Annotated in this window: 42 protein-coding genes and 1 pseudogene (2 of these 43 running past the window's edge); 23 read left to right on the top strand and 20 right to left on the bottom strand. The window is 68.0% G+C overall.

All coding sequences use genetic code 11. The annotated features are described in order from the left end of the window. Nucleotides 1–130, top strand: a pseudogene (locus SLNSH_RS25700) (hypothetical protein) (its annotated part extends 137 nt beyond the left edge of the window); the annotation flags it as partial. Between the two features lie 290 nt (nt 131–420). On the opposite strand, the gene SLNSH_RS25295 reads toward SLNSH_RS25700, so the two are convergent. Beyond that, on the bottom strand, nt 421–558 hold the full coding sequence (locus tag SLNSH_RS25295; RefSeq protein ID WP_245422104.1) for a hypothetical protein: 138 nt from the start codon (nt 556–558) through the stop codon (nt 421–423). Nucleotides 559–629: 71 nt separating this feature from the next. Here SLNSH_RS25295 and SLNSH_RS06550 point away from each other — a divergent pair, with 71 nt between their 5' ends. The 6 genes from SLNSH_RS06550 (at nt 630) to SLNSH_RS06525 (ending at nt 10,905) form a co-directional block, all read left to right on the top strand. Beyond that, nucleotides 630–3,980 carry a beta strand repeat-containing protein gene (locus tag SLNSH_RS06550; protein ID WP_106335868.1) on the top strand — a complete coding sequence of 1,117 codons (3,351 nt, stop codon included), beginning with the start codon at nt 630–632 and terminating at the stop codon, nt 3,978–3,980. 142 nt (nt 3,981–4,122) lie between these two features. Continuing rightward, nucleotides 4,123–5,373: a sarcosine oxidase subunit beta family protein gene (locus SLNSH_RS06545; protein WP_106335867.1), complete on the top strand. Its 1,251-nt coding sequence runs from the start codon at nt 4,123–4,125 to the stop codon at nt 5,371–5,373. Nucleotides 5,374–5,383: 10 nt separating this feature from the next. Beyond that, a complete protein-coding gene (locus tag SLNSH_RS06540; protein WP_106335866.1) occupies nt 5,384–5,689 on the top strand; it encodes a sarcosine oxidase subunit delta in 306 nt (101 codons plus the stop codon). Between the two features lie 178 nt (nt 5,690–5,867). Beyond that, complete coding sequence (locus tag SLNSH_RS06535; protein WP_106335865.1) at nt 5,868–8,873, top strand: sarcosine oxidase subunit alpha family protein; 3,006 nt, start codon at nt 5,868–5,870, stop codon at nt 8,871–8,873. Beyond that, nucleotides 8,866–9,447: a sarcosine oxidase subunit gamma gene (locus tag SLNSH_RS06530; RefSeq protein WP_106335864.1), complete on the top strand. Its 582-nt coding sequence runs from the start codon at nt 8,866–8,868 to the stop codon at nt 9,445–9,447. Before SLNSH_RS06535 ends, SLNSH_RS06530 begins: the two co-directional genes overlap by 8 nt. Nucleotides 9,448–9,540: 93 nt before the next feature. Continuing rightward, nucleotides 9,541–10,905 (top strand): L-serine ammonia-lyase, encoded by a 1,365-nt coding sequence (locus SLNSH_RS06525; protein ID WP_106335863.1) that lies wholly within the window; start codon nt 9,541–9,543, stop codon nt 10,903–10,905. Between the two features lie 48 nt (nt 10,906–10,953). Here SLNSH_RS06525 and SLNSH_RS06520 read toward each other — a convergent pair whose 3' ends face one another. The 4 genes from SLNSH_RS06520 to SLNSH_RS06505 all read right to left on the bottom strand — a co-directional run bounded on the left by SLNSH_RS06520 (nt 10,954) and on the right by SLNSH_RS06505 (nt 15,212). Continuing rightward, nucleotides 10,954–12,843, bottom strand: coding sequence for a bifunctional sugar phosphate isomerase/epimerase/4-hydroxyphenylpyruvate dioxygenase family protein (locus SLNSH_RS06520; RefSeq protein ID WP_106335862.1), 1,890 nt, complete (start codon nt 12,841–12,843; stop codon nt 10,954–10,956). 30 nt (nt 12,844–12,873) lie between these two features. After that, nucleotides 12,874–13,707, bottom strand: coding sequence for a shikimate dehydrogenase family protein (locus SLNSH_RS06515; RefSeq protein WP_106335861.1), 834 nt, complete (start codon nt 13,705–13,707; stop codon nt 12,874–12,876). Between the two features lie 233 nt (nt 13,708–13,940). After that, complete coding sequence (locus tag SLNSH_RS06510; RefSeq protein ID WP_106335860.1) at nt 13,941–14,231, bottom strand: hypothetical protein; 291 nt, start codon at nt 14,229–14,231, stop codon at nt 13,941–13,943. 156 nt (nt 14,232–14,387) lie between these two features. Further along, nucleotides 14,388–15,212 (bottom strand): ferritin-like domain-containing protein, encoded by an 825-nt coding sequence (locus SLNSH_RS06505; RefSeq protein ID WP_106335859.1) that lies wholly within the window; start codon nt 15,210–15,212, stop codon nt 14,388–14,390. A gap of 214 nt (nt 15,213–15,426) precedes the next feature. Here SLNSH_RS06505 and SLNSH_RS06500 point away from each other — a divergent pair, with 214 nt between their 5' ends. From SLNSH_RS06500 to SLNSH_RS06470, 7 genes are read left to right on the top strand one after another with little or no spacing between them, the layout of a single operon-like run. Continuing rightward, nucleotides 15,427–17,718 (top strand): NosR/NirI family protein, encoded by a 2,292-nt coding sequence (locus SLNSH_RS06500; RefSeq protein WP_106335858.1) that lies wholly within the window; start codon nt 15,427–15,429, stop codon nt 17,716–17,718. 20 nt (nt 17,719–17,738) lie between these two features. Then, nucleotides 17,739–19,679, top strand: coding sequence for a TAT-dependent nitrous-oxide reductase (gene nosZ, locus SLNSH_RS06495; RefSeq protein WP_106335857.1), 1,941 nt, complete (start codon nt 17,739–17,741; stop codon nt 19,677–19,679). Between the two features lie 3 nt (nt 19,680–19,682). Then, nucleotides 19,683–21,071, top strand: coding sequence for a nitrous oxide reductase family maturation protein NosD (locus SLNSH_RS06490; RefSeq protein ID WP_245422102.1), 1,389 nt, complete (start codon nt 19,683–19,685; stop codon nt 21,069–21,071). Continuing rightward, nucleotides 21,068–21,970, top strand: a complete 903-nt coding sequence (locus SLNSH_RS06485) for an ABC transporter ATP-binding protein (RefSeq protein ID WP_106335855.1) — start codon at nt 21,068–21,070, stop codon at nt 21,968–21,970. Before SLNSH_RS06490 ends, SLNSH_RS06485 begins: the two co-directional genes overlap by 4 nt. Next, on the top strand, nt 21,967–22,797 hold the full coding sequence (locus SLNSH_RS06480) for an ABC transporter permease subunit (RefSeq protein WP_106335854.1): 831 nt from the start codon (nt 21,967–21,969) through the stop codon (nt 22,795–22,797). Before SLNSH_RS06485 ends, SLNSH_RS06480 begins: the two co-directional genes overlap by 4 nt. Then, nucleotides 22,794–23,345 carry a nitrous oxide reductase accessory protein NosL gene (locus SLNSH_RS06475; RefSeq protein WP_106335853.1) on the top strand — a complete coding sequence of 184 codons (552 nt, stop codon included), beginning with the start codon at nt 22,794–22,796 and terminating at the stop codon, nt 23,343–23,345. The genes SLNSH_RS06480 and SLNSH_RS06475 overlap by 4 nt, the downstream gene beginning before the upstream one ends. An 8-nt stretch (nt 23,346–23,353) precedes the next feature. Beyond that, nucleotides 23,354–24,355: an FAD:protein FMN transferase gene (locus SLNSH_RS06470; protein WP_106335852.1), complete on the top strand. Its 1,002-nt coding sequence runs from the start codon at nt 23,354–23,356 to the stop codon at nt 24,353–24,355. Nucleotides 24,356–24,422: 67 nt separating this feature from the next. Here the strand turns inward: SLNSH_RS06470 and SLNSH_RS06465 are convergent, their stop codons facing one another. The 4 genes from SLNSH_RS06465 to SLNSH_RS06450 all read right to left on the bottom strand — a co-directional run bounded on the left by SLNSH_RS06465 (nt 24,423) and on the right by SLNSH_RS06450 (nt 30,327). Beyond that, nucleotides 24,423–26,360 (bottom strand): D-apionate lactonase family protein, encoded by a 1,938-nt coding sequence (locus SLNSH_RS06465; RefSeq protein ID WP_106335851.1) that lies wholly within the window; start codon nt 26,358–26,360, stop codon nt 24,423–24,425. After that, on the bottom strand, nt 26,357–27,340 hold the full coding sequence (locus SLNSH_RS06460) for an ABC transporter permease (protein ID WP_245422100.1): 984 nt from the start codon (nt 27,338–27,340) through the stop codon (nt 26,357–26,359). The genes SLNSH_RS06465 and SLNSH_RS06460 overlap by 4 nt, the downstream gene beginning before the upstream one ends. An 11-nt stretch (nt 27,341–27,351) precedes the next feature. After that, nucleotides 27,352–29,256 (bottom strand): sugar ABC transporter ATP-binding protein, encoded by a 1,905-nt coding sequence (locus tag SLNSH_RS06455; protein WP_106335850.1) that lies wholly within the window; start codon nt 29,254–29,256, stop codon nt 27,352–27,354. A 90-nt stretch (nt 29,257–29,346) separates the two neighbouring features. Beyond that, a complete protein-coding gene (locus SLNSH_RS06450; RefSeq protein WP_106335849.1) occupies nt 29,347–30,327 on the bottom strand; it encodes a substrate-binding domain-containing protein in 981 nt (326 codons plus the stop codon). A 515-nt stretch (nt 30,328–30,842) separates the two neighbouring features. Between SLNSH_RS06450 and SLNSH_RS06445 the strand changes: the two genes are divergently transcribed. The 4 genes from SLNSH_RS06445 to ppsA all read left to right on the top strand — a co-directional run bounded on the left by SLNSH_RS06445 (nt 30,843) and on the right by ppsA (nt 37,020). Then, a complete protein-coding gene (locus tag SLNSH_RS06445) occupies nt 30,843–31,865 on the top strand; it encodes a sugar ABC transporter substrate-binding protein (protein ID WP_106335848.1) in 1,023 nt (340 codons plus the stop codon). Nucleotides 31,866–31,876: 11 nt separating this feature from the next. Further along, nucleotides 31,877–33,376 carry a sugar ABC transporter ATP-binding protein gene (locus SLNSH_RS06440; protein WP_106335847.1) on the top strand — a complete coding sequence of 500 codons (1,500 nt, stop codon included), beginning with the start codon at nt 31,877–31,879 and terminating at the stop codon, nt 33,374–33,376. Between the two features lie 11 nt (nt 33,377–33,387). Continuing rightward, nucleotides 33,388–34,422: an ABC transporter permease gene (locus SLNSH_RS06435; RefSeq protein ID WP_106335846.1), complete on the top strand. Its 1,035-nt coding sequence runs from the start codon at nt 33,388–33,390 to the stop codon at nt 34,420–34,422. A 186-nt stretch (nt 34,423–34,608) separates the two neighbouring features. Beyond that, entirely contained in the window at nt 34,609–37,020 is a 2,412-nt protein-coding gene (gene ppsA, locus SLNSH_RS06430) for a phosphoenolpyruvate synthase (protein WP_106335845.1), read from the top strand. A 24-nt stretch (nt 37,021–37,044) separates the two neighbouring features. Here the strand turns inward: ppsA and SLNSH_RS06425 are convergent, their stop codons facing one another. From SLNSH_RS06425 to SLNSH_RS06415, 3 genes are all read right to left on the bottom strand, one after another. Further along, nucleotides 37,045–39,456, bottom strand: coding sequence for a glucose/quinate/shikimate family membrane-bound PQQ-dependent dehydrogenase (locus tag SLNSH_RS06425; RefSeq protein WP_106335844.1), 2,412 nt, complete (start codon nt 39,454–39,456; stop codon nt 37,045–37,047). A 277-nt stretch (nt 39,457–39,733) separates the two neighbouring features. Beyond that, complete coding sequence (locus SLNSH_RS06420) at nt 39,734–40,780, bottom strand: histone deacetylase family protein (protein WP_106335843.1); 1,047 nt, start codon at nt 40,778–40,780, stop codon at nt 39,734–39,736. Nucleotides 40,781–40,944: 164 nt separating this feature from the next. Then, a complete protein-coding gene (locus SLNSH_RS06415) occupies nt 40,945–42,411 on the bottom strand; it encodes a winged helix-turn-helix domain-containing protein (RefSeq protein ID WP_106335882.1) in 1,467 nt (488 codons plus the stop codon). A 191-nt stretch (nt 42,412–42,602) separates the two neighbouring features. Between SLNSH_RS06415 and SLNSH_RS06410 the strand changes: the two genes are divergently transcribed. Next, a complete protein-coding gene (locus tag SLNSH_RS06410; protein WP_106335842.1) occupies nt 42,603–43,064 on the top strand; it encodes a cupin domain-containing protein in 462 nt (153 codons plus the stop codon). A gap of 63 nt (nt 43,065–43,127) precedes the next feature. Then, complete coding sequence (locus tag SLNSH_RS06405) at nt 43,128–43,493, top strand: polyhydroxyalkanoic acid system family protein (RefSeq protein WP_245422098.1); 366 nt, start codon at nt 43,128–43,130, stop codon at nt 43,491–43,493. Nucleotides 43,494–43,623: 130 nt separating this feature from the next. Here SLNSH_RS06405 and SLNSH_RS06400 read toward each other — a convergent pair whose 3' ends face one another. From SLNSH_RS06400 to SLNSH_RS06365, 8 genes are all read right to left on the bottom strand, one after another. Beyond that, entirely contained in the window at nt 43,624–43,950 is a 327-nt protein-coding gene (locus tag SLNSH_RS06400) for a hypothetical protein (RefSeq protein ID WP_106335841.1), read from the bottom strand. A gap of 10 nt (nt 43,951–43,960) precedes the next feature. Further along, nucleotides 43,961–44,785 (bottom strand): peptidylprolyl isomerase, encoded by an 825-nt coding sequence (locus tag SLNSH_RS06395; protein WP_106335840.1) that lies wholly within the window; start codon nt 44,783–44,785, stop codon nt 43,961–43,963. A 4-nt stretch (nt 44,786–44,789) separates the two neighbouring features. Continuing rightward, nucleotides 44,790–45,515, bottom strand: a complete 726-nt coding sequence (gene narI / locus SLNSH_RS06390) for a respiratory nitrate reductase subunit gamma (protein WP_425352982.1) — start codon at nt 45,513–45,515, stop codon at nt 44,790–44,792. Next, nucleotides 45,515–46,243: a nitrate reductase molybdenum cofactor assembly chaperone gene (gene narJ / locus SLNSH_RS06385; protein ID WP_106335838.1), complete on the bottom strand. Its 729-nt coding sequence runs from the start codon at nt 46,241–46,243 to the stop codon at nt 45,515–45,517. Before narJ ends, narI begins: the two co-directional genes overlap by 1 nt. After that, the gene (gene narH, locus SLNSH_RS06380) at nt 46,243–47,763 is read right to left on the bottom strand and encodes a nitrate reductase subunit beta (protein ID WP_106335837.1); all 1,521 of its coding nucleotides are present in this window, start codon (nt 47,761–47,763) and stop codon (nt 46,243–46,245) included. The genes narJ and narH overlap by 1 nt, the downstream gene beginning before the upstream one ends. Then, nucleotides 47,760–51,521, bottom strand: a complete 3,762-nt coding sequence (locus SLNSH_RS06375; protein WP_106335836.1) for a nitrate reductase subunit alpha — start codon at nt 51,519–51,521, stop codon at nt 47,760–47,762. Before SLNSH_RS06375 ends, narH begins: the two co-directional genes overlap by 4 nt. Nucleotides 51,522–51,531: 10 nt before the next feature. Next, complete coding sequence (locus SLNSH_RS06370) at nt 51,532–54,279, bottom strand: nitrate/nitrite transporter (RefSeq protein WP_106335835.1); 2,748 nt, start codon at nt 54,277–54,279, stop codon at nt 51,532–51,534. 249 nt (nt 54,280–54,528) lie between these two features. Beyond that, complete coding sequence (locus SLNSH_RS06365) at nt 54,529–54,819, bottom strand: DUF6522 family protein (protein ID WP_106335834.1); 291 nt, start codon at nt 54,817–54,819, stop codon at nt 54,529–54,531. Between the two features lie 328 nt (nt 54,820–55,147). On the opposite strand from SLNSH_RS06365, the gene ccoN reads away from it, so the two are divergent. The 3 genes in view from ccoN to SLNSH_RS06350 are tightly spaced (at most 10 nt apart) and all read left to right on the top strand, a layout consistent with a single transcriptional unit that may run on beyond the window. Continuing rightward, nucleotides 55,148–56,800, top strand: coding sequence for a cytochrome-c oxidase, cbb3-type subunit I (gene ccoN, locus SLNSH_RS06360; RefSeq protein ID WP_106335833.1), 1,653 nt, complete (start codon nt 55,148–55,150; stop codon nt 56,798–56,800). Between the two features lie 5 nt (nt 56,801–56,805). Next, complete coding sequence (ccoO, locus tag SLNSH_RS06355; RefSeq protein WP_106335832.1) at nt 56,806–57,537, top strand: cytochrome-c oxidase, cbb3-type subunit II; 732 nt, start codon at nt 56,806–56,808, stop codon at nt 57,535–57,537. Between the two features lie 10 nt (nt 57,538–57,547). Then, nucleotides 57,548–57,671 carry the 5' portion of a cbb3-type cytochrome c oxidase subunit 3 gene (locus SLNSH_RS06350; protein WP_106335831.1) on the top strand. Its footprint extends 41 nt past the window's final position, so only the first 124 of its 165 coding nucleotides appear in the window; it begins with the start codon at nt 57,548–57,550; its stop codon lies off the right edge, out of view.

The following is a 57,671-nucleotide window of genomic DNA, read 5'->3' as shown; positions in this document are numbered from 1 at the left end:
GAGCGGCGGCGATGCGGGCGCGGATGTGCTCAGCGGCATCGAGAACCTCACTGGTTCCGCCACGGGCGCCAACATTCTCACCGGCGCGAGCGGCGCGAACATCATCACGGGCGGCGCCGGGAACGACATCATCGCAGGCGAAAACCTCGTCCTCAACGGCGAGATGAGCCTCGGCCCGTCGGGCTGGACAATGTCGGGTACGGCGGGGATCAACGGCTCCGGTTATATGATCCTGGGCTATGGCGACAACACCACCGGCAACGCCATCTCGCAGGTCCTGGCGACCACGGTCGGAACCACCTACACGGTGAGCTTCGACGCTTCGTTCTGGAATGGCCCTGGACCCGAGACGGCGACGCTGTCGCTCACCGACGCCAATGGCCTGTCCGTATCCCTGAACACGGGCGCCCTCATCAACAGCTACCAGACCTTCACGACCACCTTCAAGGCGACCAGCACGAGCACCACGCTGACCCTCACCCAGACCACGCCGAGCTCCACGGGGGACGTGCTCCTGGACCACGTCCGCGTCACCAGCAGCACGGCCGTGGGCGACACCCTGAGCGGCGGCGCAGGCGACGACCTGATCTACGGGAGCGGCGGCGCCNCGCGTCACCAGCAGCACGGCCGTGGGCGACACCCTGAGCGGCGGCGCAGGCGACGACCTGATCTACGGGAGCGGCGGCGCCGACTCGCTCGACGGCGGCGCCGGCAACGACACCCTCGTCGCGGGCAGCGGCGCCGACACCCTCGTGGGCGGCGCCGGCGTGGACACGGCGGACTACAGCGCCTTCCCGACGCTCATCAGCAACGGCGACTTCTCGTCCGCCGCCACCGGATGGACGCTGGGCTCCAACACCGCCGTCACGAGCGGCGCGGCGCAGGCCACGAACGCCACCCGGATGCTCACCCAGGATGTCGGCTTCGTGGTGGGGCAGACCTACACGGTCACCTTCGACTACACGATGACGGCCGGCGCCCGCCTGCGCATCTCCAACAGCGACACCAACGGCGCCAACGTCGTCTATACGTCCACCGTCCTGGACAGCGCCGGAACGGTCACGGCCACCTTCGTGGCCACGGGCTCCAAGCTCGGCATCGAGGCGGATTCCGGCAGCTTCACCGGAACCCTCGACAACATCCGGATGCTGCAGGTCGTCGACCTCGCGACCGGCAAGTCGAACGACGGGGACGTGCTGCAGGGCGTCGAGAACGTCATTGGCGGCGCCACGGGCAACAAGATCTACGGCGACACGGGCGCCAACCGCCTCGACGGCGGCGCCGGGAACGACACCCTGGCCGGCGGCAGCGGCGCCGACACCCTGGCCGGCGGCGCCGGGAACGACCGCCTGAATGGCGGCGAGGCCTGGCTGGCGGACAAGGAGCCGGCCTCGCTCACCAACGCCTATCTGTTCCAGAACAAGGCGACGAGCTTTTACAACGGCGAAAGCCTCTACATTCCCGCCCAGTACACCCACAATATCTTCGAGCACCCCAACAGCGGCGCCGGCGAAACCGTGGCCGTGTACAACCTGGGTGGCGCGACCACCTTCTCATCCGATTTCGTCACCAACTGGTCCACCTCGGATGGGGCGACCTTCCGGGTCTACGCCGACGGCGCGCTGATCTTCGAGAAGGTCGACGCGCCGAGCAGCCAGGTCTTCTCCACCGGCCTGCTCAATGTCGCGGGCGCGTCGCAGCTCAAGCTCGTCACCACGGCGGGCACGAGCGGCAACAACGGCGCCGACCACGCGATGTGGCTCAACCCGCGCCTCTCCTGGGGGATCGCCGACGGCGCCGACAGCATCTCCGGCGGCGCCGGCGACGACACGATCGAGGGCGGATTCGGGGCCGACACCCTCGACGGCGGCTCGGGCGTGGACACCCTCGACTACACCGCCTCCACGGGCGCCGTGACGGTCAACCTCGCCACGGGCGCGGCCTCGGGCGGCGACGCGCAGGGCGACATCATCAGCGGCTTCGAGAACGTCTGGGGCTCGGCCCAGGCGGATTCCCTGGTCGGCGACGCCGGCGCCAACATCTTCATCGGCGGCCTGGGCGCCGACACCATCGTCGGCGGGGCCGGCGTGGACACGGTCGACTACAGCACCAGCGGCATGAATCCCGCCGGCGGGGTCGGCTTCTTCGTCGACCTGCTGGCCGGCAAGGGCCACAATGGCGCGGCCGAGGGCGATGTCCTGTCCGGCATTGAGAACCTGGTGGGCTCGGTCTGGAACGACAAGCTCTACGGCGACGCCGGCAACAACCGCATCGACGGCGGCGGCTGGGGCAACGACCTGCTCTCGGGCGGCGCGGGCAACGATACGCTGATCGGCGGAGCGGGGAACGAAAGGCTCGTCGGCGGACTCACCTGGCTCGCGGATATCGCCCCGACGTCGCAGACGAATATCTTGCAGTACAGTACCCCGGGTCCGGGCGGGTTAATCCCCTTCCAGTACCAGCACAACATCTTCGAGCACCCCAACTCGACCGGCGAAGCCGTCCTGACCTATGACATCGGGAGTGCCACGACTTTCTCGGCAAGCTTCATCAAGAACGTGTCGGCCGGCGGCGACGGCGTCACCTGGCGCGTCTATGGCGACAGCACGCTCCTGTTCGAGATGGCGGACGCCCCCCTGGGCCAGATGTTCTCGACGGGCGTGATCAACGTCGCGGGCTACCAGCAGCTGAAGCTGGTCACCACCTCCGGTTCCGCCGGCAACAACGGCTTCGACTCCGCCTACTGGCTCAACCCCGTCCTCTCCAGCGGAGCGGTCGGCAGCGACAACGACAGCCTGGTCGGCGGCGCGGGCAACGACACCCTCGAGGGCGGCGCGGGCGCCGACACCATGGACGGCGGCGCGGGAACGGACACGCTCGACTACGCGGCCTCCTCCGCGGCCGTGACGGTGGACCTCTCCGCCAACACCGCCAGCGGCGGCGACGCCCAGGGCGACGTGATCTCCGGCTTCGAATACGTCCTGGGGTCGGCCTTCGCCGACCGGATCACCGGCGACGCCAACGCCAACTGGTTCTACGGCGGCTCGGGCGACGACACGCTGATCGGCGCCGCCGGCGCCGACACCATGGTGGGCGGCTGGGGCGCCGACTCGATGGACGGCGGCTCCGGGGTTGACACGCTCGACTACACGGGCTCGTCGACCGGCGTCACCGTGAACCTCGCCACCGGCGTCGGCCTGGGCGGCGACGCCCAGGGCGATACGCTGATCGGCTTCGAGAACGTCTGGGGGACGAGCAGCGCCGACTCGCTGGTCGGCGACGCCAACGACAACATCTTCCGGCCCTATCTCGGCGCCGACACCATCGTGGGCGGCGCGGGCCAAGATACGGTCGATTACTGGTACTCCGGCACCGGCGTCAGCATCGACCTGACTCTCTCGACGGCTCAATCCGGCGGTGACGCGGCGGGAGACGTGTTCTCCGGCATCGAGAACGTGATCGGCTCAACCACTGCCGCCAACTGGATCAAGGGCGACGCCAACGCCAACGCCCTCACCGGCTGGAACGGCAACGACACCCTCATCGGCGGCGGCGGGGCGGACACGCTCTCGGGCGGCGCGGGCAACGACGCCTTTACGCTGGACGGCAGCTCGCTCACCATCGCCGCCAAGGTGGACGGCGGAACCGGGGCGGACACGCTCACCATCGCGGCCAACTCGGGTTCGAGTTTCACGGCCGCCAATCTCGCCGCGGCGGTGACCAATATGGAGGTGATCGACTTCCGCCAGGCCGGCGTGAACGCGAACCTGAGCCTCAGCGGCGCCCAGGTCGCCGCCATGACGGACGCCAACAAGGACCTGACCATCAACACCAGCCTCGGGGGCGGCGACACGATCGCGATCGCCGACGCGGCCAGCCGCTACACGATGTCGGTGTCGGGCAACACCACGAACTACGACATCTACGCGGACGACGCCCACACCACCCTGCTGGCCCACCTGCACGTGGTGGCGGCCTGACGATGGACGCCGGCGGCCTGGCGCGTGACCGCGCCGGGAGGCCGCCGGGCGGATGGCGGAATTGTCCTGTCGTTCTGTCTGAAATCTTCTCGCCTGCGCTCGCCGCTCCGCGCATGGTGGCGACCTCAACCGAGGTGCGCCCATGAAGTTTTCGGCCCTGACCCTCCTCCGCCAAGCGATGTCGGGCAACACCGGCTGGCCGGAGCAATGGCGCTCGCCCGAACCGAAGGCGGCCTATGACGCCGTGATCGTCGGCGGCGGCGGCCATGGCCTGGCGACGGCCTACTACATGGCCAAGGAACACGGGATGCGGAACATCGCCGTGGTCGAGCGGGGCTGGCTCGGCGGCGGCAACACCGGGCGCAACACCACCATCATCCGCTCCAACTATCTCTGGGAAGAGAGCGAGGGCCTTTACGAGCACGCCCTGAGGCTGTGGGAAGGCCTCTCCCAGGAGCTGAACTACAACGTGATGTACTCCGCCCGCGGGGTCATGATGCTGGCTCACAACACGCACGACGTGCAGGTCTTCAAGCGCCACGTCCACGCCAACCGCCTCCAGGGCATCGACAACGAGTGGCTGACGCCGGAGCAGGCCAAGGAGTTCTGCCCGCTCCTGAACATCTCGAAGGACATCCGCTACCCCATCGTGGGCGCCGCCCTGCAGCGCCGCGGCGGCACGGCCCGCCACGACGCGGTCGCCTGGGGCTACGCCCGCGGCGCCAGCGCGCTCGGCGTGGACATCATCCAGAACTGCGAGGTCACCGGCATCGACCGCGACGCTTCGGGCGCCGTGTCCGGCCTCCAGACCACTAGGGGGCCGATCCGCACCAGGAAGATCGGCGTCGTGGCCGCCGGCCACACCAGCGTGGTGATGGGGATGGCCGGCGTCCGCATGCCGCTGGAAAGCTACCCGCTGCAGGCCTTGGTCTCCGAGCCCGTGAAGCCGGCCATGTCCTGCGTGGTGATGTCGAACACCATCCACGCCTATATATCCCAGTCTGACAAGGGCGAGATGGTGATCGGCGCCGGCACGGACGCCTACACGTCCTATTCGCAGACGGGCGGCCTGCACATCTCCTCTCACACGCTGGACGCCATCTGCGAACTCTTCCCGGAGGTCCGGCGCCTGCGCATGCTGCGCAACTGGGGCGGCATCGTCGACGTCACGCCCGACCGCTCGCCCATCATCGGCAAGACGCCCGTCCCGGGTCTGTTCGTGAACTGCGGCTGGGGCACCGGCGGCTTCAAGGCGACCCCCGGCTCGGGCCATGTCTTCGCCCACACGGTGGCGACCGGCGAGCCGCACCCCATCAACGCCGGCTTCACGCTGGACCGGTTCCGCACCGGCCGGCTCATCGACGAGGCGGCCGCGGCCGCCGTGGCCCATTGAGGCGCTGACAATGCTCCTGATTCACTGCCCCTATTGCGGCATGGACCGCCCTGAACTCGAGTTCCGCTATGGCGGCGAGGCGCACATCGCCCGCCCGCTCGATCCGTCGTCCCAGACGGACGAGCAGTGGGCGGACTACCTGTATTTCCGCACCAACCCGAAGGGCGTCCACGCCGAGCGCTGGCGCCACACGTCCGGCTGCGGGCGCTTCTTCAACGCCATCCGGCACACCGTGACGGACCAGATCCTCGCCACCTACAAGGCCGGCGAGCCGAAGCCGGACGTCGTGGCGGGTGAGCTTGGGGGAGGTCGTTGATGGCGACGCCTTCTCGCATGTCATCCCCGGCCGGAGCGGCGGAGCCGCGCAGGGGAAGGGGATCCAGGCGACTGGGCTCCCCAAAACGGGCGCACACAGCGCTTCGCCAAGGCCCCTGGATCCCCTTCCCGGCGCTGCGCGCCGCCGGGGATGACAGCCGCGTCGAGGAGACCGCCCGATGAGCCAGCCATACCGCACGGCCTCCGGCGGGCGCGTGGATCGCGCCAAGGCGGTCCGTTTCACCTTCGACGGCAAGGCCTACGAGGGCCAGGCGGGCGACACCCTCGCCTCCGCCCTGCTGGCCAACGGCGTCCACCTCATGGGCCGCTCGTTCAAGTACCACCGCCCGCGCGGCGTGCTCGGCGCCGGCGCCGAGGAGCCGAACGCCCTGGTGGGCGTGTCCCGCGGCCGCGGGCGCTACACGCCCAATCTCCGCGCCACCCAGGTCGAGATCTACGAAGGCCTTGTGGCCGAGAGCCAGAACCGCTGGCCCTCCCTCGCCTTCGACATCGGCGAGATGAACAACATGGCCCCGCCCGGCCTGCTCAGCGCCGGCTTCTACTACAAGACCTTCATGGGCCCCGGCACGGCCTGGAAGACGGTCTACGAGCCCATGATCCGCAAGGCCGCAGGCCTCGGCGTGATCCCCAAGGAGCCGGACCCGGACCACTACACCCACCGCTACGCCCATTGCGACGTACTGGTGGTCGGCGCCGGCGCGGCCGGCCTCGCGGCGGCGCTGGCCGCCTCCGAGGGCGGCGCGCGGGTGATCCTGTGCGACGAGAACCCCGAGATGGGCGGCGGCCTCCTGGACGAGCCGGGCGCCACGGTGGACGGCAAGCCCGCCGTCGCCTGGGCGGCCGAAGCCGTGGCGACGCTCGCCTCGCGGCCGAACGTCACCCTGCTCACCCGCACCCAGGCCTTCGGCTACTACGCCCAGAACTTCCTGGGCCTGGCCCAGCGCCTCACGGAGCACCTCGCCATCCTCCCCGCGCACGCGCCGCGCGAGCGCATGTGGAAAGTCCGCGCCAGGCAGGTCGTGCTCGCCACCGGCGCCATCGAGCAGCCGCTCGTCTTCCCGGACAACGACCGGCCCGGGATCATGCTGGCCGGCGCCGCACGGACCTATCTCAACCGCTACGGCGTGAAGCCCGGCGAGCGCGCCGTGGTCTTCACGGTGGACGACACCGGCTACGCCGCCGCGGTCGACCTCGCGAAGGCGGGCGTCTCGATCGCCGCCATCGTGGACGTGCGCGAGGAGCCCGGCGAGGCGGCCGCCCATGCGGCGAATGCAGCCGCGCTGCGCATCGTCACCTCCGCGGTGATCACGGGCACGTCCGGGCGCCTGCGGGTCTCGGGCGTTGAGATCGGCAAGGTGGGCGCGGACGGCTCGGTCCGCCCGGTCGAGCGCGTGCCCTGCGATTGCGTCCTGATGGCGGGAGGCTGGGTCCCGGCCGTGCACCTGTTCTCCCAGTCGCGCGGCAAGCTGCGCTATGACGAGACCCGCGGCATCTACGTGCCGGGGGCCTCCTCCCCCATCCAGGCGGCAGCCTCCGCCGGCGCCTGCAACGGCGCCTTTGGGCTCGCAGCCGCCATCGCGGAGGGCTCGGCCGCCGGCGCGGCCGCGGCCGGCCGCTCGGCTCCCGCCACGACGCCCGCTGTCACCGGCGAGATCCCCCCGGTTGGAGGCGGCTTCCGCGGCGCCGTCCCGCATCACCGCGACCCGCAGAAGGTGAAGGCGTTCGTCGATTTCCAGAACGACGTCACCGCCAAGGACATCAAGCTCGCAGTGCGCGAGGGCTTCCGCTCCATCGAGCACGTGAAGCGCTACACCACGACGGGCATGGCGACCGACCAGGGCAAGACCTCCAACATGAACGGGCTCGCCATCGCGGCGAGCGCGCTGGAGAAGCCCGTGCCGCAGGTCGGCCTGACGACCTTCCGGCCGCCCTATACGCCCGTGACCTTCGGCAGCTTCGCCGGCCACTCGCGCGACCACCTGTTCGACCCGGTTCGAAAGACGGCCACGCACGCCTGGGCCCAGGCCCAGGGCGCGGTGTTCGAGGACGTCGGCCTGTGGAAGCGCGCCTGGTACTTCCCGCGCGGCGCGGAGGACATGCACGCCGCCGTGGCGCGCGAATGCCGCACGGTGCGCGGCTCGGTGGGGATCTTCGACGCCTCCACCCTCGGCAAGATCGAGGTCGTGGGCCCGGACGCGGCCGAGTTCATGAACCGGCTCTACACGAACCCCTGGGCCAAGCTGGAGCCGGGCCGGTGCCGCTACGGCCTGATGCTGAACGAGCAGGGTTTTGTGATGGACGACGGCGTCATCGGCCGCCTCGCGCCGGACCGCTTCCATGTCACCACCACGACCGGCGGCGCGCCGCGCGTGCTGGCCCACATGGAGGACTACCTGCAGACCGAGTTCACCGATCTCAAGGTCTGGCTCACCTCCACCACCGAGCAGTGGGCGGTGATCGCCGTCCAGGGCCCCAACGCCCGCAAGGTGCTGGAGCCCCTGGTGGAGGGCATCGACATTTCCCGCGAGGCCATGCCGCACATGAGCGTGCGCGAGGGCCGGATCTGCGGGGCGCCCACTCGCCTGTTCCGCGTCAGCTTCACCGGCGAGCTCGGCTTCGAGGTGAACGTCCCGGCCGACTACGGCCTGGCGGTCTGGGAGGCGATTTGGGCCGAGGGCCAGAAGCACGGCATGGCCGCCTACGGCACGGAGACCATGCACGTCCTGCGCGCCGAGAAGGGCTACATCATCGTCGGCCAGGAGACCGACGGCACGGTGACGCCCAACGATCTCGGCCTCGACTGGGCCATCGGCAAGGCCAAGCCCGACTTCGTCGGCAAGCGCTCCCTCGCCCGCCCCGACATGCTCAAGGCCGACCGCAAGCAGCTCGTCGGCCTGCTCACGGTGGATCCCGCCGTGGTGCTGGAGGAAGGCGCCCAGATCACCGAGACGGCGACGCCGATCCGCGGCAAGCCCGCGCTCGGGCACGTGACCTCCTCCTACCTGAGCCCGACGCGCGAGCGCTCGATCGCGCTGGCGCTCCTCGCGCGCGGGCGCGCCCGCATGGGCGCGCGCGTCTACATCCCCATGCCCGCCGGCCCGATCGAGGCCGTGGTCACCGAACCCATCTTCCACGACAAGGACGGGAGCCGCCTCGATGGCTGACCTCGCCACCAGCGCCCGGCGCGTCTCCGGGCTCGCGGACTTCGCGGCCGACACGACGTCCATCGGAGGCGTGACCCTGGCCGACGCCGGACCGGCCTCGCGCTTCGTGCTGCGCGGGTCCGAAGCCGCCGCAGCGGCGAGCGGGCCTTTCGGGGTCGCCATCCCGACCACGTCCCTTCGGGCCGGCGAAGGCAGCGGCCGCGCCGCCCTCTGGCTCGGCCCCGACGAGTGGCTGCTCCTGGGCGCGGCCCATGAGACCGCGGCGATCCAGTCCGCCCTCGAGCAGGCCATGGCTGGCGTCCCGCACAGCCTCGTGGACGTCTCCCACCGCCAGATGGGGATCGCCGTGGAGGGCCCCGGCGCCGCCCTGGCGCTGAACGCCGCCGTGCCCCTCGACCTCTCGGCGGAGGCCTTTCCGGCCGGCATGTGCGCGCGCACCATCTTCGAAAAGGCCGAAATCGTGCTCTGGCGCACCGGTCCGGAGCGCTTCCACGTCGAGGTCTGGCGCTCTTTCGCGCCCTATGTCTGGGAGATCCTGGACGTCGTGCGGAAGGAGAACGCAGCGGCGGCCTGAATGTCCGCTGGCGCCGCCCGGGCGCCGGCTCATGTTCTTGGCGGCGCAGCCGCATGTCGCCGAGTGAGGTCGCCCCCAATCCGAGAGGCCTCCATGATCAGCGCCTTCGAACTGTTCAAGATCGGAATCGGCCCCTCCTCGTCCCACACGGTGGGCCCGATGAAGGCCGCGGCGCAGTTCATGGAGGCGGTCGCCGCCCTGGGCGTCCCGACCGCCCGCGTCTCCGCCGTTCTGTACGGCTCGCTCGCCTGGACCGGAAAAGGGCACGGGACCGATCGCGCCGTCGTGCTGGGCCTCGCCGGCGAACGGCCTGAAACCGTGGACCTCGACCGTGCCGAAGTCCTCTGGAGCGCGGTTCGCTCCGGCCAGGGGCTGGCGCTGCGGGACGGGCGCGTCTTGCCCTTCAGCCTCGAGGCCGACCTCCGCTTCGACTTCGAGAACCGCCCCCCAGTCCACCCCAACACCCTCTCTCTGTCGGCCCACGACGCGGGCGGCCGGCTTCTCATGGAGCAGCGCTGGTGCTCGATCGGCGGCGGGTTCGTCGTGCGCGAAGGCGAAAGCGCGGCCCCTGCCGCAGCCGCTGTCGAGCTGCCGTTCCCCTACCGGAGCGGGGCCGACCTGCTGGCGATGGGTTGCAAAGCAGGCCTTGGGATCGCCGCGATGGCGCTGGCCAATGAAGCGGCCTTGCGGCCGCGGGACGACGTGCTGGCGGGATTGGACGCGATCGCCGAGGCCATGCTGGCGTGCATCGACCGCGGCCTCGCGACGGAAGGCGAGCTGCCCGGCGGCCTGAAGGTGAGGCGGCGCGCGCCGTCGATCTTCGCCCGCATCAGGGAGGCGGAGCGGATGAACGAGGTCCGGCTCCCCCAGGCCTTCGACCTGCTCAGCGTCTTCGCCATGGCGGTGAACGAGGAGAACGCCGCGGGCGGCCGCGTCGTGACGGCTCCCACGAATGGCGCAGCGGGCGTGATGCCGTCGGTGCTCCGCTACTATCGGGATTGGTGCTCGGGGGCGTCCCAGGACGGCCTGCGCGCCTTCCTGCTCGCCGCGGCGGCCATCGGCGCGCTTTTCAAGATGAACGCCTCCATCTCAGGCGCGGAAGTCGGCTGCCAGGGCGAGGTGGGCGTCGCCTCCTCGATGGCGGCCGCCGGCCTCACCGCCGCCCTTGGCGGCACGAACGCCCAGGTCGAGAACGCGGCCGAAATCGCCATGGAGCATCACCTCGGCATGACCTGCGACCCGGTCGGCGGCCTCGTCCAGATCCCCTGCATCGAGCGCAACGCCTTTGGGGCCGTGAAGGCCGTCAATGCGGCTTCCCTCGCCCTCAAGGAGGACGGCGTCCACAAGATCAGCCTCGACCAGGTGGTCGCGACCATGCGCCAGACCGGCGCCGACATGCACGACAAGTACAAGGAAACATCCCAGGGCGGACTCGCCGTGAACTGGGTCGAGTGCTGACCAGCCCGCGATGGCCGGCCCGGGCGTCCGGCGCTGAAGAAGGAAGCGTCAGATCCGGGGCATGTCGCCGGGGCGCGCAGCGCGGCGCTGGGCCGCCGTGCGGAACGGGGCGTTCGCGGCGCCGTACCCCGCATATGCCCCCCTCCGCTCCACGATCTCGAAGAACATGCCCTCGCCGAAACTGCGGCCGTAGAGCTGGAAGAACTCGCCGCCCGCGTCGCGGTCGTACATGAGGTTGAGGGATTTCAGCCGGGCGAGGAGTTCCGGCTCCAGGCCGAAGCGGGCGTCGAGGTCGTCGTAGTAGTTCTTTCCGATCGCCAGGGCCTGGAACCCGCGGGCCGCCAGGGCCTCGGCGGCCGCGAAGATGTCGTCGGCCGCAAACGCGATGTGCTGCACGGCCGATCCGAAGCTGTCGGCAACGAAGCGCCCGGCTTGCGTGCGCCGGGATTCCGCGCCGTTCAGCGTGACCCTGAGCGCCCCGCCGGCCGTCTCGATGGCTTGGCTGCGCACCAGCCCGTCTGGGTCGGCGACGTCCACCATCGGCGCCTTGGTCGCCTCGAAGATGGACGTGTAGAACAGCGACCAGCTCAGCATCTCTCCATACGCCATGGTCTGCCCGATATGGTCGACCCGGGCGAGCCCGGCGCTGGGCCCAGGCGCGTTCTTCTCCAGGCGGAAATCCACCTCCCAGAGCCGTCCCAGGTCCGAGATCCCGTCCACGAAGCGCAGCACGCTCCCGCCCACGCCCCGAATAGCCGGAATTTGCAGTTCACCCGGAGCCGTAGCCTGGGAGAAGCGCTTGCTGCCCAGCGCCAGGGCGCGCCCGAGCGTGGCCGAGGCGTCCGGAACGCGCAGCGCAATGTCGCTGACGGTCGTCCCGTGGCTGATGAACGCCGAGTGAGCGAAGCCGGTGGTCTCCGTGTTGACGAGAATGTTGATCCCACCTTGCCGCCACAGCGTCACGGACTTGGACACGTGTCTCCCGGCTCGAGTGAAGCCCATGGCCGAAAGCTGCGTCTCGAGGCCTGGCGCCTCGGCGGCGCTGGTCGCGAACTCGATGAACTCCACGGCGTCCACGGAGGCCGGCGCCGGCAGCGGGGTCACCGCCTCCGCCACGGCGGGCTCGGCCCGCTTCACGCGATCCATGAGCGCCAAAAGCGAGCGATGTCCGTCGGAGGCGACGAGCCCCGGCAGGGCGCTGCGGAACTGGTCGTTGAAGATCTCCAGGCTCAGCGGGCCACGGTACCCGGTGGCCATCACCGCGCGCATGAATCCGACCACGTCGAGGTCGCCCTCGCCCGGCATGTTGCGGAAGTGCCGCGACCAGTAGAGCAGGTCCATGTCGATGGCCGGCGCGTCCGCCAGTTGGACGAAGAAGATCTTGTCCCCGGGAATGCGCCGGATCGTGTCAGGCGGGATCCCGCGTCCCAGCGAGTGGAAGCTGTCGAGGATGAGCCCCACGTTCGGATGGTCGGCCCGCCGCACCACCTCCCAGGCGTCGCGGTGATCGTTGACGTAGCGCCCCCAGGCCAGCGCCTCGAAGCCGAGGCGCAGCCCGCGCGCGGCGGCCCGCTCGCCGAGCTCGTGAAGGTCCGCCGCCGCCCGGTCGATGCCGCCGATCGCCTCGGGATGGACGGAGGAGCAGACGAGCAGGAGGTCTGCGCCGAGCTCCTGCATCAGGTCGAATTTGCGCTCGGCCCGCGCGAAGGCGCGGGTGCGCAGCGGCTCGGGCAGGCCCTCGAAGTCGCGGAACGGCTGGAACAGCAGGATCTCGAGCCCATGGCCGCGGACCATGGCGGCGGCCTCTCGCGGGCCGCCCTCGAACGCCACGAAATCCTGCTCGAAGATCTCGAGGCCGTCGAAGCCAGCCGCCGCGATGGCGGCCAGCTTGTCCCGGAAGTCGCCGGAGATCGAAACGGTCGCGATCGAGGTCTTCATCGTCCTCACGTCCTTGTCCGCCCCTCGGCGTCAATAGCGAATACGCGCCACCTGCCGCAGTTTCTCGGCGGTCGTGCTCGGGAAGCCGAAGAATTCGAGATAGGCTGGAATCTGCTCGAACAGCATGTCGGTTCCCACCTGCACGGCGCAGCCGCGCTCGCGGGCCGCAGCCAGGAAGGGCGTGATCTCCTGCGTGAGCACGACCTCTCCGACGAAGCAGTCGGGGCCCAGCCTGGCCACGTCGACAGGCAACGGGTCGCCCGGCTTCATGCCCAGCGGGGTGGCGTTGACCACCACGTCGTAGCCTGCAGGGTCGCGCTGGCCGACCGCGACTTCCAGCGCCGGGTAGTGCCGCGCGAGCCGGTCGGCGAGCGCCGCCGCGCTGTGCCCGTCGATGTCGAAAAGGCCGAGCGCTCCGACGCCTGCGCCCGCGAGGGAAGCCGCGATGGCGGAGCCGACGCCGCCCGCTCCTACCACCAGGGCCCGCGCGCCCCTGGGATCGCGCCCCTTCCGGCGCATCCCTCGCACGAAGCCTTCGCCGTCGAACATGTCGGCCAGCAGGCTGCCGTCTTCCCGCAGCAGGATGGCGTTGGCCGAACCCGCGATGGCGGCGGCCGTGCTCACCTCGTCCACCAGGCCGATGGTGGCCACCTTGTGCGGCATCGTGACCAGCGCGCCGCGAATATTGCTGAGCCGGAACAGCGGTCGCAGGAAAGCGGCGTAGTCCTCCGCCTTCACGCCCATGGGCATGACGACCGCGTCGATCCCGCACTCCTCGAACCAGGGATTGTAGATCATAGGCGCGCGGAAAGACTCGGTCGGATAGCCGAGATGCGCGATGAGGGTGGTTCGGCCGCTGATCATGTCAGCGCCAGCGAGAAGGAACGGCTGCGCGCCAAGCCGCGCCGGGGCGCCGCGACACGCTCTTGGAGGCGCGCCGAGGTTGGGGGTGACGGATCACGGATCCTCCCTGGCGTCCTGCTCACGAACGCGGGACGACTTGCCATCTCTTTGCAGGGACGTTGGACGAGTTGGCGCGGTCCGTCAACGAACACCAATCCTCCCTGGAGAGCCCAGCCGAAAGGCCGGCGCGGGGATCACTGGCTGGCGTACATGTCCAGGCAGGCCGCGAGATCCACGTAGCTATGAATGCCCTGCTGCTCGCCGACGCAGATCTCCCGGCTGCTGGGCTTGGTATGGCTCCAGGTCGCGGCCAGCTTGTCCCGGGCGGCTTGCTCCTCCTTCACGCAATTCCCCATGGTCTCGCCGGTGCCGTTCAGCGACGAGGTTTGGGCGCGGCACGCGGCCTGGATGTCAAAGCGCGGGACGCTGTCGGCCGCCGGGCCGACCAGGGTGATCCCGAGCAGCGCGAACCCGAGCTTGATCATGGGACCGGTCCTCCCGCTGACGTGAACGTCGTCTCGAAAGGATAGCGCCGCGCGCGCCACTTCGCCTGATCCAGGTCAGGGATCGGGACGGCCTCTGCGCCCTCCGCGAGAAACCGATTTCAAGCCCGAAGCGTCGCGACCGCCTGTGGCGGTTGCTCAGGTCGAAGGGCGCGACCTGAGGGCGGCCAACCGTCTCACCGCGCGCTCCGCAAGCTGCTGGAAGGCGTGCAGCTCGTCCTCGTCCTCCGAGGAGTCGACCCCTTCGAGGTAGGCGTCGACCAGAGCCTCGGCGAGCGCCGCGGCGGAGCCATCCTTGGGCCCGCCGGCCTGAAGGCCGAATTTCCGGGACTCGACGGCCATGGCTCGTGCTTCCGCGGCGAGTTCGACGAAGTGGCCGCCGGGTGACTCGTCCAAGGCCTTGGCGAGGCGCAGTTCGAGGTCTGCCGCGGCCTGCCGCGCCTGGGGCGTTGCTGTTTCCCCTCGCATGGCGTGAAAGGCCTTGCGCCGCTCCCTCCGGAACGCCGCCACGTGACCGAGTTCCTCCTTGGCCATGGTCTCCGCAGCCTGGCGCACCTCCGGCCGCGCGGCGTTGGCGGCGACGTAGCTCCAGAAGGCGAAGGCGCGCTCCTCGTTGCGCGTGGCGACAGTGAGCACCCGGTAGGGCGTGAGCAGGTTGGAGCCGGACATCTCGGCGGCGTCCTCCTCCTCGAACGTGGGCGGAGCCAGCCAGCGCAGGGCGGCGGGATTGGGCTCGTGGCCCAGGCGCTGCTCCGACCAGGCGTCCACGTGCGCGACGTGGCCGCGCTCCTCGGCTGCGATGCCCTCGAACACGGCCGCGAGGTCATCGTGTCCCTGCGCCCGCATGGCTGCTCCGAATTCCGCGTATTTCGCGGCCGCCTCGCTCTCCATGGCGTGAGCCAAAGCGAACAATTCGTCCAGGGTTTCAAGGACCCCGAGCGGTTCCGTCTTGAGGAAAGGCATCGCGCGGCTCCCGCGTAGGTAGTTGACACTCCCCAACATAACCGGTGAGTTTGACCCTGCGCAAAGAAGCGGCGCCCGCGCCCTGCTCTTTGGCCCCTGTGCCCACCACATCGCCCATCGGAGAAGACGGCGTCGACCGGCGGAACCATTGTTCCGGTCCGGGAGTTGTCATCTTCCTGTGCGAAGGAAAGCTCTTCGAACAGGGAACTGGGCGATGCGCCTGACGGACTTTTCCGCAAGCCTGCGGGCGTGTCTCCTCGCTGTCCTTTTCTACGCTTTAAGCGCGGCGGCTGCCGGCGCCTCCTCCGGCAAGCTCCAGGAATACCTCGCCAAGGCGCAACCCTCCGAGTTCTTCGGGGGCGCCGACCGGTTCGGCCCGCCCCAGGGCGACCCGCCGGTGACGCCCGTCTTCGCGGGCGATGTGCTCAAGGGCTTCGTTTATCTCAACACCGACTTCACGAACGCGACCGGCTACTCCGGGAAGCCCATCAACCTGCTGGTGGGCATCGACCCGCAGGGCGTGATCACCGGCCTCAAGCTCGTCGAGCACAAGGAGCCGATCGTCCTCATCGGCATCCCCGAGAAGCGCATCCTGGCCGCCATCAACACCCTGGTCGGCAAGGACATGAAGCCCGTCGCCAGCGGGGCCGAGAAGCCGCCGCAGGTCGACATCGTGAGCGGCGCGACCGTGACGGTGCTGGTGATCGGCGACAGCGTCGTGCGATCGGCCACGAAGCTGATCAGGAGCGGGCGGCTGGGCGGCCAGGCGGCTGCGGGCGCGACCACGGCCGCGGCCACCGTGACCAAGACGCTTGACCTCGGGAAGAGCGAAATCAAGGACTGGCAGACGCTGCTGGGGGATGGATCCGTCCGTCGTCTCCACCTCAGCGTCGGGGACGTCAGCGACGCCTTCTCCAAGGCGGGGAACGCGGCCGCGGCGGCGAACGCCGAAACCGGGAACCCCGACGACACTTTCATCGACCTGTACGTCGCTCTCGCCTCGGCGCCCACGATCGGGCGCAGCCTGCTGGGCGACGACGCCTACAATCGGCTCAAGGCGCAGCTCAAGCCGGGGCAGCAGGCCATCATCGTGGCCGGCCAGGGCGCCTATTCCTTCAAGGGCTCGGGCTATGTCCGCGGCGGCATCTTCGATCGCATCGAGTTGCTCCAGGACGGGGCCAGCACGCGCTTCCGCGATCGCAACCACACCCGGATCGGCTCGCTGGCCGCCGAGGGCGCGCCGGACCTGCCCGAGATCGCCCTGTTCACGACGCCGCCGGAGTTCACGCTCGATCCGACCGAGCCCTGGCAGCTCCAGCTCCTGGTCCAGCGCGCCACGGGCGCGCGCGACAAGGCGTTCCTGACCTTCGACGTTGGCTACGCGTTGCCGGACGCCTATGTCAAGCGCGAGCAGAAGGCCGTCACGGTCCCTGACCAGCCTGCTCCCGCCGCTCAGGCCCCGGCCCAGGCCCCCACCCCCACGGCCGGCGTGCCGCCCGACGAAGCGGAGCCGCTTTGGCTGCAGATCTGGCGTGGCAGGCCCGTCGCCATCGGGATCACCGCGGCGGCCCTGCTCGCCCTTACCGGGATCTTCTTCTTCCAGGACGCGCTGGTGAAGCGCCCGAAGACCTACGTCTGGGTCCGGCGGGCCTTCCTTCTGTTCACGCTGGTGTGGCTGGGCTGGTACGCGAACGCGCAGCTGTCCGTCGTCAACGTGCTGACCTTCACAAACGCGCTGATCAACGGCTTCCACTGGGAGTTCTTCCTCGCCGCTCCGCTTATCTTCATCCTGTGGGCGGCCGTGGCGGCGGGATTGCTGTTCTGGGGGCGCGGTCCGTTCTGCGGGTGGCTGTGCCCCTTCGGCGCGCTCCAGGAGCTCACGAACAACCTGGCCCAGGCCCTCAAGGTGCCGCAGCTGAAGCTCCCCTGGGGCCTGCACGAGCGCCTCTGGCCCATCAAGTACATCATCTTCCTGGGTCTGTTCGGCGCGTCCCTGTATTCGGTCGCGCTGGCTGAAACGCTGGCCGAGGTGGAGCCCTTCAAGACCTCCATCGTGCTGAAGTTCATGCGCGACTGGCCCTACGTGCTCTACGCCGTGGCCCTGCTCGTCGCGGGCTTGTTCGTCGAGCGCTTCTTCTGCCGCTACCTGTGCCCGCTCGGCGCCGCCCTGGCCATTCCGGGCCGCATCCGGACCTTCGAGTGGCTGAGGCGATGGCCCGAATGCGGCTCGCCCTGCCAGCGTTGCGCCAAGGAATGCCCGGTTCAGTCGATACACCCCGAAGGGCACATCAACGTCAACGAGTGCATCTACTGCATGCACTGCCAGGAGCTCTACCACGACGACCACCGCTGCCCGCACATGATCCAGGTGCGGTTGAAGCGGGAGAAGCGCGAGGCGCTGTCGTCGCCGTCCATGCGGGCGGGTGGCTCCGGGCACAAGCCGGTCATCGCCCACAACGGCGTGCCGGTCGCCGAATCCCCGCACTCCCCTTCCCCCTCACCCTAGCCGAGCTCAGGAGGCTCGCCATGACCGACAACACCGAAAGCCAGAAACTCAGCCGCAGGCAGATGCTGGGCACGACCGCCGCCGTCGCCGCGGCGGGAGCGGCCGGGGTGACCGGAGGGATCGCCATCAGCAAGGGCGTGACCCCAGCCGAGGCGCAGACCGCGCCGGCCCGCCCCGCTGTGGCGGCCGGACCGAACAAGACCGAGGTCAAGCCGGGAGAACTCGACGAATACTACGTGTTCTTCTCCAGCGGCCAAACCGGCGAACTGCGCATCGTGGGCCTCCCCTCCATGCGCGAGCTGATGCGGGTGCCGGTGTTCAACCGCGACAGCGCCACGGGCTGGGGTCTCACCGACCAGAGTCGCAAGGTGCTCACCGAAGGCCTTCTGCCCGAGACAGTGGAGTTCCTGAAGAACCGCGGCGGCGTCTACCACAATGGCGACCTCCATCACCCGCACCTGTCCTTCACGGACGGCACCTATGACGGCCGCTACTGCTTCGTGAACGACAAGGCGAACACGCGCGTGGCGCGCATCCGCCTCGACGTGATGCGCTGCGACAAGATCATCCAGCTCCCGAACCAGCACACCGTGCATGGCCTGCGCGTCCAGAAGTACCCGAAGACGGGCTATGTGTTCTGCAACGGCGAGGACCGCGTGCCGATCCCGAACGACGGCAAGATCCTCGACGACAACAAGCAGTACCACGCCATCTTTACGGCGGTGGATGGCGACACCATGAAGGTGGCCTGGCAGGTCATGGTCGACGGCAACCTCGACAACGTCGACGCCGACTACCAGGGCAAATACGCGTTCGCGACCTGCTACAACTCGGAAGAAGGCGTCACCCTCGCCGAAATGACCGCCAACGAGCAGGACTGGGTGGTCATCTTCAACATCAAGCGCATCGAGGAGGCCGTGAAGAACGGCCAGGCCAAGATGGTGGGCGGCGTGCCCATGGTCGACGGCCGCCACGGTTCGCCCTTCACCCGCTATGTGCCCGTCTCCAACAGTCCGCACGGCATGAACACCGCGCCGGACGGCATTCACATCGTCGCCAACGGCAAGCTGGCCCCGACCGCGACCGTGATGGACGTGCGCCTGTTCGATGACCTGTTCGACGACAAGATCAAGCCGCGCGACGTGGTTGTCGCGGAGCCGGAGCTGGGACTCGGCCCGCTGCACACGGCCTTCGACGGCCGCGGCAACGCCTACACCACCGTGTTCATCGACAGCCAGGTGGTGAAGTGGAACATCGAGAAGGCCCGGCAGGCCTACAAGGGCGCGAAGGTCGACCCCATCATCCAGAAGCTGGACGTCCACTACCAGCCCGGCCACAACCACACCTCCATGGGCCAGACCAAGGAGGCCGACGGCAAGTGGCTAATTTCGCTCAACAAGTTCTCGAAGGACCGCTTCCTGAACGTCGGCCCGCTGAAGCCCGAGAACGACCAGTTGATCGACATCTCCGGCGACAAGATGGTGATCGTCCACGATGGCCCGAGCTTCGCCGAGCCGCATGACGCGACCATTGTCCACCGTTCGAAGATCAACCCGATCTCGATCTGGGATCGCGCCGACCCGTTCTTCGCCGACGCGGTGAAGCAGGCGAAGGCCGACGGCGTGAAGCTGGAGGATGACAACAAGGTCATCCGCGATGGGGACAAGGTGCGCGTCTACATGACCTCGACGGCGCCGGCCTTCGGGCTGGAGAGCTTCACGGTCAAGCAGGGCGACACCGTCACCGTCCACGTCACCAACATCGACGCGGTCGAGGACCTGACCCACGGCTTCAGCATCGTGAACTACGGGATCCAGATGGAGGTCGCCCCGCAGGCGACGGCCTCGGTGACGTTCACGGCCGATAAGCCCGGCGTCTACTGGTACTATTGCTCCTGGTTCTGCCATGCCATGCACATGGAGATGAAGGGGCGGATGTTCGTCGAGCCGAAGAACGTCTGAGCCATGTCTGTCGCGGCCATCCTCAGGCGAATGGGACTGGCGGCCTTGCTCGCCAGCGCCACTGCGACTTGTGCGCTGGCCGCGGAGATCCTTGTGCCGGCCGACGCTGCTCCGCTCCAGGACAGCGCCGACCGGGCCTCCGAGGGCGACACCCTGGTGCTGGCCGAAGGCCTGCACCAGGGGCCGCTCGTGCTCAGGAAGCGGCTCGTGATCGAGGGCCGGCCCGGCGCCGTGGTGCAGGGTCCGGGCAAGGGCAGCGTCATCCGCGTCGAGGCCCCCGCCGCCGTTATTCGTGGCCTTGTCGTGCGCGGCTCGGGCCAGGATCTGGAAGGCATGGACTCGGGCGTCTTCCTCGAAAAGACGGCGAAGGGGGCGGTTGTCGAGGACAACCGGGTCGAGGGAAACCTGTTCGGGATCTACGTGCACGGCGCCGAAGAGGCGCGCGTTCGGAAAAACGTAATCATCGGGCTGCAGGAAGGACGCATCAACGAGGCCGGTAACGGCGTGTCCGTCTGGAACGCGCCCGGCGCCCAGGTGACGGACAACGACATCAGCTTCGGGCGGGACGGCGTCTTCAGCATCAGCAGCAAGCGCAACGTCTATGCCCGCAATCGTTTTCACGATCTGCGCTTCGCGGTCCATTACATGTACACCAACGACAGCGAGATCAGCGACAACGTCTCGGTCGGCAACGCCGTCGGCTACGCGCTGATGTTCTCCAACCGGCTCGTGGTGCGCGGCAACCTCTCCGACCACGACCGCGACCAGGGTCTCGTGCTGAACTACGCCAATGGCTCGCAGATCACGGGCAATCGGGTGGTAGGCGGACTGCAACCGGCCGAGCGCTGGATGCGGCGCGGCTTGCGGGTGGCGGGCGAGCACGGGATGCCCAAGGCCGACGAGGCGCCGGCTGCGGCCTCCTCGGGCGCGCGCCTCGGCCCGGAGAAGTGCGTGTTCATCTACAACGCCAACCAGAACCGGTTCCGCGACAACTGGTTCGAGGGATGTGAGATCGGCATCCATTTCACCGCCGGTTCGGAGGGCAACGAAGTCGTCGGCAACGCCTTCGTGGCCAACCGCAACCAGGTGAAATATGTCGGCACGCGCTACCTCGACTGGTCCAAGGCGGGGCGCGGCAACTTCTGGAGCGACAATCCGGGCTTCGATCTCAACGGGGACGGGATCGCCGACACGGCCTACCGGCCCAACGACCTCGTCGACAAGGTGCTGTGGACCGCGCCGGCCGCCAAGGTGCTGGTGAATAGCCCCGCGGTCCAGGTGATCCGGTGGGCTCAGGCCCAGTTCCCGGCCATCCTGCCCGGCGGGGTCGTGGACACCCGGCCCCTCATTACGCCGCCACCCAAACCAGCAACCGGCGGAGGACGGCCGTGAAGCACGCCATCGCGCTCAGCGGGGTGACCAAGCGCTTCGGCGCGGTCGAGGCCGTCCGGGACGTAAGCTTCGCGCTGTCTCCGGGCGCTGTCGCCCTGGTCGGCCACAACGGGGCCGGCAAGACGACCATGATGAAGATGATGCTCGGCCTCATCCGGCCGACGCAAGGAACGGTGAGCGTCCTCGGCGAGAACCCGGCTGCCGGCCAGTTCCAGGCCCGGCGACGGCTGGGCTATTTGCCGGAGAACGTGTCGTTCAACGCCGCCCTGACCGGGCGCGAAACGCTCGCCTTCTATGCCCGCCTCAAGGGCGAGCCCGTCCGGCAGAGCCTGGATTTGCTCGACAAGGTGGGCCTGGGCGCGGCGGCGTCCCGGCGCGTGGGGACCTATTCGAAGGGCATGCGGCAGCGGCTGGGGCTCGCCCAGGCGCTCATCGGGCAGCCCGCCGTCCTGCTGCTGGACGAGCCGACCACCGGCCTCGACCCCGCGCTGCGCCTTAGCTTCTACGAGATCGTCCGCGAACTCGCGGCCGGTGGCGCGACCGTTCTACTGTCCTCCCATGCGCTCAGCGAACTGGAGGAGAGAGCCGAGCGGGTGATCATCATGGACCGCGGCCGGATGGTGGCGGATGGCTCGCTCGACGAGTTGCGGCGGATCGCGCGCCTCCCGGTCCGCCTCCGGATGCGGACCGCGGACGGGCAGCCGGCCGCCGCCGGTCTCGGCCCGGGGCGCCCGGCGGGCGACGGCGCCTTCGAGTACGAGGTCCAGCCCGAACGCAAGATGGAGACGCTCGGGTCACTCCTGTGCGGCGGCTGTCCCCCGGCGGATCTCGACGTCATCCCCCCGTCGCTCGACGAGCTCTACGCCCACTTCCTGCGCGAAAGGCAGTCTGCGGCATGACCACAATCGCCATCATGGCCGGCAAGGAGATCCAGGAGGGCTTGCGCAACCGCTGGGTCTTGGCCACCACCCTGCTCATGGCGGGCCTGGCGCTGGCCCTCACCTTCCTGGGAAGCGCCCCAACAGGCAGCGTGGGCGTGCGAGCGCTCGACGTGGTGATCGTCAGCCTGTCGAGCCTCACCATCTTCCTTCTGCCCCTGATCGCGCTGCTCATCTCCCACGACGCCATCGTGGGCGAGATGGAGCGCGGCACCATGCTGCTGCTCCTCAGCTACCCGGTCGCCCGCTGGCAGGTGGTTCTCGGCAAGTTCTTCGGGCACCTCGCCATCCTGGCCTTCGCCACCCTGCTGGGCTACGGGGCGGCCGCCGTCGCCCTCCTGGCGACCGGAGCCGCCATCGACGCGGCCAGCTGGATCGCCTTCGCGGCCATGATCGCATCGTCGGTCGCGCTCGGCGCCGTATTCATCGCGCTGGGCTACCTGGTGAGCGCGCTGGCCGGCAACCGCGGCACGGCCGCGGGCGTGTGCATCGGGATCTGGCTGGCGCTGGTGCTGATCTACGACATGGCGCTGCTCGGCCTGCTGGTCGTCGACCAGGGCCGCGTCATTTCCGGCGCGGCCCTGGACACCCTGCTGCTGCTCAATCCCACGGACGTCTATAGGCTTGTGAACCTCGCCGGATTCGCCAATGTGAGCGCCTTCTCCGGGATGGCGGGGCTTGCTGGCGGCGCCGCGCTCGGCCCGACGACCCTCGTCGCCGCACTCGCGCTATGGACGGTCCTGCCGCTCGGCCTGGCGTCCCTGTCATTTTCCCGGAGGGAGCTATGAGAACCGCCCTTGCGGCCGCGCTCGCCCTCCTCCTGCTGGCCGGGTGCAACGCCCAGAAGCCGGCCGAGGCGCCGAAGCCCTTCGCGCTCGACCAGCAGGCCATCGGCCACTATTGCGGCATGAACGTCCTGGAGCACCCCGGTCCCAAGGGGCAGATCATCCTGCAGAGCCGCATCGACCCGGTGTGGTTCTCGTCGGCGCGGGACGCGCTGGCCTACACGATGCTGCCGGAAGAGCCGAAGGACATCCTCGCGATCTACGTTTCGGACATGGGCAAGGCGCCGTCCTGGGACAAGCCGGGAGCCGAAAACTGGGTTGACGCCCGTAAGGCTTGGTTCGTGATTGGCGGTTCGGCCAAGGGCGGCATGGGCGTCCCCGAGGCCGTGCCCTTCTCGGACCGCGCCGCGGCCGAGCGCTTCGCGCGCGAGAAGGGCGGCGCCGTGGTGGACTTCGCCGACGTGCCCCGCGACCAGATCCTCGCCGCCGGCGCGGAGGCGCCGCCGCCGGCCGACGAGCCTGAGGCGGCCCCCGCCCACACAGCCCATTGAGGACGGCCATGACCGGATCGCCCACGCGCAGACGTTTCATCGGGATCAGCGCCGCGGCTGCGGGCCTCGCCGTCATGCCGCTCGTCGCCCGAGGCTCATCCCGGCCGGCGGGCGAGCTCGTCACGTGGCATGGCCAGGCGCTCGGCGCCGTGTGTTCCATGCAGATTCACCACACCGACAGGGGCGAAGCCGAGCGGCTGATCCGCCAGGTCGTGCAGGAGGTGCGCCGGCTGGAGCGGATGTTCAGCCTCTACGATGAGACCTCCGACCTGTCCCGGCTGAACCGAACAGGTTTCGCCGCCGCCCCGCCGCCGGAGTTCGTGGAGTTGCTCACGCGCGCCCAGGAATTCAGCCGCCTCACGGCCGGAGCCTTCGACGTCACGGTGCAGCCCCTCTGGGCGCTCTACCTGAACCACTTCGCCCGCGAAGGGGCCGATCCGACCGGTCCTTCCCCGGAGCGGGTCCGCGCCGCGGTCGACCTCGTAGGCCACGACAAACTGCTCGTCGGGCCCGACCGGATCAGCCTGTCACGGGGATCAGCCGTGACCCTCAACGGCATCGCCCAGGGCTACGTGACCGACAAGGTCGTGGACCTCCTGCGGGCGGAAGGCGTCGACCACAGCCTGGTCGACATGGGGGAGACCCGCGCCTTGGGAGCCCATCCGGAAGGCCGCCCGTGGGAGGCCGCGGTCGCGGATCCGGACGAACCGAACCGCGCAGCGGCCGTGCTGCCCGTGGTCGACCGCGCCCTGGCCACCTCCGGCCCCTATGGCTTCCGCTTCGATTCCCAGGGCCGATTCAACCACCTGTTCGCGCCTGCATCTGGGCAATGCGCCCAGTCCTGGGCCAGCGCCAGCGTCATCGCGCCAACGGCCACAGCCGCCGACGCTCTCTCGACCGCCTGCTGCGTGATGACGGAGCCCCAGATCCGCGCCCTCGCGCAGGCGGGCGCCGCTGAACTGGTGCTCCTGATCGGAAACGACGGGCGTCAGACCCGGATCGCGGCCTGACGCCGGCGACGAGCGGACAGCGGCGACGCTAGGAACGCCTCCTCCAACTGTATCTCTCGCCAGCGGGTCAGGCGAACCGGACCCGGGCCACCGCGTAGGCCGGCAGCGTCAGCTCTGTTCCGGTGGGCGTGCGGGTGAGACTGGCCAGGGCGTCGGGATCCCGTGCCGCGACCACGAAGCTGTCCGCATCCAGCTGGAACAGGTCGCGGGCTGGCCCCGGCAAGGCGACCCGCTGCTCCGCCCCCGTGCGGTTGGCGAGCCAGAGCTCGAGCCCTTGCTCCCCCTCCGCCGCGAGCGCTTCCACCGTGTCGGACGCCTCCACGGCCCGCATGGTCCTGCCGGCGAGCGCGGCCAGCCCCCTCAGCACGTGGAACATCGGAAAGACACCCCCTGGCTGCGCATCGTCGAACCAGGGCTGCGGCCAGGGATGCGGCGCGTGGACGAGCCCGAAGGCGCCCGTCGCGCCCCCGAGCGCGATCGCGCTGGCGCCGCCGGCTGCGAAACGGGCGAAGAAGCCCAGCGCCCACGTGGCGCCCAGGAGCCCGCGATGGCGCGGATCGTTGAAGTTCATGGCCTGGCGGATGTTGCCGGGGTTCGCCAGGGGCGCTTCCCCATAGGGGTTCATGCGCATCCCGATGGCGCTTGGCCCCACCGCGTAGGGCTTGTCGCCCGCAATCGAGGCGGCGCTGAGCGCCATCGCGGGCAGGCACTCCAGCCCTTCCGTAATGGAGACGTCGTCACCGGCGTGCAGGGTCGCGGTGGTCGTGAAACTGACGAGATCGATCAGGTCCACCGGCGGCCGCTTGCGGTTCATCTCGGTGAACAGGCTGAACATGCCGCCGCCGAGCCGCGCCTTGGGGAAGGCGCGACGGGCCGCCTCGAAAAAGGCGCGCGGCGGCGGCGCGGGCGGCCAGGGGCTGCCCGGCAGGGTGCATTTGAGGTCGGGAAGCGGCGAAACCAGAACCGTGGGAAACGGCGATCCCAGCGCCTCGACCTTGCGCCCGAGTGCGGCGATCTCTTCGGCGAAGCCCTCCACGGAAACGATCACCGCCTCCAGCCAGGGCTCGGCCCCGATCGCCTCGGCGGCCTTGACGATCCCGGCCAGCGCCTCGTCGCCATGGCCCCGGCTGGGATCGTAGGAGCCGATGAGCGCCTTGGCTCCGACCCGGCGCAGGACGTCAGCCTTGGCGAGCGTGTCCTGGATCTCCGATGGGTCCAGGCCCAGCCCAAGCGGCGGGACGACGCCTTGCTGGCCGCCGATGCGTATCTGGGCGCCGGCCGGCCTGGCTCCGGCCGCCGCGCCTCCCGTCACCGTGACGCGAACGGCCTGGTCCAGGGTTTCTCCCCTCGCCAGGGTGTATGGCCAGGGCAAAGCCAGGGGGCGCACATAGGTCTTGTAGGAGGCGTCGGTCCAGTTGCGCTGGTCCTCCATCTCGTAGACGTCGCCTTCCATCCGGCACGTCACCGTGAGCCCCTGCGCAGCCTCGTGCGTGAGGCTGCGCAGGTTCATCATGGGCTGCACGGGATCGATGATCTCGGGGAAGGTCGCCTGCTCGAGGCTCCCGTCCGCGTGCTCCACCTCGACCCGCTTGCCGGCGGCGGCCGACGGGTGAAGCACCACGAAGCCGGTGCGGTTGGTCAGGAAATCGGTCTCGGCCTGGCCCTTCGCCTCGAAGGTGAGGCGTCCGGCGGCCGAGCCCTCGATGCGCGCCCGGTAACGGAAGCTCTGGGCGGCGTCGCTGGCGATGGCGTCATAGCTGACGACGAACCCATCGGGCCGCTCGTCCACCGCGAGGTTCTCGATCCGGGGATTGTAGGTGCCCCAGTTCCTGTCCCGCACGATGAAAGAGACAGCGCGGATGACCTCCACGCCACCATGGCGGATGTGGCGCAGGTTGCCGGCGTCGAACTCGGCCGTGAGCGAACCCGCCTTCAGGATGCGGGGCGGCGTCACGGGTTCGTCCGTGCCAAAGAGGCGGACGGCGAGGCTCGGCTGCGCGCTCATCGGCTGATCCTCGCGCTCAGAAGCCGCTCGACGAGCAGCGCGACGATGATGATCGTGCCGATGGCCGATCCCTGCCAGAAGGGTGAGACGCCCATGAGATTGAGCCCGTTCCTGATCATGACCATGATGAAGACGCCGATGAGCGTGCCGATCATGGAGCCCCTGCCGCCGTAGAGGCTCGCCCCGCCGATGACGACGGCCGCGATGGCGTCGAGCTCCATCTGGTTTCCCATCAGGGGATCGGCCGACATGATCTGCGCCACCGAGAAGGTGATCGCGACGGCCGAGAGCGCGCCCGAGAGGACATAGGGCAGCACCGAATAGAACAGCGTGTCGAGGCCGGCCGCCCGGGCGGCCTCCTTGTTGGACCCCACGGCGTAGATCGTGCGCCCGCCCTTGGTGAAGGTGAGATAGCCCCAGGCCAGCGCATAAAGGGCCAGGAGGAACAGCACGTTGGAGGGCACGCCCAGGATGTTGGTGTAGACGACCGCCTGCATGCCCTCGGGGATGTTCGAGATCGCAGACTGGCCCGAGAGGATGTAGGCGAGGCTGCGCCCAATCGCCATCACGCCCAGCGTGACCACGAAGGCCGCGAGCCCGAAGATGTTGATGAGCAGCCCGGAAACCAGCCCGATTCCCGCGCCGGCCAGCACCGCGACCAGGATCGCCGGGGCGATGGGCATCGACTGCAAGGACAGGCCCAGGATGATGCCGGTTAGCCCCGCCACGGACCCGACCGAAAGGTCGATCCCGCCGGTCAGGATCACGAACGTCATGCCGACCGCCACGATCCCGATCACGACCGACTGGTCGAGCATGTTGAAGATGTTGGAATGGGTCAGGAAGTAGGGCGACAGCAGCGACAGCCCCAGCGCGATGACCAAGGCGAGCGCCAGCATGCGCACCTCCAGGCGCCGCGCCAGCGACTTCAGCCATGACGCCTTCGGAGGCGTGGCCAGGATTGCGGTTTCCATGCTCATGCTGTCCTTGCTCATAAGGTCGCCGCCATGGCCTCGATGCGGGCGCGGATCGTCTCGGCGGGCGGCAACGCCCGCCCGGGCGGAACACTGAGCCCCACCCAGCCCAGGTCGTGCCCCCGCGGGCTCGTCATGGGCACGACCAGCGTCGCGCGGCCGTCCTGGGGCTCGGCCACGAAGGTCGCTTCGCGTTGGCGTAGCGCGATCGGAATGCGCGTCTGGTCGAAGCTCTTCGCCTCGCCGGCCACGAAGCCCGGGTCCACGCGCGGGTTGCTGACGACGGCGTTGAGGCAGATGAGCTTGTCCTCCTCGATCAGGGCCCAGAACCCGGCGCCGTCCTGCTCGCCGGCCAGCACGCGCAGGAGTTCGGTGTTGCGGGCCATGGAGGTCCGGGGCGCCGCCAGAAGCGTCAGCTTCTCCTCGTCCAGCATCCCGCTCGGCAGGTCGGCGATGGTGCGTCCGTCGCTGATCACCACGATGCGGTCGCAGAGCCCGAGCAATTCCTCGAAGTCCGAGGACACCACCACAATGGCGACTCCCCGGGCGGCGATCTCGCGCAGCATCGCGTAGATGCTGGCGCGGGTGCCGATGTCGACGCCCTTGGTCGGCTCGTCCAGGATCAGCACGGATGGGTCGAGCATCAGCCACCGGGCGATGATGATCTTCTGCTGCATCCCGCCGGAAAAGTTCAGCATGGACGCGTCCAGCAGCCGCTCGGCCGGCAGGCCGAGGCTGGCCATCAAAGCTTGCGCCTTGGCCTCGCGCTGCTTGTAATTGCAGAAGAAGCCCCTGTGCGCCCCGAGATGGGCCAGCAGCAGGTTCTCCCGCACCGACAGGTCGGGAACGATGTTCTGGGTGCGCCGGTCCTCCGCCACGAAGCCGATCCCGGCCCGGATCGCCTTTTTGGGGCTCTCGGCCGGCAACGGCCTGCCGCCGACCAGCACGTCGCCGGCCGGCCGCGCCCGCAGGCCGAAGATGGCCTCCAGGGCTTCCGAGCGGCCCGCCCCCACAAGCCCGCCCAGGCCCAGAATCTCTCCTCGCCGCACGCTGAACGAGCAGTCGCGCACGACGGGCGGGGATGCGAGCCCCCGCACCTCCAGGGCGACCGGGGCAGCCGACGACGCAGCCTCGTGTTCGCGGGTGTAGATGGCGCCCAACTCGGCGCCCACCATGGCGCGGATCAGTTCGGCCTGGGTCAGCGATGCCGTCGGGCGCGCGTTCATCACCGTGCGCCCTTCCCGCATCACGGTGACCCGATCCGTGATCGCGAAGACCTCCTCCAGGCGATGCGAGACGAAGACGAGCCCGCGCCCGGAAGCGCGCAGGCGGGCCATGACGTCGAACAGCCGCTCCACCTCGCCCGGGCTCAGGGACGCCGTCGGCTCGTCGAAGATCAGCAGGCTGGCGTCCACCCCCAGCGCCTTCGCGATCTCGACCAGTTGCTTCTGGGCGGAGGACAGCCGGCGCACCTCCATGTCGAACGGGAGCCCGCCGTCCTGTCCGAGGGAAGCCAGGATCTCCCGCCCACGGCGGCGCATGGCGGGGTAGTCGAGCCAGCCCTTCCGCCCGAGTTCGGGCAGAAAGATGTTCTCCAGCACGGAGAGGTCCGGGACGAGGCTGGTCTCCTGCATCACGATGGCGATGCCGTTGCGCAGGGCGTCGCGCGTGTTGCGCAGCCGGATCTCATGGCCGCGATAGGTTAATTCGCCGGCGTCCAGCGGGTAGTGGCCTGCGATCACCTTGGACAGGGTCGACTTGCCGGCGCCGTTGGCGCCCAGCAGCCCGTGCACCTCGCCCGAGCGCAACTCGAAATCCGCGCCCGCGAGGGCCCGCGTGCGGTCGAAGGTCTTGGTCACCCCGCGCGCGACCAGAAGCGGAGCCACTGTCGCAATGGGCTTTTCCTGTTCGAGAAGCTGCACCCTTCCGGCTCCGTGCGGATGGCGGGCGCCGCCAACGGAGGCCGGCGCAAGCGAAGCCGGGCGGCAGGGCGCCGCCCGGCATGGGCCGCGTCAGACCTCGTTGGCGAAGACAGTCTTCTTCACCGTGGGCAGTTCCTTGTCGATGTTCTCGCTGGTGATGGCGAGGATCGGCACGGTGATCTCCTTTTCGGGAGTCTTGCCGGCCAGCACCTCCATCATGGCCTCGCCCGAGCGCACGCCCATGAGGTACGGCTGCTGCATGCCGGACGCAACGATCTCGCCCGATTTGAGCAGGTCCACGAATTCCGGGATGCCGTCGAAGGCCGCCACGAGCACCTCGCCGTTGCGCCGGGCCGCCTTGATGGCGCGCAGCGCCCCGATGGCGGGCTGGTCGGTCTGGATGAACAGCCCGCGCATGCCGGGGTTGGCGGTGAGCATGTCCTGGACGAACTTGAAGGTCTCGTCGGCGGTGTAGCTCTGCATCTGCTGCAGCCCGGCCTCCTTGCCCTTGAAGCCGCCTTCCTTCAGGCCGTCCAGGAATCCCTTCGTGCGCGCCTGGCCATTCTTGCGGGCCTGGGAGATGGCCACGATGCCGACGGAGCCGCTCTCCCAACCCTTCTTCTTCAGGGCCTGCGCCAACGCCACGCCCACGTCGTGGGCGCCGCGGTAGTTGTCCGAGATGATGAAGGACGCGTAGTCGCCGCTGTTGGTGCCGATATCCGCGATCACGACGGGGATGTTCGCCTTCTTGGCGAGCGCCAGCACGCTCGGAGCCGTGGAGGAGTCCGTCGGAGAGATCACGATGCCGGCCACGCCGCGCGCGATCGAGTCCTGCGCGTTCTGCAACTGTGTCTGGGCGCTGTTGTGCGAATCCAGGGCCTGGTAGCCGTACCCCTTCTCCTTCGCGGCGGACTCGACGCCTTTCGAGAGGTACCGCCAGAAGGGCAGATCGAGCCCCGGGGTGAGGTAAACGATGTCCTTGCTGGCCGCAGCGGCCGGGACCATCGGAAGCCCTGCGCTTGCGGCGGCGGCGACCCCGGCGGTGAGCTTGAGGAATGTCCTGCGCTCCATGATGTGTCCTCCCTTTTGGATTCGTTTCGCCGACGCCTTGTGACGCCGGTTCTATGGACTCCTTCAGGTCTGCTGCGCGGCCTCCTGGCTCGTCATGAACGGGTTTGACGCGTGGACATGCACGATCCGGACGCCCGCGCGCGAGACCGTGCAAAGATCGCGGAAGACGCCGAGAACACGCGGGCGGCAGGACGCCGCCGTCGAGACGCGCGCCCGAGCCTCTGGGTCCCTTCGCGGCAGCAAGGGGCCTTGGCCGCCGCGGCCCGAACGGCCGGGCGCTCCAACAGCGGAGCCAGAACGCTCACGGGATGCACGCGGGCCATGGAAGCATTCACAGGTCGCGCCAGAGGACCATCGGCAAGTAGATGAGATCCCCCGATTATCGTCAACCAATGCTTCCGGCATGGATGTCCTGCAATCCATGCGCCCAAGTCCCGGCGTGACAGGCTGGGCGAAGTCGTGTCAGCTTTGACCGATACCGGACCCAAAGAGGCCGGATCTGAGCGGAGGAAACCATGACCCAAGACGATGGCGCCGGGGCCTCCCGGCGTGGAATGTTGCTTGGCGCGGCTGGCGCCGCCCTCCTGGGCGGCATGGGCGTGAACCCCTTCATGGCTGCCGCCATGGCCAAGGAAGCCGGGCGCTCCAGCAAGCCCCTCAAGGCGGCCTTCTCCAACGCAGGGCTTCAGGCCACCTGGTGCGCCCAGGGCAAGCAGGCCGCGGAATATTGGGGCAAGCTGTTCAACGTGGAGGTGACCTGGTTCGATGGTCAGCTCGACGCGGTCAAGCAGCGCTCCGCCATCGACAACATGGCCTCCCAGAAGTGGGACTTCGTCGCCATCCAGGCCTTCGGAATCGGCACCCTGACGGCCCCCGTCAACAAGATGATCGACGCCGGCATTCCGGTGATCGACATGGACACGCTGATCGCGCCCCTGGACTCGATCAACGTCCACACGTTCCTGGCGCCTGATAACGAGTTTATGGGCGCGTCCGTCACCCAGGCGCTGGTCGACGCTATCGGCGGCGAGGGCAAGGTCATCATGACCCAGGGCGCTCTCGGACACACAGGCGCCCAGGGCCGCGCCCGCGGCTTCGAATCCGTGGTGAAGAAGTTCCCGAAGATCGAGGTGCTTGAAACCCAGCCGGCCGACTGGGACGTCACCAAGACGGTCCGCCTCTGGGAGTCCTACCTCACCAAATATCCGAAGATCGACGCCGCCTTCTTCCACAATGACGACATGGCGCTGGCCGCCTACAACGTCATGAAGGCGAAGGGCCGCACCGACATCAAGATCGGCGGCGTCGACGCCATGCCGCCGGCCATCGCGGCGGTGAGCGACGGGCGCATGTTCGCCACTGTCCGCAACCCGTCCTGCCGGATCCACGGCGGAGCGATCATCGCCGGCGTCGCGGCCGTAATGAACGGGGCCAAGACCGGGACCGACATCCCCAAGAGCATCGTGACCGACGGCCCCGTCGTCACCAAGGCCAACGCCCCGGGCATGGCCTGGATGGAAGAGCAGTTCCTGATCTAACGGGAGGCCCCATGCCCGGCGAGCCCATCCTGGAGTTGGTCGACATCTCCAAGTCGTTCGGCGGCGTCCATGCGCTGCGGAACGTGGACCTGGCGCTCGCGCCAGGCGAAATCCATGGGCTCGTCGGCGAGAACGGGGCCGGCAAGAGCACGCTCATGAAAATCATCGCCGGGGTCCACACCGACTTCGGCGGCGTCATGCGCGTGCGCGGGCGGGAGACCCGCTTCCGCTCGTCCCGCGACGCGCTGGAGGCCGGCATCGGCATGGTGCACCAGGAGCTCAGCATCGTGCCGAGCCTCAGCGTCGCGGAAAACGTTTACCTGGGGTCGCAGCCGACGAACCGGGCAGGGCTCGTGGATTGGACCGCGATGCGCCGAGGCGCCCGGGAGCTGCTGGGCCGGCTTGGGCTCGACGTCGACGTCGAGACCCCGGTGGGCGCCCTGCCCATCGGAGTGCAGCAACTTGTGGAATTGGGCCGCGTCCTGTTTTCGGGCGCGGAGCTGATCATCCTGGATGAGCCGACGTCCGCCCTGTCGCCCCCCGAAACCGAGCGGCTGTTTACGGTCCTGAGCCGCCTGCGCGACGAGGGACGAAGCATCGTCTTCATCTCCCATTTCCTCGAAGACATCCTGCGCGTCTCCGACGTGGTCTCGGTGTTCCGCAACAGCCGCAAGGTGGTCACCGAGCGGGTGTCGCCGGCCCTGGACAAGGGCTGGCTGATCGAGCGCATGATCGGGGCCCAGGCGGCGGACCTGGAGGAGAGCTGGACGGGCGCCGTGCCCCTCGCCGGGCCGGGCCGCAGCCCCGTGGTGCTGGAGGCGTCGGGCCTGAGCCACGCCCCGGCCTTCCACGACCTGAGCTTCGCTGTCCATGCGGGCGAGGCGCTGGGCGTATACGGCTACATGGGTTGCGGCCAGGTCGAGCTGTCGCGCGCCCTGTTCGGCAAGCTTCGCCCAGGCGGGGGCGAACTGCGCATCGACAGCCGTCCCGTGCGGCTCGGCAACACGGCCCAGGCCAGGCGGGCTGGGGTCGCCTTCGTTCCGGAAAGCAGGCGGGCGATGCTGTTCGCGGAGGAGCCGATCTACAAGAACATCTCGATCTCGATCCTGGAGACCATTTCCCGCCTGTGGGTGAAGCCCGACCGCGAACGGGAGCTCGCCACGGGGCACATCCGCTCCCTCAGCATCCGCGCGCCCGGCCCCGAAGCGAGGCTGGGCTCCCTGTCGGGCGGCAACCAGCAGAAGGTCGCGCTGGCGCGATGGCTCACCTGCCTGCCGCGCGTGCTCGTCTTGTGCGAGCCCACCCGCGGAATGGACGTCGGCGCGAAGGAGGACGTGGTCCGCATCGTCCGCTCCCTCAAGGAGCAGGGCATCGGGGTGATCGTGCTGTCCACGGAGCCCGAAACGGTGCTCGCCATGTCGGACCGCATCGTGGTCATGCGGCGAGGTCGGATCGTCAAGGAATTCGCCGAGGGCAGCGTCTCGAAGGACCAGTTGCTGGCCGCGGCCTGAGGGAGACGGACATGGACGCCACCACCGCCGCCGCGAGCCGCTCCACCTTCTCCAGCCGCGCGGCGCGCTGGCTCGCACACCGCATGCGCAACGTGGCTCCCTTGCTCACGCTGCTGTTCCTGGTGCTCTTCTTCACCCTCGCCAGCCCGTCCTTCGCCAGCGTCGGCAATCTCTGGAACATCCTGCAGCAGGTCTCGGTGACGGCCATCATCGCCGTGGGCCTCACCTTCGTGATCCTCACCGCCGAGATCGACCTGAGCGTCGCGGCCGTGGCCAACGCCACCGGCATCGTCGTCGCGTTCTTCACCCTGCAGGACGCGAGCGTCAACATCGCCAATGTTCCCCTCCCCGGCTGGCTGGCGATCGTGCTCGCGCTGGCGTCATGTCTCCTGCTCGGCCTTGTTACGGCTTTCGGGGTCACCCGCATCGGCATTCCGTCCTTCATCATGACGCTCGCCATGATGCAGATCGGCGCGGGAATTTGCGCCCTGCTCGTGCGCGGCCAGATCGCCTACTCGGTCCCCGCCCTGGTCACCACCCTGGGCTCGCGGTCGATCATGGGCGTACCGTGGATCGTGGTCGTCGCGGTGGTTGCGCTTCTGGCGGCGCATGTCGTCCTGACCTACACGCGCTTCGGACGCTACGTGTACATGGTCGGCGGCAACCGCGAGGCGGCGGAGAACGCCGGCGTCAACGCGCGCATGGTCGTGGGGGCCGCGCTGGTCATCTCCGCCCTGTGCGCCGGAGTGGCCGGCATGCTGGGCGTCGCCTATTTCGGCAGCGCGCAGCAGAACGAATTCGACGGCTACCTGCTCGACGCCATCGCCGCCGTGGTGGTGGGCGGCACCAGCCTGTTCGGCGGGCGCGGCGGCATCGGCAACACGATCCTGGGCCTCCTGGTGCTGGGCGTCCTGAACAACGGCCTCGACCACGTCAATATCGACAGCTTCCTGAAGATCCTGATCCGCGGCCTGATCCTGCTGACCGCCCTGGTGATCAACGTCTACGCCGAACGCCTGCGCGGCGCCGCGCGCGAGCAGGGCTAGAGCCCCGCGCGCCTTCCATGTTGGGGAAGGAGGCAGATCACTGCCGTCGTGAAGGCGTCCGTTCTGAGGTGGCCGTCACCGGATTGGGGCGCATCGCTTGGGGCGTAAGCGGGACGCCTGTCCGAGCGCAAGGACGGTGGGCCGAAAGCGTCCCATCATGCGAGGAACCCTATCAGGGAGGCCCGCATGAGCGCGCGATATGTCCGCTTCTTCTCCGAGATCGGGCTCGACGATGTCCCCCAGGTCGGCGGCAAGAACGCCTCTCTGGGGGAAATGTATCGCGAACTCACGCCGATGGGCGTCCGGACCGCCAACGGCTTCGCGCTGACCGCGGAGGCCTATCGGGCCACGCTGGACGCCGGGGCGGTGTGGCCGCGATTGCGCGCCCTGATGGATGGGGTCGATCCCGCTGACGTCGCCGACCTCGCCCGAAGGGCTGCTGAGGCCCGGAGCCTGGTGGCCGAATGCCCTCTTCCCGATCCAGTCATCGAGGACACGCGGGCCGCGCTCCGCACGCTCGCCGATCAGTACGGCCCTCAGGCCACCTTCGCGGTGCGCTCGTCGGCGACGGCCGAGGACCTGCCCACGGCGAGCTTCGCCGGCCAGCACGAAAGCTACCTGAACGTCGCCGGGGAGGAAGGCGTCTTGTCGGCCATCCGCCGCTGCTTCGCCAGCCTGTTCACGGACCGCGCCATCCGCTACCGCATCGACCACGGGTTCGATCACCTGAAGGTCTTCAATTCCGTCGGGGTCATGAAGATGGTCCGTTCGGACCTCGCCTGCTCCGGCGTCATCTTCACGCTGGACACCGAGAGCGGCTTCCCGGACGTGGTCTTCGTCACGGCGGCCTACGGCTTGGGCGAAACGGTGGTTCAGGGGACCGTGGATCCGGACGAGTACCTTGTCTTCAAGCCGACCTTCCGCGCCGGACGCCGGGCCGTGCTCCGGCACGTGCGAGGCGGAAAGGCGATCAGGCTGGTTTATGGGCAGGGCCCGGAGGCGGCGACGCGCACGGAGCCCACGCCCGAACCCGACCGGGCCCGCCTGTGCCTCTCGGATCCGGAGATCCTGACGCTCGCCGCCCAGGCGCTCGCGATCGAGGACCACTACAGCAGGCGCGCGGGTGCGTGGCGGCCCATGGACATTGAATGGGCGAAGGACGGCGTGGACGGTGAGCTCTATGTCATCCAGGCCCGCCCCGAGACCGTCGCTTCGCGCCGAAAGCGGCAGATCCTGACCACCTACGTCCTGGACCATGCGCCACCCGCTATCGCGACGGGCCACGCCGTCGGCGCCAGCGTCGCAGTAGGCAAGGCGCGCGTGATAGGCCGGCCCGAAGATCTCGCCTCCTTCGAGAACGGCGAGATCCTGGTCGCCGAGACCACGTCGCCCGACTGGGGGACCGTGATGAAGCGGGCGGCGGGCATCGTGACCGACAAAGGCGGGCGTACGTGCCATGCCGCGATCGTCGCCCGCGAAGCGGGCGTTCCGGCGATCGTGGGCACGGAGCGCGGCTCCCAGGCGATCCGGACGGGCGATCTCGTGACGGTGTCGTGCGCCGAGGGCGACATCGGCCGTGTCTACCCGGGTGCGGCTTCGTTCCGCATCGAGCAGGTGGACCTCTCCGCCCTGCCGCGCCCCCGCACGAAGATCATGCTGAACGTCGGCGACCCGGAGCAGGCCTTCAGGCTCGCGGCTCTGCCCAATGACGGGGTCGGGCTCGCCCGGATGGAATTCATCATCACGGAGTTCATCAAGGCCCACCCGATGGCGCTGGCCCACCCCGATCGGGTCGCCGATCCGGCCGAGCGCGACCGTATCGCCGCCCTGGCCGCAGGGTCTGGCAGCCCGGCGGACTTCTTCGTCGAGAAGCTATCGGAAGGCGTCGGTCTCATCGCCGCCGCGTTCCACCCCAGGCCCGTGATCGTGCGGCTGTCGGACTTCAAGACGAACGAGTACGCGAAGCTGGTCGGGGGCGGGTCCTTCGAGCCTGCGGAAGCCAACCCGATGATCGGGTTCCGCGGCGCCTCGCGTTACGCCCATCCCGCTTATGCCGACGCTTTCGCGCTGGAATGCGCGGCCATTAAGCGCGTCCGCGACGACATGGGCCTCGCGAACGTGCGGGTCATGATCCCGTTCTGCCGCCGGATCGAAGAGGCGGACGCCGTGCTGGCCGCCATGGCCCGCAACGGCCTTGAGCGGGGCCGCGGCGGCCTCGAGGTCTATGTCATGTGCGAAATCCCGAACAATGTCGTGCTCATCGACGATTTCGCCCAGCGCTTCGATGGCTTCTCGATCGGCTCCAACGACCTCACGCAGCTGGTGCTGGGGGTCGACCGGGACTCGGAGATTGTGGCCTTCGACTTCGACGAGCGCGACCCTGGCGTGAAGATGATGCTCCGCCAGGCCATCGAGGGGGCGCACAGAAACGGCCGTCCCTGCGGCATCTGCGGCCAGGCCCCTTCGGACTACCCGGACATGGCCGAATACCTGGTTCGGCTCGGGATCGACTCCCTCAGCCTGAATCCCGACAGCGTGCTCGTTACCACCCGGCGGATCCTGGAACTGGAAAAGAAGCTTTACGCCGAGACGCCATGAGCTTCCGGGCTGGCAGCAGCGCTTTCAGGGCTTCGGCAGCGCATAGGCGATCACGGAGTCGCCGGTCTTTGTGCCAAGCGACCCGTGCCCGCCCGCGACGACGACCACGAATTGCCGACCGGAGCCGGACTGGTAGGACATCGGCGTGGCCTGTCCGCCGGCCGGGAGCCGATCCGACCACAGGACCTTGCCTGTCGTCAGGTCATACGCGCGGACGTAGTAGTCCAGGGTCGACGTGAGGAACGCCACGCCGCCCGCCGTGACGATGGGCCCGCCCAGGCTCGGCACTCCCATCTTGAACGGCAGCGGGACGGGCGCGAGGTCGCGGACGGTGCCGTTCTTGAGCTTGTAGACCACCTTGCCCGAGCGCAGGTCGAGGCCCGCCACGTAACCCCAGGGCGGCGCCTGGCAGGGCAGGCCGATCGGGGACAGGAAGGCGTTGAGCTCCACCGAGTAGGGGGTGCCAAGCATGGGGTTGGCCCCGCTTTCGTCCGCCTTGCTGCCCGCGACGTCAGACCCGCCTGCAGGGCGCTGCACGCTCTCGCGCTTGCCTTGCGCCCGCTCTTGGTCCCGGGGCACGAGGCGGCTGAGAAACGCCATGTAGTCGGGATTGGCGAAAGCCACCTGCCGCACCGGGTCGACGGCCACGCCACCCCAGTCGATCACGCCGAAATTGCCCGGGAACACGATGGAGCCCTGGAGCGAAGGCGGCGTGAACATGCCGTCGTAGCGCAGGGAACGGAACTTGATGCGGCAGGCGAGCTGGTCGAACATCGTGGCCCCCCACATGTCCCGCTCCTCGATCTTCCGCTCCGGCCCGAGCGTCAGCGCCGAGAAGGGCTGCGTCGGCGCGGTGAAATCGGGCTTCACCGCGCCCTGCGGCACGGGACGTTCGTCCACGGGGATGATCGGCTTCCCGGTGCGACGGTCGAGCACGTAGACATCGCCGCGCTTGGTGGATTGCACCAGGGCCGGGACCTTGCCGTTCGGGGTGTCGAGATCGAGCAGGCTCGGCTGTGAGGGCACGTCCATGTCCCAGAGGTCGTGGTGGACGGTCTGGAACACCCAACGCACCTTGCCGGTCGCGATCTCGAGGGCGACGATGGAGCTGGCGAACTTTTCCGTGTTCGCCGAACGGTCCGGGCCCCACTGGTCGGGCGTCTGGTTGCCGAGCGGGACATAGATCAGGCCGAGGTCCTCGTCCGCGCTGGAGACGATCCAGCTGTTGGGCGAGTTCTTGGTGTAGCTCTGGCCGGGGGCGATCGGCTCCGTCGCGTCCGGGTTGCCGGGGTCCCAGTTCCACATGAGGCGACCCGTTCGGACGTCATAAGCGCGGATGACGCCGGAGGGCTCGCTGGTCGAGTAGTTGTCAGTGACCTCGCCGGCGATGATGACGAGGTTGCGCGTCACCACGGGTGGCGACGTCGAATAATACATGCCGCTACGGGCCTCCGGCATGCCGGCCCAGAGGTCCACGGCGCCGTTCTGGCCGAAGCCAGGACAGGGTTTTCCGGTGTTCGCGTCGAGCGCGATCAGCCTGGCGTCCGCGGTGGGCAGGAAAATGCGCTGCGGGCACTCGCCGCCCTGGCTCGCGGCGCGGTCCGCCGCGTCATGGTAGGAGACGCCGCGGCAGGTCAGGTGCTGCAGGTTGGTTTTCTCGTCGATCTTGGGATCGTACTTCCATCGTTCCTTGCCCGTTTCGGCGTCGAGCGCGATCGCCCAGTCGTGCGGAGTGCAGATGTAGACCGTGTCGCCCACCTTGATGGGCGTGAGCTCATAGGTGGTCTCGTTCGGGTCGTTCGGGCCCTTCATGTCGCCCGTGTGGTAGGTCCAGGCGACCTGGAGCTTGCCCACGGTGTCGGGGGTGATCTGGGCGAGCGGCGAGTAGCGATCGCCGAAATTGGAGCGGCCATAGGCGCGCCAATCCGGGTCCGGCACGCCGGCGTAATTCGCCGGGCGCGCGCCGGTCGCGGTCGGGAGAGCGCCGTTCAGGTCATGCTGGTCCTGCGTCATCGCCGCGACGCCCACCGCGGCGGCGATCAGGAGAGAGACGAGCAACGGCAGGGCCAGGCCGCGCCATGGCGCCCGGTCGGCGGGCGACACCCCGCGCACGACCCAAGGCGTCAAAAGGCCGAGCCCGATCAGGAACACGACGTCGCCGCGCGGGGCGAGCTGCCACCAGTCGAGACCGGTCTCCCACAGGGCCCAGGCGACCGTGCCGAGCACCACGACGGCGTAGACGAGCAAGGCCGCTGGCCGCCCCGCCATCAGGAGTGCGCCCGTGAGCAGGAAGCCGGCTCCGGCCAGCAGGTAGTACCAGGAGCCGCCCTTCGCGATCAGCCAAGCGCCGCTGGCCGCGGTGGGCAATCCGAGCAGCACGAGCACAGCGCCGGCCGCGAAGGCGACCTTGCGTGACTTCGGGGACATCAGCGCCATGGCGTTCCTGTTCCACCCGGCCGGGCCAACTATGCGACCTTGGACGCCTCCAGGGAGCAGGCTGGGCGATCGCGGCTTGACGAAAGGGGGCGAGCCGCCGGAACGTCATCTCGCCACCGCACGCCCAACATCGCGTCGGGGGGAGGGTTCCGCCTCCGACGCGACAGTGTGTCATCCGGACGACCGTCGGGCCCTCACGGAAAGTCCTGCGGCTAACTGGCGGGGGCGTGAAGTCCTCGAAAGCAGGCCGAGCCGGGATGCCGTGGAATGACCAAACCTATTCCATGACGGAGCCGAGGAATGCATCGAGGCAATTGCCGATCGCCTCGATTGCATACCCGCCTTCCTGCACGACCAGCGTCGGCAGGGCCAGCGCTTTCACCTTTGTTCCTATGGCGGCGAAATCAGCCGACTCCAGCTTCAAGACCCCGATTGGGTCGTCCTTGTGGGCGTCAAACCCCAGGGGGACGACGAGCGCTTCGGCGCCGAAGGCCCGGATCGCGTCCCCGGCCTTGTCGAGAGCCGCAGCCATCTCCGCGCCGCCCGCTCCGTGGCGCAGGGGCAAGTTGAGATTGAAGCCCTCGCCTGGACCGTTGCCGGTTTCGTCCGAGTAGCCAGTGAAGAAGGGATAGTAGTTCGACGGGTCGGCGTGAATCGAAATGGTGAGCACGTCGGGCCGGCGGTAGAAGATCTGCTGGGTGCCGTCCCCGTGATGAGCATCCACATCGAGGACGGCGATCTTGGAGAAGGTGCTCCGCAGCCGCTGGGCCGCAATGGCGGAATTGTTGAGATAACAGAAGCCGGAGGCTCGGTCGGACCGGGCGTGGTGTCCTGATGGACGGCAAAGCGCATAGGCGAAACGCTCCCCGGCGATGATGGCGTCGGCGCCGGATACAGCCGTCTCGGCCGAGCGCAGGGTCGAGATCCAACAATGCTCGCCCACTGGCACGGACAGATCCCCGAGGTACCAACCCAGTTGCCCGATGAAGCCCGTCGGGCGGCATGGCGGCCGGACGTCCTCATCAGGCCTGCCGCTCCAGTACGGAAATGTGTTTGGCCAAGCCTCTGGACCGCGTTCCGCCGGCAGCTCCTGCCAGCGCTCCCATGCGCTGCGCAGGAACGTGAGGAAACCCTCGTCATGAACGGCAAGGATCGGCTGGAGCCAATGGGCCGGCGGCCGCTCCGGAGCGATGCCGTGCTTGGCCAGCGCGCCCAGGAGACGTTGCGTCCGCTCCGGCAGATCCTTCGGCGCCACGACTTTGCCGAAACGCATGAACTGCTTCGGATCGTGAAGCGCCTGATCAGGGTGGTAGAAAGTGCGCATTCTGGCCTCGCATCCTCGGTTTCGATGGCAAGTCGGCCTAAAGCTAGCCCGGCCTGAACACGGCGGCATCCGATCTTTGAGGCTCTATGGCCCATGCAGTTCCGAGGGTTGCTCGGCGCCGCCCCAGGCGCGAATTGCGGCGGCCGCACCGAGGCGCGCCTTGGCTATTCAGGCAAGCCGGCTTCCCGTAAGGCCTTTCCGAGACTTTCGGCGAGCGCCGGGGCGCAATTCACGCCCGAGAAGTGGCGACCGAAGCGGAAGCTGGGATGAAGTTCGAGGACGCGAGCGGCTGCGGCTCGCGCCTCGCTCAATCTGTCAAGCCTGACCAGGGCGGCGGCCAGTTGCACATAGGTGATGCTGTGCGCCGGATTGGCCTGAACCGACCTGTAGGCGGCGCGGCAAGCCTCTTCATGGTTTCCGAGCAGGCCGTGGCTCATCGCCTGCGCGTCGTAGGCTGCGAACGCCCACGGGTCGAAGGGACTGAGCCGCAGCCCCTTTTCACTCCATTCAATGGCCCGCTCAGGCTCCCCGCCCCAGCCCAGAATGACGCTCCCGAGAATATAGGCCAGCGCCGAGGACGGACTGATGGACAGCGCCGCCTCAAGCGCCGTGAAGGCCGCGCCTCTGTCGTGCCCGTCCATCCCGAGCGAGAACCCGGCCAGGGTCAGGGCGGCGGCGTCGTCGGATCCATGGAGCATCGCGGAACGGGCGTGATCGATCGAGGCTGCGCGGTTCGCTTCCTGCAACCCGGCCCGCAGGAAGAGGCAGTGGTGACACATGGCGGCGTTCCCATGCGCCAAGGCATAGGAAGGATCGAGCGCGATAGCGCGCTCCAGCAGCGTTAGCGCTCGGGCCACTTGTTCGGGCATCCCGGAATCGACGTCCATCTGTGCGCGAAGCACGAGGTCGTAGGCGTCCAGGCTCTCGGGACGCTTGCGTTTCACGCGGTCGATTTCCGCACGACGGACGCTCGGGGCCATGGATCCGACCACCGACTGCGCGATCTCGTCCTGGAGCGCGAAGATGTCGCCCGAAGAGCGGTCATAGCGTTCGGCCCAGATCTGCGCGCCGGTCTGTGAATCGATCAGGGTCGCCGTCACGCGGACACGGCCGCCCTCTTTCCGCACGCTCCCTTCGAGGACGTAGCGGACGCCAAGTTCGCGGCCGACCCGCTGAACGTCCACCGCCTCGCCACGATAGGTGAAGCTGGAGTTGCGAGCCGCGACAAACAGCGACTTGATGCGAGACAGGCCGCTGATGACGTCGTCGACCATGCCATCCGCGAGATACCGGTGCTCGGGGTTCCCGCTCAGATTGGAGAACGGCAGAACCGCGATCGACGCCTTGTTGGGCAGGAGCAATGGCGGGCCTAGGCGCGCCTCGCCGGGGTCGCTGCGGGTCACCGCGGGCCCGACATAGCGGTAGCCGCGGCGCGGCAGCGTCTCGATCCAGTTATCGGCAGCCGCTTCGCTGGACAGAACCTTCCGCAGCGCGGCGATCTGGACCGTGAGGTTATTGTCGGCCATGGCCGATCCGCCCCAGGCGGCATGGACCAGCGCATCCTTCGAGACCGGAAGGCCTGCCCTGTCGAGCAGCAATTGCAGCAGGGCGACCGCGCGCCGCCCCAGCATGGTGGGCGCATCGGCGCGCAGGAGAACGGCCGCCTCCGTGTCGAGGCGGAAGGGGCCGAACCGGTAGGTGAGATCGCCCGCTGCCACCCGGAACTTTTAGCATATTCTTGGCGGCTGTTTCACGACTCGGGGCTGCGCGAGCGCCATCCTCCCCCGGTCTCCGCGCATTCGGCGCGGCCGAGGAGCCAATCATGAGCGCCAAAGCCCTCATCCGCACAGCCGGCGAGATCCCCGGCGTCATGCTGCGTGGCCACCCGATGGCGTTTCTCGTCACGGGCGAGCACACCAGGCACACGAGCATGTTCGACTGGACGATCCCGGCGGGATTCGCCACGGGGCGGCATGTGCACCGCGTGCAGGAGGAGACCTTCTTCCTCCTGGAAGGCGAGTGCGTGTGGCATGTCGGCGAGGAGACTGTCCGGGCTACCCGGGGAACATTCCTCTTCATCCCTCCGGGCGTGCCTCATGACATCACCAATGTGAGCGACAAGCCGGCTCGCGTGCTGATGACGGTCTCGCCGCCCGGGCACGAGCGTTACTTCGAAGAACTTGCCGAACTCGCCGCCCGCGGGGCGCCCGATCCGGACGCGCTTTCCGCGTTGCGCGACCGCTACGACACGGACCAGTTGTCGACCCTGACGACGCGGGCGTGAGCTATCATGAGCGCAAGCTGGGCGCCGACGGCTCGAGGTTGAAACCTTCGGCGCGGTTGCGCTTTGGGTTCGGGCAGCTTCACGCAACTGACCGAGCACGCCATGCCGAAGCCTCTTGTCGTGACGATCTCCCATTCGCTGGGCCGCGAGCAAGCCGTTGCACGCTTGAAGGAGCGCATCGGGACCGCTCGTCAGATGCTCAGCCAGTATCGCGTCGCCGTGGTCAAAGACGAATGGAACGACGACCGTCTCGACCTCGGCCTCCGCGCGCTTGGCCAGACCGTGCGCGGGACTGTCGACGTGAAGGACGACTATGTCCGCATCGAAGTGCTGTTGCCCTGGCTCCTCGCAGCCTTCGCCGACCGCGTCCAGGCATTGGTGCATCAAAAGGCGCCCGCCCTTCTCGGCCATGATCCGAAACGGGATTGACGCCGCGCCCCCGGGCGGGGCGCCGCCTCGCGTGGGAGGACAGGAGAAGCAGGACGGATCACCCGTTTTGGCCCAGCCGGACCCTGACCCCGTTGCTGGATGCCTGCGCCCGAGCATCACACCTCGGTGCTCATCGGCAAGATCCGCCGCATCCGCAGGTCAAGTCGGCAGCTGCGGACGGCTCGTTGCTCAGCGCCCACCGGAGCATGGTCACGAGGGCCGCCGAGGCCGGCTCGGGATCCCGTCCAACCGCGTTCAGCAAGGCGAACCAGTCCTCTTCATCAGCGCCGTCCGCGAACCGCCGCACGGCGGCTTGGGCGTAACGCCCCTTGGTCTCGCCTCGGCTGGACGCCGCCTGGGCAACGGAAGCCATGAGGCCGAGATCGCCACAGAGAACCAGGACCTCGGACGCGACCACCTCGTCGTCGAGCGCGGTGATGACATCTCCCAGCAACATCGCGCGATCCTCACTGAAGGAGCGGCCCTCGCGCGACCGCGAGATCGAAGCCTTCGATCTCGGCCCGGCCCGCGAGGATGCCGACGAATTGCGACAAGGCCCGCCGGGCGACCGCCTCGGCGAGATAGGCGGCGATGCGGCTCCGGACGGCCTCGAAAGGCAGCACCTGGCCCTCGATGCGCCGGTCGACCCGGATGATGTGGTACCCGTACCGAGTGCGCACGGGCGCAGAGACCTCCCCAGGCCGCAGTGCCGCGATGGCCCGATCGAACTCGGGCGCGGTCTGGCCGGGGCCGATCTGGCCGAGGCTTCCGCCGACCCCGGCGCTCGGGCAATCGGAAACTTCGCGGGCAAGTTGCTCGAAAGAGGCCGGCCTTTCGAGCAACGCGCGATGCGCGCTCTCGGCCCCGCCCAGCGCCTGCGCCGACGCCGCAGGGTCGTCCGGACGGGCCGCAAACAGGATGTGGCGCACCTCGAACAGGTCGCCGGAGCGGAAGCGCGCGCGGTTGCTCTCGTAGAATCTCTGACAGGTCTCCTCGTCCGGCTCGGGCGTGCGGACTTCGCGCTCCACGAGGGCGCGCATCCGCGCCTCCTCGTCGGTCTCGCGCCGCCCCTCCTCGTCCGTGAGCGGGACAGCCTCGACCGCCAAACGATCCGCCTCCTGGAGGAGGAGCTCGCGTACGACCAGGGCCCGCGCCGCGGCCTGCCAGGCCTCGACCGGCTTCGCCGAGGGATGGTGCTGGCTCTCCCGGGCGATGGCCGCGCGCGGGATCACCTTTCCGTTCACGCTGACGACCTTGCGGGAGGGTGACACGGTTTGGACGGAGCAGCTCATCGTCTCACTCCGCCGGCTGCACCGGGCGCGTGCCGGACTGCGGCAGGGTCCGGGTGGTGCGCACGACCTGGTAGCCCTTGCGGCCGAGATACCAGACGGGCGCGCTCCAGACGTGGACAAGCCGCGTGAAGGGGAAGACGAGAAAGATCGTCATGCCGAGCAAGAGATGCAGCTTGAACAACGGGTTCACGTCGGCGACGAAATCCGCGGCGCCCGGCTGCAGCACGAGGATGCCCTGCGCCCAGCTCATGAACTTCGTCATCTCATGCCCGTCGAGATGGCCGAGCGAAACGAAGATGGTGAGCAGCCCGAGCACGAGCTGCGCGAAGAGCATCAGCAGGATCGCCGTATCCGCGAAGGAAGAGGTCGCCCTGATCCGTGGATCATAGAGCCGGCGATGCGTCAGCAGCGTGATGCCCACGAGGCACACCAGCCCGGCGAGCCCGCCGATGACGATGGCCATGCCCTGCTTGAAGCCGTGCGATATGCCGAGCGCGTCGAAGACCTGGATGGGCGTCAGCAGTCCGACGAAGTGGCCCGCGAAGATCGTCAGGATGCCAATGTGGAAGAGGTTGGAGCCGAGCACGAGTTGCCTGCGGCGCAGGAGCTGGCTCGAGCCCGAGCGCCACGTGTACTGCTCGCGCTCGTAGCGCAAGAGGCTGCCGAGCAGGAACACGGTCAGGCAGAGATACGGGTACCAGCCGAACAGAATCGAGTTGAGCGTCTGCATCACTGGCCTCCTCCGGCCCCGGCGGCTTCGTTCGGGACGGCGCGGCGGGCATGGCGCATGCGCGCGATCAGCCCGTCGCCCGAGCAGGATCCGGCCGCGGACTGGGCGCCAGGACCGAAGCGCACCTCTTCCTCCTCCCAGGCGGCGTCGAGCGCCGCCAGGTCCATGGGATCCGGGTCTGGCCCCTGCAGGAGCGTGTCGACATCCCCCTGCTCCGGCCTGGCCTCCGCCACCGCACAGAGCGCGCGGAACACGGCCTCGTAGGCCGAGTTCCGCTTCTTCAGCCGTTCCGCCATCGCCTCGAGGATGTGCGCGGTCTGGCCGAGGTGGCGGACCGCGCCGTCGAGCGGCTGCGTCGACAGGAACTCGAGGAAAAGCGGCAGGAAGTCGGGCAACTCGGATGTGGTGGCCCGCAACCCGGCCGTCTCGTACATGCCGAGCAGGTCGACCATCGCCTGGCCGCGGTCGCGGCTCTCGCCGTGGACGTGCTCGAAAAGGTGCAGCGATAGAGCGCGGCTGCGGTCGAACAGCAGGCCGTAGACCTCCTGCAGCTCGTAGATGTCACCGGTCGCCAGATTCGCGAGCAGCGGCTCCAGCGCTGACCGCTCGGCCGCGGGGACGAGACCCTCCGCGTCGAGCGCCGTCCTGAACTCGGGGACCGCGGCGATCTGGTCCGCCGACGGGTAGACCAGCAGCGCAGAGAGGACCCGGAAGCTGATCGCGCCCATCACCCCACCTCCATCGGAGTCTTCGCCTTGCGCGCCCCGCCAAAGAGGTTGACCTCGCTCTCGCCGCCCGAGCAGCCGTTCCCGAAAGAGAAGCCGCAGGAGCCGCGCAGGTCGTAGGCGTCTGCGCCCAGCTCGCGGTGCGCGGTCGGGATGACGAAGCGATCCTCGTAATTGGCGATCGCCATGACGTGGTACATCTCCTCGATCTGCGCGCCGGTGAGGCCCACCTTGCGCGCGACCGGCTCGTCGATGACGCCGTCGATGGTCTTGGCCCGCATATAGGCCCGCATGGCGAGCATGCGCTCCAGCGCCTTGGCTACCGGCTCCTCGTCTCCCGCGGTAAGCAGGTTGGCGAGGTAGCGGAGGGGGATGCGTAGAGAGCGCACGTCCGGCATCTCGCCGTCCATGCCGATGGAGCCCGCTTCCGCCGCCGACTGGATCGGAGAGAGCGGCGGCACGTACCAGACCATGGGCAGGGTCCGGTACTCCGGGTGGAGCGGAAAGGCCACGCCCCACTCCATCGCCATTTTCCAGACGGGCGAGCGCTGGGCGGCCTCGATCCAGGCGGACGGGATACCCTGCTCGGCCGCCTTGCGGGCGATCACCGGGTCGTGGGGGTCGAGGAAGACGTCGAGTTGCGCGTGGTAGAGATCGCGGTCGCTCGGCGCGGACGCCGCAGCCTGGATCCGGTCGGCGTCGTAGAGCACGACCCCGAGGTAACGGATGCGGCCTACGCAGGTCTCCGAGCAGACGGTCGGCTGCCCCGCCTCAATGCGGGGATAGCAGAAGATGCACTTCTCCGACTTTCCCGAGGACCAGTTGTAATAGATTTTCTTATAGGGGCAGCCCGAAACGCACATGCGCCAGCCCCGGCATTTGTCCTGGTCGATCAGGACGATGCCGTCCTCCTCGCGCTTGTAGATCGCGCCAGAGGGGCACGATGCGGCGCAGGCGGGGTTGAGGCAGTGCTCGCACAGCCTCGGCAGGTACATCATGAACGTATTTTCGAACTGGCCGTAGATCTCGGTCTGGACGCCCTCGAAATTCGCGTCCTTGGAGCGCTTCGCGAATTCGCCGCCCAGGATCTCCTCCCAGTTCGGGCCCCACTCAACCTTCTCCATCCGCTCGCCCGACACCAGCGAGCGCGGGCGCGCCGTCGGGAAGGTCTCCATCTCGGGAGCCTTCTGCAGGTGCTCGTAGTCGAACGTGAAGGGCTCGTAGTAGTCGTCGATCTCCGGCAGATCCGGATTGGCGAAGATTTTCGAGAGAACCCGCCACTTGCCGCCGATGCGCGGCTCGATGGAGCCGTCGCGCTTGCGGACCCAGCCGCCCTTCCAGCGCTTCTGGTTCTCCCACTCCTTGGGATAGCCGACGCCCGGCTTGGTCTCCACGTTGTTGAACCACGCGTATTCCATGCCTTCGCGGCTGGTCCACACGTTCTTGCAGGTGACGCTGCAGGTGTGACACCCGATGCACTTGTCGAGGTTCAGCACCATCGCGATCTGGGCGCGGATCTTCATTCTGCAGCCTCCATGCGGGGGGCGGAGTTCAACTCGGAGGGCTGGTCGGTGGCCGGCCGGTCGAGCCAGTCGACCTCGGAGAGCCTTCGGATCACGACGAACTCGTCCCGGTTTGAGCCCACCGTCCCGTAGTAGTTGAACCCATAGGACTGCTGGGCGTAGCCGCCGATCATGTGGGTCGGCTTCAGCACCGCGCGCGTGACCGAGTTGTGGATGCCGCCGCGCTTGCCGGTCATCTGCGAGCCCGGCACGTTCACGATCTTCTCCTGCGCATGATACATCATGCACATGCCCTCCTTCACGCGCTGGGACACGACCGCGCGCGCCACGAGGGCTCCGTTCACGTTGTAGGCTTCGATCCAGTCGTTGTCGGCGATCCCCGCCCTCCTGGCGTCGACCTCGCTAATCCACACGATCGGTCCGCCGCGCGACAGCGTCAGCATGAGCAGGTTGTCGGTGTAGGTGGAGTGGATGCCCCACTTCTGGTGCGGCGTAATGAAATTGAGGACGATCTGCTTCTCGCCGTTCGGCTTGCTGTCGATCACCGGCTTCACGGCCCGGGTGTCGATGGGCGGCCTGTAGACGCAGAAGCCCTCGCCGAAGGCGCGCATCCAGAGGTGGTCCTGGTACAGCTGCTGGCGACCGGTCAGCGTGCGCCAGGGGATCAGCTCATGGACGTTGGTATAGCCGGCGTTGTAGCAGACCTTCTCGCTCTCCAGCCCCGACCAGATCGGCGAGGAGATGATCTTGCGCGGCTGCGCGACCACGTCGCGGTACCGGATTTTCTCGTCCTCCTTGGGGATGGCGAGATGCGTGTGGTCGCGCCCAGTCGCCTTGCCGAGCGACTCCCAGGCCTTCACCGCGACCTCGCCGTTGGTCTCCGGGGCGAGCGACAGGATGACCTCGCAGGCGTCGATGTCGGATTCGATGCGCGCCAGGCCCTCCGTCGGCCCCGGCTCACCCACGACGCCGTTGAGGCCCTTCAGGACTTCGACCTCGTGCTGCGTGTTCCAGGCCATGCCCTTGCCGCCGTTGCCGATCTTGTCCATCAGCGGGCCGAGCGAGGTGAAGCGCTTGTAGAGGTTCGGATAGTCGCGCTCGACCACCGTGACCGACGGCATGGTTCTGCCTGGGACGGGTTCGCATTCGCCCCGCTTCCAGTCCTTCACGTCGAGCGCCTGGGCGATCTCGGCCGGCGTGTCGTGCAGGATGGGCGTGAGCACGACATCCTTCTCGACGCCGAGCACTTCCGGCGCCACCGTCGAGAACGCCCTGGCTAGACCCTTGTAGATCTCCCAGTCGGAGCGCGCCTCCCACGCCGGGTCCACGGCCGCCGAGAGCGGGTGGATGAAGGGGTGCATGTCCGAGGTGTTGAGGTCGTTCTTTTCGTACCAGGTGGCCGTCGGGAGCACGACGTCGGAGTAGACGCACGTCGTCGACATGCGGAAGTCGAGCGTGACGAGCAGGTCGAGCTTGCCCTCGGGCGCCTCCTCACGCCAGGCGACATCCTGCGGCTTCTGCCCGCCGATGTGCCCGAGGTCCTTGCCGAGGACGCCATTCTGGGTCCCGAGCAGATGTTTCAGGAAATACTCGTGGCCCTTGCCGGACGAGCCGAGCAGGTTCGAGCGCCAGACGAAGAGGTTGCGCGGCCAGTTCTCCGGCGCGTCCGGATCCTCGCATGACATCTGGAGCTCGCCGGACTTCAGCGCCTGAGCGACGTAGTCCTTCGGCTCCATGTCGGCGGCGGCCGCCTTTTGCGCGATCGTGAGCGGGTTCTGCTTCAGCTGCGGCGCGGAAGGCAGCCAGCCCATGCGCTCCGCCCGGACATTGTAGTCGATCAGCGCCCCATCCCACGGGCCCGCCGGCGCGGTGGGGGAAAGGATCTCCTTCACATCCAGCGTCTCGTAGCGCCACTGGTCGGTATGGGCGTACCAGCACGAAGTCGAGTTCTGCTGCCGCGGCGGGCGTCCCCAGTCCAGCCCGAAGGCCAGCGGCAGCCATCCCGACTGCGGGCGCAGCTTCTCCTGGCCGACATAGTGCGACCACCCGCCGCCGGACTGGCCGATGCAGCCGCACATCACCAGCATGTTGATGACGCCACGGTAGTTCATGTCCATGTGGAACCAGTGGTTCATCGCCGCGCCGACGATGATCATGGACCGGCCGTTGGTCTTCTCCGCGTTCCGGGCGAATTCCCGGGCCACCGTCTCCACCTGCGCCCGGGGCACGCCGGAGATGCGCTCGCACCAGCCGGGCGTGTAGGGCACGTTCTCTGCATAGTCCTTGGCGACGTTGCCGCCGCCGAAGCCGCGGTCCACGCCGTAGTTGGCCAGGAACAGGTCGTACACCGTGGCGACCTTCGTCTCGCCGTCGGCGAGCGCGAGCGTCTTCACCGGCACGTTGCGCAGCAGCACGTCCGGATGGTCCGTGCCCTTGAAGTGGTCGTGCTCGCGGTTTCCGAAATAGGGGAACGCGACCTCGGCCATGCCGTCGTGATGCTCGGCAAGTGACAGCCGCAGCTTCGTCTCGCCGCCGGCGGCACGCTCCTCGAGGTTCCACTTGCCCTGTTCGCCCCAGCGGAAGCCGACCGAGCCGTTGGGCGCGACGAGACTGCCAGAGGCGTCGTCATACGCGACGGTCTTCCAGTCGGGGTTATTGGCCTCGCCGAGCTTCGTGTCGAAGTCCGACGCCCGGAGCAGCCGCTCGGGCACGTAGCGCCCGTCCTGCTTCGCCAGCCGCACCAGCATCGGCATGTCGGTGTAGCGCCGGGCGTAGTCGACGAAGTACGGGACCTGCCGGTCGACGTAGAACTCCTTGAGGATCACGTGGCCCATCGCCATGGCGAGGGCGGCGTCCGTGCCCTGCTTCACGGAGATCCACATGTCCGCGAACTTGGAGGCCTCGGAGTAGTCCGGGCAGATCACGACGCTCTTGGCGCCCTTGTAGCGGACCTCGGTGTAGAAATGGGCGTCCGGCGTGCGCGTCTGCGGCACGTTCGAGCCCCACAGGATCAGGAACCCGGAATTGTACCAGTCGGCGCTCTCCGGCACGTCGGTCTGCTCGCCCCAGGTCATGGGCGACGCCGGGGGCAGGTCGCAGTACCAGTCGTAGAAGGACATGCACACGCCCCCCATCAGCGACAGGTAGCGCGAGCCTGCAGCGTAGCTGACCATCGACATGGCCGGGATCGGCGAAAAGCCGAAGATCCGGTCCGGACCCCACGTCTTGGCCGTGTAGGCGTTGGCCGCGGCCACGAGTTCGTTGACCTCGTCCCAGGTCCCGCGCACGAAGCCGCCCTGCCCGCGCTTGGTCACGTAGGAGGCGCGCTTCTGCGGATCCTCAACGATCGACTTCCACGCCGCCACCGGCGGCAGGCTCTGCCTGGCTTCGCGCCACAGCTTGAGTAGCCGCGAGCGCACCAGCGGGTACTTCACCCGGTTTCCCGAGTAGAGGTACCAGGAATAGCTCGCCCCTCGCGCGCAACCCCGCGGCTCGTGGTTTGGCAGATCCGGCCGGGTGCGAGGATAGTCCGTCTGCTGGGTTTCCCAGGTGACGATGCCGCCCTTGACGTAGACCTTCCACGAGCACGAGCCCGTGCAGTTCACCCCATGCGTGGAGCGCGCGATCTTGTCGTGCTGCCAGCGCTTGCGGTAGCCGTCCTCCCAGGCGCGGCTCTCGGTCGTCACGATGCCGTGGCCGTCGGCGAACTCTTCCTGCTGCCGCGAGAAGAAGCTCAGCCGGTCGAGAAAGTGGCTCATAAGGCGCTCCTCATTCGGCGGGCTGTGGCGCGGCGCGGCTCGGGCCCGTGGGGCCGCCGCGGCGCTCGATGTCGTGCAGGACGCCGCCCTTGCGGGTGTAGACGGCCCAGGTGATGACCAGGCAGGTGACGTAGAAGGCGAAGAAGCCGTAGAGCGCCGCCTCCACCCCGCCGGTGAGGGCGAGCGAGGTGCCGTAGGCCTTCGGAATGAAGAAGGCCCCGAAGGCGGCGATCGCCGAGGTGAAGCCGGTGATGGCGGCCGATTCCTTCTCGGCCTGGCGCAGGCGCGCGGCCGGTTCGGCGCCGGGCATCAGGCGGTCCATCTCCTTGCGCATGATCGCGGGGATCATCTGGAAGGTGGAGGCGTTGCCCACGCCCGTGGCGAAGAACAGGACAAGAAACATCCCGAAGAAGCCATAGAAGGCGTAGGGCTGGTCCTTGGCGCCGACGAAGTAGAGGACGCCGAGAACCCCCGCCATCATCAGGGCGAACACCCAGAAGGTGACGCGTCCCCCGCCCCACCGGTCGGCGACCCAACCCGTAAGCGAGCGCGACAGGGCGCCGACCAGCGGACCGATGAAGGCGAGCTGGAGCGCGTTCACTTCGGGAAACAGGATCTTCGTCAGCAGCGGGAAGCCCGCGGAATAGCCGATGAAGGATCCGAAGGTGCCGGTGTAGAGCCAGCACATGATCCAGTTGTGCCTGCGCTGGAAGATGACCGACTGCTCGGCGAAGGAGGCCCTGGCCGAGGCGATGTCGTTCATGCCGAACCAGGCCGCGAAGGCCGAAGCCGCGATAAAGGGGACCCACACGAAGCCGGCGTTCTGCAGCCAGAGCGGGTATTCCTTCGCCCCCTCCTTCACGGTGGCCGGGTCGCCGCCCAGCCAGCCGAACACGCCCGCGGTGATGACGAGCGGCACCAGGAATTGCACGACGCTGACGCCGAGATTGCCGAGCCCCGCGTTGAGGGCCAGGGCGTTGCCCTTCTCGGCCTTCGGAAAGAAGAACGAGATGTTGGCCATGGAGGAGGCGAAGTTGCCGCCCCCGAAGCCGCACAGCAGGGCGAGCCCGAGCAGCACGAAGTACGGCGTCTCCGGGTTCTGAACGGCGTAGCCGATGCCGACGGCCGGGATGATCAGCGACCAGGTTGCGAGCGTCGTCCACAGCCTCCCGCCGAAGATCGGCACCATGAACGAGTAGAAGATCCGCAGCGTGGCCCCGGAGATGCCTGGCAGCGCCGCGAGCCAGAACAGCTCGTCCGTTGTGAACTTGAAGCCCACGAGCGGCAGCTTGGCGACCACCACCGACCAGACCTGCCAGATGGCGAAAGAGAGCAGCAGAGCCGGGATCGAGATCCACAGGTTGCGGCGCGCGATGGCCCGGCCCTGGGTGTCCCAGAACGTCTTGTCTTCCGGCCGCCAGTCGGCGAGCACCTTGCCACCGGCGAGCGCCCCGACGTGCTCGGGCCCGTGGATCTCCTCCATCTCGGGCAATTGCGGGAGCATCTCCAGCGCACGGCCGCCGGCTTCCAGTTCCATGCGACGGATGGCGAGGTGCATCCACAGCAGCGAAGCCGAGACGAGCAGGAAGAGCAGCATGAAGCAGCTCGTCCACAATCCTGTGAGGTCGTTGAGGACGCCGAAGACGAGAGGCAGGACGAAGCCGCCGAGCCCCCCGATCATGCCGACGAGGCCACCGACGGCCCCGACGCGGTTCGGGTAATAGACGGGGATGTGCTTGAACACCGCCGCCTTGCCCAGCGCCATGAAGAAGCCGAGTACGAAGACCAACGTCACGAAAAGGCCGGGGCCGATTTCCAGGTGGAAGGCGATTGGGCCGTTCACTCCCCGGACCACGTAGTCGGTCGGCGGATAGGAGAGCAGGAAGGTGCAGGCGACTGAGACCAGGAAGGTCCAGTACATCACCGTGCGAGCCCCATAGCGGTCCGACAGGTGGCCCCCATAGGCGCGCAGCAGGCTCGCCGGCACCGAGAAGAAGGCGGCCAACATGCCCGCCGTCTTGATGTCGAAGCCATAGACCTTGATCAGGTATTGGGGCAGCCAGAGCGAGAGGGCCACGAAGGCCCCGAACACGAAGAAGTAGTAAAGCGAAAACCGCCAGACCTGGACATTCATCAGGGGCGCGAACTGCTTGAGCATCGGCTCGGGCTTCAGCCCTTCGGCGCGCCGTTCCAGCGTGACCGGGTCCTCTTTCGTCACGAGCCAGAATACGGCCGCCATGAGCAGCAGCCCGGCGGCCCAGACCTGGGCCACGGTCTGCCAGCCGTACGCGACGAGCACGAAGGGCGCGCAGAACTTGGTGACCGCCGCGCCGACATTGCCTGCGCCGAAGATCCCGAGCGCGGTTCCCTGCTTGCCGGCCGGATACCACTTCGACACATAGGCGACGCCCACCGCGAAGGAGCCGCCGGCGATGCCGACCCCGAGCGCTGCGAGCAGCATCTGCGGATAGGTATGGGCCCAGGAGAGAAGAAACGTCGCGATCGCGCCTGCCGCCATCACCAGCGAGTAGATGCGACGGCCGCCGTATTGGTCGGTCCAGACCCCGAGAAAGATGCGGATCAGGGATCCAGTAAGAATGGGCGTCCCAACCAGCAAGCCGAACTGGGTTTCGGTCAATCCCAGCTGCTGTTTGATCTGGATTCCGATGATCGAGAAGATCGTCCAGACTGCAAAGCAGACAGTAAAGGCGATGGTCGATGTCCAGAGCGCCCGAGAGGGCGACGCATCCCGCTCCATGTCCAGCCTCCTGTGGCTGGACGCCATCGAAACAGACAGCCAGTCGAAGTTCGTTGATACGAGTCAAAAAAGGAGAAAGTTACCCTTCGCGAGGAAAGACTACATGAATTTGCTATAAGTCAATTTAACCCTCCGCGACCGCTCCGATCGGACGACCGTGCCCCGCCAGCCCAGTGAAGGCGGAGACCACCCCAGAGCACTGGAATGAGTCACGCTGGCCAGGGACACCAGAAGGTCCCAGGAGGGCGGTCACTTCCGGCTGGCGCGACGGAGTTCGCCGAAATCGACGCAGCTGCGTTGCAGCACCTCGCCCCCGCCGGACAGGACGATCCTGCCGCGTTTGCACCCGTAGAAAAAGTTCAGGCGGAGACGCCCCTCGTCCTGTCCCGCTCCCTGCTCAAGCACGCTTGTGAGACGGCCAGCCTTGAGTTCGGCCCAAGCAAGATCGGGCGAAATCCCGAGGGTCCGTGCGACCTCGCCAAGGCTGATTTCGACCGCTTCCGGGCCGCCGCCTGCCGCCTCGAGCTTCACCTCTGTCATGGAGGCCTCCCTGGGTCGGTAAATTGGGTATTTACAATACCTATTTTCGCGGGTAGATCAACGTCGCCTGAGGAGCACGCCATGCCCCCCGCTTTTGCCAAAGGTCCGTAGACGACACCGAAGCACAGACACCACACGTAACGCCCTGTGGCTTGAACAATTTCGTTCCGACAAGCTGATTACGAAGTCAGCGATAGATATGTTTACGCCATTTTCCCAATAAAATCAAAACGAATACGCATTCACCCCTATAGTCCATCAATTTTCATCGGAGTTATTGAACCCAGCAGGCCGAAAGAGCCTCTCCCCCAACCGGCGATGGTTCAACATGTACGTAGCCCAACTGACGTTGCCCGAACGACGGGCCGCGCTCGCACTCGCCTGTCTCGTGGCCGGCCTCGGCCTGACGATGGCGGTCCTCGGCCGCGACGATCTCCTCGGGACGCATGGGGCGCTCGTGATCGCATGCGGCGTGGTCGTGGCCATTGTGGTGATGCGCGGGTTCTACGCACCGTCGCCCAGCCCGGAGCGCCTCTCGTCCTACTATGACGACCCCACTCGCGCGGGGATCGTCTTCGCGATGATCTGGGCGATCGTCGCCATGGCGGTCGGCGACTGGGTGGCTTGGCTGCTGGTCTCGCCGGACCTGACTTTCGACGCAGCTTGGTCGAGCTTCGGTCGCCTCCGGCCCGTGCACACGTCCGGCGTCATCTTCGGGTTCGGCGGCAATGCCCTGATCGCCACATCCTTCTACGTGGTCCAGCGGACCAGCCGCGCCCGGCTGCCGGATCAGGTGAGCCCTTGGTTCGTGCTGCTCGGCTTCAACCTGTTCTGCATTCTTGCGGCGTCCGGCTACCTGATGGGGATCACCCAGTCGAAGGAATACGCCGAGCCCGAATGGTACGCCGACATCTGGCTCGTGATCGTGTGGGTCGCGTATTTCGGGCTCTACCTGCGCACCCTGGCGCGGCGCAAGGAGCCGCACATCTACGTCTCCAACTGGTACTACCTGGCGTTCATCCTGGTGGTTGCGGTGCTTCACATCGTCAACAACCTGGCCGTTCCGGTCTCCCTGGGACACGCCAAGAGCTATTCGGCCTTCGCTGGCGTCCAGGATGCGATGACGGAGTGGTGGTACGGGCACAACGCGGTGGCGTTCTTCCTGACCTCCGGCTTCCTGGGCATGATGTATTACTTCATGCCGAAGCGCGCCGGACGCCCGATCTTCTCCTACCGGCTCTCCATCATCAGCTTCTGGGGCATCACGTTCATGTATATGTGGGCGGGATCGCACCACCTGCACTACACCGCCCTGCCCCAGTGGGTTCAGACCTTGGGCATGACTTTCTCGCTCATGCTCCTCGTCCCCTCGTGGGCGTCAGCCACCAACGCGCTCCTGACGCTCAACGGGGCCTGGCACAAGGTCCGTGACGACGCCACCCTCCGCTTCATGATGACGGCCGCGGTGTTCTACGGCCTGACGACCTTCGAAGGGTCGTTCATGGCCATTCGGCCGGTCAACTCGCTCTCGCATTACACGGACTGGACCATCGGCCACGTGCACGCCGGCGCGCTGGGTTGGGTGGCTCTGATCACCTTCGGCTCGCTCTACAGCATCGTGCCGTCCCTGTGGGGCAAGCGAGCCATGTATTCGCCGCGGCTCGTCGAGGTCCACTACTGGCTCGCGATCGCTGGAACCCTTGTCTACGTCATCTCGATGTGGAACTCGGGCATCGTCCAGGGCCTGATGTGGCGCACCTACAACGATAGCGGAACGCTCGCCTATTCCTTCGTCGACTCCCTCGTGGCGATGCATCCCTACTACGTGATGCGCGCAGTCGGCGGGCTTCTTTTCCTGATCGGCACGGTGGTCGGCGCCTACAACATCTGGCGGACCATGCGCACGCCGGCCCTCGCCGAAATCGGGGATTTCGCCGAGGCGCCCGCACGCGCGGCCCCGACGCTGGCCGCTGCGGAGTAGTCGTCATGTTCGGATTTCACTACCGGCTCGAGCGTCATGCGCTCCGTTTTGTGATCGCTGTCATCCTCGTCGCCGGGATCGGCGGCTTCGTCGAGATTGCGCCGCTGTTCACCATCTCCGAAACGGTCGAGGCCGCGCCTGACATGCGCCTCTACACGCCGCTGGAGGTCGCCGGGCGCAACATCTACATGCGCGAAGGCTGCTACGCGTGCCACTCGCAGATGATCCGTACGCTGCGGGACGACGTGGAGCGCTATGGCCCATACTCGCTCGCGGTCGAGTCGAAGTACGACCACCCCATGCTGTGGGGCTCCAAGCGCACGGGCCCCGACCTCGCCAGGATCGGGGGTAAGTATTCCGACGAGTGGCAGGTCGCTCATCTCCAGGATCCCCGCGCTGTCGTGCCCGAGTCCAAGATGCCGTCCTACGCCTTCCTTGGGCGCACGCCGCTGAAGACGAGCGACCTGGGGCTGCATCTGAAAGCCCTGCGCAAGGTGGGCGTGCCCTACACGGGCGAGATGGTCGCCAACGCCCCCGCGGACGCCTACGGCCAGGCCGCTCCGGACAGTCCCTACGCGGCCGGCGTCGCCCAGCGATACGGGGAGGCGACCCAGGTTCGGGCCTTTATGGGCCGACAGGGCGACCCCACCGAGATGGACGCCCTCGTGGCCTACCTCCAGGTGCTCGGGCGCCTGACGGACGTGGCCAAGGCGCAGCAGGCGCAGGCGGCCGAATAGGGAGGTCCTGATGACCCATGATTTCCTTGTCTGGTTCTCCAAGTCCTTCGGTCTGTTCTGGCTGATGGCGATGGCGGCCGGGGTGCTCGTCTACACGTACTGGCCATCCAACCAGAGCAGGTTCCAGCAGGCGG

Source organism: Alsobacter soli (assembly GCF_003004785.1).
In the GTDB taxonomy this organism is placed as follows: domain Bacteria; phylum Pseudomonadota; class Alphaproteobacteria; order Rhizobiales; family Beijerinckiaceae; genus Alsobacter; species Alsobacter soli.
The sequence above is the reverse complement of the archived record's forward strand: the minus strand, read 5'-3'. Positions and strand labels throughout refer to the sequence as shown.

What these genes read in the sequence shown, in the direction of transcription:
- SLNSH_RS06420 (WP_106335843.1), bottom strand. Translation starts at nt 40,780, where the DNA reads ATGCGCACTTTCTACCACCCTGATCAGGCGCTTCACGATCCGAAGCAG.
- narJ (WP_106335838.1), bottom strand. Translation starts at nt 46,243, where the DNA reads ATGGGCGCGATCAGCTTCCGGGTCCTCTCTGCGCTGCTGGTCTACCCG.
- SLNSH_RS06545 (WP_106335867.1), top strand. Translation starts at nt 4,123, where the DNA reads ATGAAGTTTTCGGCCCTGACCCTCCTCCGCCAAGCGATGTCGGGCAAC.
- SLNSH_RS06375 (WP_106335836.1), bottom strand. Translation starts at nt 51,521, where the DNA reads ATGAGCCACTTTCTCGACCGGCTGAGCTTCTTCTCGCGGCAGCAGGAA.
- nosZ (WP_106335857.1), top strand. Translation starts at nt 17,739, where the DNA reads ATGACCGACAACACCGAAAGCCAGAAACTCAGCCGCAGGCAGATGCTG.
- narI (WP_425352982.1), bottom strand. Translation starts at nt 45,515, where the DNA reads ATGCAGACGCTCAACTCGATTCTGTTCGGCTGGTACCCGTATCTCTGC.
- SLNSH_RS06415 (WP_106335882.1), bottom strand. Translation starts at nt 42,411, where the DNA reads ATGCTGGGGCGGCGCGCGGTCGCCCTGCTGCAATTGCTGCTCGACAGG.
- ccoO (WP_106335832.1), top strand. Translation starts at nt 56,806, where the DNA reads ATGTTCGGATTTCACTACCGGCTCGAGCGTCATGCGCTCCGTTTTGTG.
- SLNSH_RS06505 (WP_106335859.1), bottom strand. Translation starts at nt 15,212, where the DNA reads ATGCCTTTCCTCAAGACGGAACCGCTCGGGGTCCTTGAAACCCTGGAC.
- SLNSH_RS06445 (WP_106335848.1), top strand. Translation starts at nt 30,843, where the DNA reads ATGACCCAAGACGATGGCGCCGGGGCCTCCCGGCGTGGAATGTTGCTT.
- ppsA (WP_106335845.1), top strand. Translation starts at nt 34,609, where the DNA reads ATGAGCGCGCGATATGTCCGCTTCTTCTCCGAGATCGGGCTCGACGAT.
- SLNSH_RS06535 (WP_106335865.1), top strand. Translation starts at nt 5,868, where the DNA reads ATGAGCCAGCCATACCGCACGGCCTCCGGCGGGCGCGTGGATCGCGCC.
- SLNSH_RS06400 (WP_106335841.1), bottom strand. Translation starts at nt 43,950, where the DNA reads ATGTTGCTGGGAGATGTCATCACCGCGCTCGACGACGAGGTGGTCGCG.
- SLNSH_RS06450 (WP_106335849.1), bottom strand. Translation starts at nt 30,327, where the DNA reads ATGGAGCGCAGGACATTCCTCAAGCTCACCGCCGGGGTCGCCGCCGCC.
- SLNSH_RS06480 (WP_106335854.1), top strand. Translation starts at nt 21,967, where the DNA reads ATGACCACAATCGCCATCATGGCCGGCAAGGAGATCCAGGAGGGCTTG.
- SLNSH_RS06520 (WP_106335862.1), bottom strand. Translation starts at nt 12,843, where the DNA reads ATGAAGACCTCGATCGCGACCGTTTCGATCTCCGGCGACTTCCGGGAC.
- SLNSH_RS06540 (WP_106335866.1), top strand. Translation starts at nt 5,384, where the DNA reads ATGCTCCTGATTCACTGCCCCTATTGCGGCATGGACCGCCCTGAACTC.
- SLNSH_RS06470 (WP_106335852.1), top strand. Translation starts at nt 23,354, where the DNA reads ATGACCGGATCGCCCACGCGCAGACGTTTCATCGGGATCAGCGCCGCG.
- ccoN (WP_106335833.1), top strand. Translation starts at nt 55,148, where the DNA reads ATGTACGTAGCCCAACTGACGTTGCCCGAACGACGGGCCGCGCTCGCA.
- SLNSH_RS06435 (WP_106335846.1), top strand. Translation starts at nt 33,388, where the DNA reads ATGGACGCCACCACCGCCGCCGCGAGCCGCTCCACCTTCTCCAGCCGC.
- narH (WP_106335837.1), bottom strand. Translation starts at nt 47,763, where the DNA reads ATGAAGATCCGCGCCCAGATCGCGATGGTGCTGAACCTCGACAAGTGC.
- SLNSH_RS06395 (WP_106335840.1), bottom strand. Translation starts at nt 44,785, where the DNA reads ATGAGCTGCTCCGTCCAAACCGTGTCACCCTCCCGCAAGGTCGTCAGC.
- SLNSH_RS06460 (WP_245422100.1), bottom strand. Translation starts at nt 27,340, where the DNA reads ATGAGCATGGAAACCGCAATCCTGGCCACGCCTCCGAAGGCGTCATGG.
- SLNSH_RS06425 (WP_106335844.1), bottom strand. Translation starts at nt 39,456, where the DNA reads ATGGCGCTGATGTCCCCGAAGTCACGCAAGGTCGCCTTCGCGGCCGGC.
- SLNSH_RS06525 (WP_106335863.1), top strand. Translation starts at nt 9,541, where the DNA reads ATGATCAGCGCCTTCGAACTGTTCAAGATCGGAATCGGCCCCTCCTCG.
- SLNSH_RS06370 (WP_106335835.1), bottom strand. Translation starts at nt 54,279, where the DNA reads ATGGAGCGGGATGCGTCGCCCTCTCGGGCGCTCTGGACATCGACCATC.
- SLNSH_RS06475 (WP_106335853.1), top strand. Translation starts at nt 22,794, where the DNA reads ATGAGAACCGCCCTTGCGGCCGCGCTCGCCCTCCTCCTGCTGGCCGGG.
- SLNSH_RS06365 (WP_106335834.1), bottom strand. Translation starts at nt 54,819, where the DNA reads ATGACAGAGGTGAAGCTCGAGGCGGCAGGCGGCGGCCCGGAAGCGGTC.
- SLNSH_RS06410 (WP_106335842.1), top strand. Translation starts at nt 42,603, where the DNA reads ATGAGCGCCAAAGCCCTCATCCGCACAGCCGGCGAGATCCCCGGCGTC.
- SLNSH_RS06440 (WP_106335847.1), top strand. Translation starts at nt 31,877, where the DNA reads ATGCCCGGCGAGCCCATCCTGGAGTTGGTCGACATCTCCAAGTCGTTC.
- SLNSH_RS06490 (WP_245422102.1), top strand. Translation starts at nt 19,683, where the DNA reads ATGTCTGTCGCGGCCATCCTCAGGCGAATGGGACTGGCGGCCTTGCTC.
- SLNSH_RS06465 (WP_106335851.1), bottom strand. Translation starts at nt 26,360, where the DNA reads ATGAGCGCGCAGCCGAGCCTCGCCGTCCGCCTCTTTGGCACGGACGAA.
- SLNSH_RS06510 (WP_106335860.1), bottom strand. Translation starts at nt 14,231, where the DNA reads ATGATCAAGCTCGGGTTCGCGCTGCTCGGGATCACCCTGGTCGGCCCG.
- SLNSH_RS06530 (WP_106335864.1), top strand. Translation starts at nt 8,866, where the DNA reads ATGGCTGACCTCGCCACCAGCGCCCGGCGCGTCTCCGGGCTCGCGGAC.
- SLNSH_RS06500 (WP_106335858.1), top strand. Translation starts at nt 15,427, where the DNA reads ATGCGCCTGACGGACTTTTCCGCAAGCCTGCGGGCGTGTCTCCTCGCT.
- SLNSH_RS06515 (WP_106335861.1), bottom strand. Translation starts at nt 13,707, where the DNA reads ATGATCAGCGGCCGAACCACCCTCATCGCGCATCTCGGCTATCCGACC.